We start from the raw sequence: 43,867 nt of genomic DNA, 5'->3' as shown, positions 1-43,867 counted from the left end.
GGCGAACTCCTTATTGTGCAGAGCAATGGCGGCGTGATGTCACGCCAGACCGCCTGCGACGTGCCGGTGCGCACCGCGCTGTCAGGCCCGGCAGCGGGCGTGATTGCCTGCGCAGCCATAGCGCGCGCGGCCGGTTTTCCGAACGCCATCACCGGCGACATGGGCGGCACCTCGTTTGACGTGTCGCTGGTGGCCAATGGCGAGGCCGCGCTGGCGGCGCAAACATCGATCGAGTTTGGCATGGTGGTGCGCTCGCCCATGATCCAGATCGAGACGATTGGCGCGGGTGGCGGCTCCATTGCCTCTGTGGATGCCAGCGGCATGCTGCAGGTCGGCCCCGAGTCGGCGGGCAGCATCCCCGGCCCGGCATGCTACGGACGCGGCAATACTCGCCCTACAGTGACCGATGCCAATGTGCTGCTGGGCCGCATTGCGGCCGACCGTCCGCTGGGCGGTGGCCTGCTGGCCGCCATGGACACCCAAAAGGCACAAGACGCCATTGCCACCCATGTGGCCGAGCCGCTGGGGCTCGAAGTGATGGCCGCCGCCGAAGCGATTCTGACGGTGGCCAATGCCAAGATGGCGGGTGCTGTGCGCGTGGTGTCGATCGAGCGCGGGCACGACCCGCGTCAGTTTGCCTACATGCCGTTTGGCGGCGGCGGCGGGCTGCATGTGTGCGCCATGATGCGTGAAGTGGGCGTGGGCACTGGCATCGTGCCACGCTATCCCGGTGTCACGTCGGCCTTGGGCTGTGTGATGGCCGACATGCGCCACGACGCGGTACAAACACTGAACAAGACCCTGGCTGAACTGGACGTGACCGATCTGCGCGAACGTGTCGCCACGCTGGCCGCCAATTGCCAGGAGCGTCTGGATTCCGCCGGTGTGAAGTTTGTCAGCGTGCAGGAAATCATCGCGCTTGACATGCTGTATGCCGGCCAGACCCACACCGTGCAGGTGCCGGTGCCCCCCGATGCGCTGAACCATGAAGGCATTCGCGCCGCGTTCGAGACCGCCTACCGCGCCGCTTTTGGCCGGGTGCTAGACGGCATTGCCGTGCGGGTGATGAACCTGCGCTATGCCCGTGTCGGGGTGCGCCCCAAGTTTGACCTCACGGTGCTGGCCCCGCAGACCACCGAGCAAAAACCGTCGCTCGGTGTGCAGCGCGTGTTCCATGCCGGCCAGTGGTGGGACGCGGCCCGCCATGCGCGCCTGGACCTGCCTGTCGGCGCCTGCATCGAAGGCCCGGCGATTCTGGAGCAGCCCGACACCACCGTGTGGCTGGAGCCGGGCTTCAGCGCCACGGTCGATACGCTGGGCAACCTGCTGGTGCGTGCGCTGTGAGCGCGGTCGCCGCCTTCGATCCGCGTCACACGGCGCTGGTCATCATCGACCTGCAAAACGACTTTCTGGCAGCTGACGGCGCCTATGCGCGTGGCGGTGCGGTGAGCGCTGCCGCCCAGGCCCTGCCGCCGCGCGTGGCAGCGGTGGCCCAAGCCCTCAAGGCCGCCGGCGGCATGGTGGTGGGCAGCCAGTTCACCCTGTGGCCCGATGCGCAGGGCGAACCCATGGTGTCGCCCCACCTCAAAAGCCTGCGCCCGTTTTTGCAGCGCGGTGACTTTGCCCCTGGCAGCGTCGGCCAGTGCCATGTGCCCGAGATTGCGCCATGGGTGGACGTGTCGGTTTGCAAGGTGGCGTATTCGGCATTCTTCAACACCCAGCTCGACTGGGTGCTGCGCCGCGCAGGCATCACTACCGTGGCGGTGTGCGGCATCGTGACCAATGGCGGCGTGGCCAGCACGGTGCGTGATGCCCACATGCGCGACTACCGCACGCTGGTGCTGGCCGACGGCTGCGCGGCCTTTCGTACGCAAGTGCATGACACCTCGCTGGCCGACATGGCCACGGTGGCGCAAGTGCTCAGTTGCGCCGACTTTTCCGCCGAGCTGGCGGCCGCTGGCGCATGACCGCGCCGCGCATTTGCCGGGCCGGGCAGATGCCCGGCACCACAGCCCAGAATGCGCATGTGCCGGTCGTGGTGGTTGGCGGCGGCGCCTGCGGCCTGACTGCTGCACTGATGCTGCACGACGCCGGCGTGGATTGCGCCGTGCTGGAGCGTGATGCCACGCCCACGGGCTCTACCGCACTGTCTTCTGGCTTTATCCCTGCGCCCGGCACGCAGGCGCAGCGCGCGGCAGGCATCGAAGACAGCCCGGCCCGCTTTGCCGCTGACATCACCGCCAAGGCAAAGGGCAGGGCGGCGCCGCAGCTGGTGGCGGCGTATGCGCAGGCCATCGGCCCGGCACTCGATGCACTGCAAGTGCGCCACGGCCTGCAATGGCAGGTGCTCGACGGCTTTTTGTACCCCGGCCACAGCGCGCTGCGCATGCACGCCACGCTAGATAAAACCGGCGCGGGCCTGATGGGCCGCCTGGCCAACGCCTTGGCGGCCGCCGAGGTGCCGCTGGTGCTGAACGCTACCGTGCGCGAACTGTGGGTGAATGCCCAGCAGCGCGTGATTGGCGTGGGCTACGAACAACCGGGTGGCGCGATGCAATACCTCTCGTGCGACGCCGTCATCCTCGCCTGCAATGGCTTTGGCGGCAACGCGGCCATGGTGCAGGCGCTGCTGCCCGAGATGCGCGATGCGCTGTTTGCCGGTCACGCCGGCAACGACGGCAGCGCCATTGCCTGGGGCAAGGCACTGGGCGCCCGCTTGGCGGATCTGGGCGGCTACCAGGGCCATGGCTCTTGGGCCATCCCGCAAGGAGCCCTGATCTCCTGGGCGCTGATGATGGAAGGCGGTATTCAGCTGAACGGGCTGGGCGAGCGCTTTCACGACGAAACACAGGGCTATTCGGAAGCCTCGGTGCATGTGCTGGCCCAACCCGGCGGCGTGGCCTGGAACGTGTTTGACGAGCCGCTCCTCGCGCTGGCGCGCAGTTTCCCCGACTTTGTGGCCGCTGAAGCCGCGGGCGCGCTCAAGCGCTGCGACAGCCTGCAGGCACTGGCAGCGGTCATCGGGTGCGAAGAATCAAAATTGATAGCTATCTTTCTATACACGGCGGGCGGAGAGGGCCAAATAGATGCTGTAAAACGTACATTCAGCCGTCCCTTGCAGGCGCCTTTTTACGCGGTGAAGGTCACCGGTGCACTGTTCCACACCCAGGGCGGGCTCGACATTGACGCCCGGTGCCGCGTGCTGGACACGCAGGGCCAGCCGTTTCCCAACCTGCTGGCTGCGGGCGGCGCGGCGCGCGGTGTATCGGGCGACGCCGTCTGGGGCTATCTCTCGGGCAACGGTCTGCTCAGCGCCATCGCGGGCGGTTACATTGCCGCGCACACGGCGGCCCAACGCATCGCGCATGGGGGCGATTTTTCTTCATCTGCATCTTTGCCCTGAGGCTGTTTCCAAAGCACAGGACAGGGCATTCCTATTTCATGGCCATGAACACCACCTCCGAATTTGCCCAACGCCTGACTACCCCGCAAATTATTCTGGCTCCCGGCGTATACGACGCCCTGAGCGCCCTCGTGGCCGAGCAGGCCGGGTTTGAGGCGCTGTACCTGTCCGGCGCCTCCATTGCCTACACACGCCTGGGCCGCTCCGATGTGGGCCTGACCACTTACAGCGAGGTAGAAGACACCCTGGCGCGCATCACCGAGCGCGTGCGCACCCCCGTCATCGTCGATGCCGACACCGGCTTTGGCAACGCGCTCAACACCCAGCGAACGGTGCGCGGCTTCGAGCGCGCGGGCGCGGCCATGGTGCAGATCGAGGACCAGGGCTTTCCCAAGCGCTGCGGTCACCTCGACGGAAAAACCGTAGTGCCCGTGGCCGAGATGTGCGGCAAGCTCAGGGCTGCCGTGGATGCACGCCACAGCGCCAACACCCTGATCCTGGCCCGCACCGACGCGCTGGCTGTCGAGGGGATCGATGCCGCGTTTGACCGCGCCGAGGCCTACCTGGCCTGCGGGGTCGACGCGCTGTTCATCGAAGCCCTGCGCACCCCCGAGCAGATGGATGCTGCATGCCAGCGCTTTGCCCACCGCATCCCGCTGCTGGCCAACATGGTCGAGGGTGGTAAAACCCCGGTGCAAAGCGCGCAAGAACTGCACCAGCGAGGTTTTCGCATTGCCATTTTTCCGGGCGGCACGGCCCGCGCAGTGGCGCACACCTTGCAGGCCTACTACGCCAGCCTGCACACCCACCAGACCACCTCGCCGTTCAAGGAGAAGATGTTGGACTTTGATGGCCTGAACGCCCTGATCGGCACACCTGAATTGATGAAGCAGGGCAGGCGCTACGAGTCGGCCTGAAAACGGCAGTTGCGTACGCCCTTCCTTTGCATTGATTGCAACGCAGGCACGGCATGACGCAGGAAATGGGTTGGACGTTCCTGCCTGGATTCACATTGACCACTCAAAGCCAGCAGGAACGCCCCGTATGAAGGTTGGGGTATTAAGGGTTGACTTGGCCAAACAGGGTCTTCAACTCAAGGGCAGTGCGCGCCATGCCGAGTCGACCCTCAGCATGAGCGGCATCGCGACAGGCAAACTCAGACGTTCATCACCGCCACCGAGCGCACGTTGAGGTAGGCCTCCAGCGCTTCGGGTCCGCCTTCGGAGCCGTAGCCGGAGTCCTTGATGCCGCCGAAGGGCATTTCGGCCGACGGCATGGCGGGCATGTTGATCCACAGCATGCCGACTTCGACGTGGCGCGCCAGCAGATCAGCGTTCTTTAGCGAGCGCGTGAACGCATAGCCGGCCAGGCCGAAGGGCAGGCGGTTCGCCTCTGCAATCGCTTCATCGAGCGTATTGAAACGCTGGATGGCGGCCACCGGGCCGAAAGGTTCATCGTTGAGTATCCTGGCACCCTGCGGCACGTCGGCCAGCACGGTGGGCTGCCAGAAATTACCCGACTCGCCAATGCGCATGCCACCGGCCAGCAGCGTGGCGCCACGCTCGACTGCATCCTGGGTGAACTCGGCCATCGCGGTGATTCGGCGTGCGTTGGCCAGCGGCCCCATCTGGGTGCCTTCGCTCAAGCCGTCGCCGACGCTCAATCCCTTGGCGTGCGCAACCATGGCGTCAGCGAACGCCTTGGCAATGCTTTCGTGCACCAGAAAACGCGTGGGTGAAATGCACACCTGACCAGCATTGCGGAACTTGGCGCCGCCGGCGGTCTTGACCGCCAGCGCCACGTCCGCGTCCTCGGCCACGATCACGGGCGCATGGCCACCGAGCTCCATGGTGCAGCGCTTCATGTGCTGCCCGGCCATGGCGGCCAGTTGCTTGCCCACCGGCGTGGAGCCGGTGAACGTGATCTTGCGTATCACCGGGTGCGCAATCAGATAGCTTGAAATCTCGGCTGGATTGCCGTAAACCAGGCCCAGCACGCCGGGTGGAAGGCCGGCGTCGGCAAACGCACGGATCAGCGCTGCCGGCGCGGCCGGGGTTTCCTCGGCCGCCTTGACCAGAACAGAGCAGCCGGCCGCCAATGCCGGGCCAATCTTGCGCACCACCTGGTTGATCGGAAAATTCCACGGCGTGAAAGCAGCAACCGGTCCGACCGGGTCTTTCAGCACCATCTGGCGCATGGCAAGGCTGGTGCGCGAGGGCACGATGCGTCCGTAGACGCGAAAGCCTTCTTCGGCAAACCACTCGATCAAATCAGCCGCCGCCATGGCCTCGCCTTTTGCCTCGATCAGCGGCTTGCCCTGCTCCAGGGTCAGCACCTGCGCGATCTCGCCCGCGCGCTCGCGCATCAGGCCTGCAGCCTTGCGCATGATCTTGCTGCGCTCGGCAGGCATCATGTCGCGCCAGGTCTCGAAGCCTTTTTGCGCCGCTTGCAGCGCCTGGTCCAGCTCGGCCTTGCCAGCATGCGCCACGCAGCCTATCTCTTGGCCCGTGGCCGGGTTGAGAACGGCCAGCGTGCGGCCGTCGCTCGCGTCCAGCCAGGCGCCGTTGATAAAAAGCTGGGTATCGGGATAGGTCATGGGATGTCTCTTTTGCCAGGTGTTGTTGTCAATGTCAGCTATTGTCGCGTCCATAAGCATGGGCGAGCCAGGCAACGCCAGAGAAATAGACTTTGGCCGTTAATTCCCGGAACGTTTCAATTTGCCATGTAACTGGAGTCATTTCCAGGTTTTAAATTGAAAAAAATTGTAGCTTTTTACAGCCGTTTATTTATAGCGGCAACTTCAAGGCTGTTAAATCAGTCGTGTCGGCACTTATAAAAAGACAGTGATTTTTTGCCGCCACCTATCGGCGATAGTAATTAACCCATACAAGAAATAAAAGTGTAATTATGGAAGCCTTTTACACTTTATTTCACAAACTGCTTGTCCAGCTTGCGGGCTAAAGTCCGCCGGTGCATACCTAGGCGGCGGGCAGTTTCCGAGATGTTGAAGCCGGTTTCAGCCAACGTTTCATGGATGCGCTCCCACTCCAGCGTTTTAATCGACGTAGGGCGGTTGGTTAGCTCGACCTCGACATTGCCTGAAGCGCGGGTGAAGGCTGCTTCGATGTCATCCGTGTTCGATGGCTTGGCCAAATAGTGACAGGCACCGAGCTTGATGGCTTCGACCGCCGTGGCAATACTGGCAAAGCCTGTCAGCACAACTATGAGCATTTCCGCATCATGGGCATGCAGAGTTTGCACACAGGCTAACCCTGATGCTTCGCCATTAAGTTTGAGATCCACCACCGCAAACTCGGGGCTGTTGGTGACAAGTAGTGTTTTGACTTCGTCGTGGCTGCTAGCGTGTTGCACGGCGTATCCCCTGCGTTCAAACGAGCGGCTCAAGGTACGTGCGAAGGCAGCATCGTCTTCGACAATCAGCAGTGATGGGTTGTCCTCTGCCAACGGAAGCTGTGCCAGTATTTGTACCGGTAAAGTGGCAGGAACAGCGTCAGGAATTTTATCTGTCATCACGATCTTCATTGGTGGTGCTGTTCAACACCATGGCGGTCAACGGCAGTCTGATGGTGACACAGGCACCGCCTTCCCGGGAATTGGTCGCAGTGACCACACCACCCAAAGTGCGCGCCACATTGACCACCAAAAATAAACCCAGCCCACCACCGGGCCGACCTTTACTGGAGTTGTAGGGTTTGCCAAAATGCGCCAGCGTTGCGGGCGCAAAGCCTGGGCCCCGGTCAGTGCAACGCAGTACCAAGTCGCCGGCTTCATTGGAAACCATCAAGTGAAGCCACTGGCTGGAGGATTCCAGAGCGTTATCAAGCACATTGAAAATCATCTGCTTGACAGCCGAGTCAGACACAACGGGCATGTCGTGTCCAAACTGGTTGTCGTAATGCAGCGCCGCGCGCACGCGGGTGTGTCGCCACTCTTCGACCAAACCGTCCATGAAGGTGGTGATGGTCGTAGCCGCCGAGGACTCACCACGTGTCTCGCCCGCCGACAGCAAAATGCCGCTAACAATGGCTTTGCAACGCTTGAGTTGGGTTTCCATCTCGATGACCTCTTGCAACAGTTCGGCGTTCGTTGTGAAAGCGGGCATACGGCGCCAGTCACCCAGGATGACGGCCAGCGTAGCCAGCGGCGTGCCCAGCTCATGCGCTGCGCCGCTGGCGAGCAGTCCCATGCGCACGATGTGCTCTTCTTCCGCCGCGCGTTGGCGCAAGCCAGCCAGACGAGCGTCCTGCTCGCGAAGGTTTTTACCGATGCGTGTGATGAAGATCACCAGTAGCACGGCGTTCAACACAAAACAAATCAACGTACCCTGAATGTACAAACCTGGCAAGCCGTACGCATGGTCCGGAGGCAGGGCCAGCGGTTGGGCAAATCCGGCGAGCGCCACAAAGCAAGTGGCGGTAATGACAAACAGGCTCCAGACAAACGAAGGTTTTAGAAGCACAGCGCCTAGCGTGACCTGCAGCAGATACAAAAACACAAAGGGATTGCTGGCCCCGCCGCTTAAATAAAGCTGAGCGGTGAGAACCGCTACGTCTACCAGCAGCGACACAAACAGTTCGCGGTCACTGATTTCGCGGCGCGTGCGCCAGCGCAGCAGGCTGACGATGTTGAACGCCAGCAAGATGGCCAGCGCAGCCAGCATCATCCGTGTTGGCAGTGGAATTCCAAGCCCGTAAAACGCGAACTCGATGGTGACGACCTGTCCAATGACAGCGATCCAGCGCAACTGGATCAGCAGCAGCATGTTCTTGCGGCCAGTGACGTCGCTCAGGTTATCTGACAACCGCCCTTCGGTACCCGTGTTGGCGATGCTGCGAGCATCAGGGCGCTTGGTCTGCCGCGTTGGCGTTGCGAGGGTGGTCATGATGCCTTGCATTTTGCAGCGCCAAGCCAATGGCTGCACCCGCGACCATCAATGCCAGTGCATACCAGGTCAGTGCGTAGACCAGATGGCTGTTGTGAAAGGCAATCACGGTCAGCCCGCCGACAGGAAAAGCTGGTTCAGAAGGGGTAACTGCAGAGGCTGCATCGGCATCCACAAAATACGGTGCCACCCGGCGCAGGCCACGCGACTGGGCAATGGCCGCAACATCGCGCGAAAACCAGCGCTCGGCGACAGGGTCGTTTGAGCGCAAGAATCCGCCCCCCGGCTCTGTCAGCCGGAGCAGGCCCGTCACCGTGACATTGTTGGCGTCGGCGCCAGGGGCCGCAATGTCAGGCAGCGCGGGAGTCCACTGCGGCGGCACAAAGCCGCGATTGACCAGCACCACGCTGCCGTCTGCCAACTGCAATGGCGAAAGAAGCCAGAAACCGCTGCCGATATTTGTGACGGCTTGAACGCGAACGTCGCGGCCCACAATAAAGCGACCCGTGAGCTGCACATGGCGATATTCGTCGTTGGCTGCGTTCACCCGAGGCCAATCTGGCGAGGCGGGCGCGTTGGCTGCAGTGGCCGACACCCGCTGGTTCACGCGCTCAATCAGATCAAGCTTCCATGCGCGGCGCTGGACCTGCCAGGTGCCCAACGAAACGAACCCGATGAAGAGCACCAGCGCAATCAGCGCCCAGCTCAATTGCAGCATCCGTCGCTTGACGCCTGGCTGCCGGGTCGTCGTCATGGCATGTTTTTCATCTCTTGCATGGTGTGCGGCATCATGTTGGTGTTCAGGTGGTACATCACCCAGATTGACCCGCTGAGCATGATGACCAGAAGCACTACGGTGAATGCCAGAGCCAGCAACGACCAGCCGCCTTCTGAGCTTGTGTTCATGTGCAGGAAATAAACCATGTGCACCACAATTTGTACCGCTGCAATGGCCAGAATGACCAGCCCGGTGATGTTCGAGTTGGGCAGTACTTTGCCCATCACGAGCCAGAACGGGATGGCCGTCAGTATGACTGCCAGCACAAAGCCGGTCATATAGCCCTTAAAGGTGCTGTGACTGGCCCCGCCGTGGTCGTCATCGTGATCTTGATCTTGATCGTGACCATGGTCCGTGTGGCCGGTGGGGTTCAAGTCCAGCGTGTTGGTGTGTTGCGCAGAGGTCATGGCAGTGATCCCATCAGATAAACAAAAGTGAAGACAGCAATCCAGACCACGTCCAGAAAGTGCCAGAACATCGACAGACACATCAGGCGACGGCGGTTATCCGCGACTAAGCCGCCCCGGTGCACCTGCACCATGAGGACGACCAGCCACACGAGACCGAAGGCGACGTGCAAACCGTGCGTGCCCACCAGCGTGAAAAAGGCAGACAAAAACGCGCTGCGTTGCGGTACCGCGCCCTCTTGAATCAAATGCGCAAACTCGTACATTTCCAGCCCGATGAAGGCGCAACCCAGCAGGCCCGTCACCGCCAGCCAAGCCAGCACGGGTTTGACGCGGCGCCGCTGCATCTCCAGCATGGCAAAGCCGAAGGTGATGGACGACAGCAGCAGCATGGAAGTGTTGAGCGCAACCAGCGACAAATCGAACAGCTCGACACCTGACGGCCCCGCCGCGTAGCTGCGGCCGACCACGGCATAAACCGCAAAAAGCACTGCAAAAATCAGGCAGTCGCTCATCAGGTACAGCCAAAAGCCCAACAGCGTGCCGTTTTGGGGGTGATGTTCCTTTGGCAGATAGAACTGCATGCTGTCGGACGTTTTGGCGCTGGCGTCATTGCCGCCAAGGGCGGCATGGGTCACAGGAAGAGTTGTTGCTGTCATATCAATTGGCCACTAAACGGTTGAGTTCCTGGGTGCGAAGCCCCTCGATGTGGACGACCTCGTCCACAGCGATGTGGTAATCGCGTTTGTAGTTAAAGGTATGCGCGATGGAGACCGCAATCACTGCCGCAAACAACAGTGCTGCCAGCGCCCACATATGCCAGATCAGCGCAAACCCCATGGCAGTGGCAAGGCCTGCAATCACGATGCCGGCTGCGGTATTTTTGGGCATGTGAATCGGAATGAAACCGCTCACGGGCCGCTGGTAGCCGCGCTTTTTCATGTCAGACCATGCGTCGTTGTCATGCACCACGGGGGTGAACGCAAAGTTGTAGGCGGGTGGGGGCGACGAAGTGGACCACTCCAGCGTCCGACCATCCCAGGGGTCACCGGTGTGGTCGCGCAAGGATTCACGCTTGCGAAAGCTGACAAAGAACTGCACAAAGGTTGACATGATGCCAATGGCAATCAGCGCCGCGCCAAAACCGGCAATGATGAACCAGATTTGCAGCGAAGGGTCGTCAAAGCGGCTCATGCGGCGGGTCACCCCCATCAGCCCCAGCACGTATAACGGCATGAAGGCGAAGTAAAAACCGGTGAACCAGAACCAGAACGACATCTTGCCCCAGAAGGCATCGAGCTTGTAGCCAAAAGCCTTCGGAAACCAGTAGTTGATGCCCGCCATGGCACCAAACACCACCGCGCCAATGATCACGTTGTGAAAGTGAGCGACCAGAAACAGGCTGTTGTGCAGCACGAAGTCGGCGGGTGGCACGGCCAGCAGCACACCCGTCATGCCGCCGATGGTGAAGGTGACCATGAAGCCGATCGACCACAGCATGGGCACGTCAAAGCGGATGCGACCCCGGTACATGGTGAACAGCCAGTTGAAGATTTTCGCCCCGGTGGGAATCGAGATGATCATGGTGGTGATGCCAAAGAAGGCGTTCACACTGGCCCCCGAGCCCATCGTGAAGAAGTGATGCAACCACACCACGTACGACAGAATCGTGATCACCAAGGTAGCGTAAACCATGGAGGTGTAGCCAAAAATACGCTTGCCGCTGAAGGTGGCCACGACTTCCGAGAACACGCCGAACACGGGCAGCACCAGGATGTAAACCTCGGGGTGGCCCCAGATCCAGATCAGGTTCACGTACATCATGGCATTGCCGCCGAGGTCGTTGGTGAAGAAAGCAGTGCCAATGTAGCGGTCCATTGACAACAGGCCCAACACGGCTGTCAACACGGGGAACGACGCGACAATCAAAATGTTTGTGCACAGCGCTGTCCATGTGAAGATAGGCATCTTCATCATGCCCATGCCAGGCGCGCGCATCTTGACGATGGTGACCAATAAATTAATGCCTGACAAAAGCGTGCCCACGCCTGCCAACTGCAGCGCCCAAATGTAATAGTCAACACCCACGCCGGGGCTGAACTGAATGCCTGACAAGGGCGGGTAAGCGAGCCAACCGGTTTGACCAAACTCACCGATGAACAATGACATCATGACCAAAATAGCACCGCTGGCGGTCATCCAGAAACTGAAATTGTTCAGGAACGGAAAGGCCACGTCGCGAGCGCCAATTTGCAGCGGCACGACAAAGTTCATCAGTCCAGTGATCAGCGGCATGGCCACGAAAAAGATCATGATCACGCCGTGTACGGTGAACAACTGGTCGTAATGGTGAGGCGGCAAAAAGCCTTCAGAGCCATTGAAGGCCATGGCCTGCTGCGCCCGCATCATCAGTGCATCAGTGAATCCGCGCAGCAGCATGATCAGACCCAGCACGCAGTACATGATGCCGATTTTCTTGTGGTCAATGCTGGTGAGCCAGTCATGCCACAGTGTTCCCCACACTTTGAAATGCGTCAGTGCCGCCACAAGCCCGAGACCACCCAGTGCCACCCCGATAAAGGTCGCCAGGATGATGGGGTCATGGTAGGGCAGGGACTCCCAGGTAAGGCGTCCGAAAATGAACTTCGTAAGGTCGAATGTTTCAGTCATGAGATAGATGCTGCAGTTAATTCACAACGGGATAGTCGGTGCTGAGGTCGCGTACGCTGCACATGGCGGCAACGTACTTTTTGCCTGGGTCGCTGATTAATGCGGTAGCTGAGGTGCTGGAGGCCAGGTTGAACGTGCCGGGCTTGCCCATGCCGCCGCTTGCGTCAATGGCCATCATGTCTTCCATGCACATTTTGTTGGCTTCCACGCAGCGGTTGACGATGGCCTTGTACAGGCCAGGATCAATCGAGGCGTAGCGCTGTACAGGGTCGCGCTCGCTGGGTTTTTCCAGCACAAGGTATTCGGCACGGGTCAACTGTTTGCCGCTGGCCTTGTTGGTGGCCACCCATTTATCAAAATCAGCAGTGGTCAAGCCATGGAATTTAAAGCGCATGCCATTGAATCCATGGCCACTGTAGTTGGCCGAGAAACCATCGAACTCTCCCGGCTTGTTGATAACGGCACTGAGCTTGGTTTGCATGCCGGGCATGGCGTAGATTTGCCCCGCCAATGCAGGAATGAAAAATGAATTCATGATGGACGACGCAGTAATCTTGAACTGGATCGGACGGTCAATTGGCGCCGCCATTTCGTTAACCAACGCGATGCCCTGCTCGGGGTAGATGAACAGCCACTTCCAATCCAGCGCAACCACCTCAACCACCAGCGGTTTAACGTTCTCAGGCACGGGCCGGTTGGCGTCAATGCGGCCCAGCGGACGGTAAGGGTCCAGGGTGTGGGTGCTGATCCAAGTGATGGCACCCAACGCAATGATGATCAGTAGCGGTGCTGCCCAGATCACCAATTCAAGTTGGGTAGAGTGGTCCCAGTCAGGCCGATAGTCAGCCTGGGTGTTTGCCTTGCGATAACGCCAGGCGAATAGCAAAGTGAGCACAATCACCGGCACGATGATGAGCAGCATTAACCCCGTAGAAACGAGGATCAGGTTACGCTGCTGAATGGCAATATCCCCGGAGGGATTCATGACCACCCAGTTGCAGCCTGATAGCAAGGCTACAGCTGTGATCGGCAGCAGCCGAAGCCACTTTAGGGAATTCTTAATGGTTAACATGCCACACTTAATGAAGATTTTGTTAGGGTGAGAGGAGAATTTACGCCTGAATACTCGTCTTCACCATTGGACGTTTTGTCCTATGTCAATATTTACGCTTTTATGAGAACCTCTTCACTGTTGAACAATACAGATTCCGACTGAAACACGAGCCCGCATGACGCCCAACATCAACACCCAAGACATCGCTGCACCGGGCACTGCCCATGACCCAAGGGAGGCCGTTGCCAACGAACACACGATTGCGCCCAGTGAAATAGCGGTCGGCGTCATTTTGGGTCGCGCCTCCGAATACTTCGATTTTTTTGTCTACGGCATCGCGTCCGTACTGGTGTTCCCTGCCGTGTTTTTTCCGTTTACTGATGGACTACAGGGCACTTTATGGGCGTTCGTGATTTTTTCGTTCGCCTTTTTCGGTCGCCCTATCGGCACTCTGGTATTCATGGCCATCGAAAAGCGGTATGGACGCGGCGTCAAACTCACCGCAGCTTTGTTTTTGCTTGGCGTTTCCACCGCCGGCATTGCCTTTTTGCCCAGTTACGCCTCAATTGGTTTCACGGCTATCGTGCTGCTGTCGGTCCTGCGCTTTGCACAGGGTATTGCCTTGGGCGGTTCGTGGGACGGCCTGTCTTCATTGCTGGCAATGAGCGCCCCCAAGGAACGCCGGGGTTGGTGGGCCATGATTCCGCAATTGGGCGCGCCCTTGGGATTCATGATCGCTGCGGCACTGTTCTGGTACTTGAGTTCCCAGTTGTCGGCGGCTGACTTCCTCGATTGGGGCTGGCGTTATCCTTTTTATGTGGCGTTTGCCATCAACGTGGTGGCTTTGTTTGCGCGTCTGCGTCTGGTGGTCACGCACGAATACGAAAAGTTGCTCAAAGACAATTCATTGGCGCCCAGCAATGTCGGCGAATTGATCAAGGCCAGAGGCAGCAACCTGTTTATCGGCGCGTTTGCTTCACTGGCAACTTACGCTTTGTTCCACTTGGTGACCGTTTTCCCTTTGTCTTGGATAAAGCTTTATTCCAACCAGTCGGTCAATGATGTGTTGCTGGTACAAATTGTTGGCGGCGCTATTGCCTTGGTCGGCGTGGTGGCGTCGGGGCTTATTGCCGACCGCTTTGGTCGCCGGAACACCTTGGGTTCACTGGCCATCATGATCGGCTTGTTCAGTTTTGCAGCACCTATGCTGTTGGGCAGCGACGTGTTCGGCGAAGACCTGTTCATTCTGGTCGGATTTGCGCTGCTGGGCTTGTCTTATGGACAAGCGGCCGGGGCAGTAACTTCCAACTTTGAACCCAAATTTCGGTATACCGGTGCGGCATTGACATCTGATTTGGCTTGGTTGATTGGAGCAGCCTTTGCACCCCTTGTGGCTTTGGGCTTGTCAGCGCAATTCGGTCTTGGCTTCATGGGCGTGTATTTATTCTCGGGCGCTGCCTGTACGCTGGCGGCTTTGCGGATCAACAGCGCGCGTGAGTTGCGCGGTTGATCACAACGTCAAAGGCTGCAAATTGTTCAAGCACAGGCGCGGCGCGGCGCCTAATACGAGCAGATCTGCTTCAGGCCTATGGCAGCATCGCAGTGGCCCGTTCCGACCTTGCACAATTACTTTCTTGGTACAGCACTTATAGGCCGCACTCAAGCCTGGATTGCATTACCCACAAGCAAGCCAACCTATGTGTCTATGGTGTAAATCCTCATCGAGTAACCCGGCTCGGATAAACCACGACAGATTCTGTCTTTGGGCGCTCGATTTCATCGAATGAATCTTCTGGTGGCTGGCGAAGTATTGGGGCTCGAAGCTGCTGCGAGTTTTTAATTTCTTCCTCAATTCTGGCAATTCTTTCCGAATACATTTTTGCCAGTGCCGCATGGTGTTCTGCTGCTGCCTGATGTTCCACCCAGGCCAGATTCGCTTCTTCAAGGTACTCGAGTGACCTGCGAATATGCGTTTTAGTGCGTGGTCCGAAAAAACGGAATCTCATGACATCCTCCTGTCGAGGTGCGACGAAGCGGTTTTAAAACACAATTCCAGTCTGGAAATTATTTGTCCAGACTGTCGAACCATGAATAACTGCCTGTTCAGGATTTGTCAATCAGACGGGTCTGATTTGCATGGTTATCTGCCAAGGGTATTACGCCCCAAGTGCTTGCCGCAATTTGTCGGTAGTGGTCTCAGGCAAGCAGTGCTTTTTGGATGTCAGCATCACAAAGTAATCAAGCAAATATGGGTCGAAAACCATAACGCACAGGCTTGAACAATCACAGGGTTGCCTTGGGTCGGTCAAGCCGTTTTGATGAAATCTATGCCGCTGTGAGCAGGGTTTTGGGTGTTTTTGCTGCGGGTGGTGCCTCTCCATCCATGGACAACTCGCCGCCCAGTGCTTCAAGCAGGTCAGGAATCAGGGCCGACAACTCGCCTGTAACGATCGCGGCGTCGGTGTCAAAGCCATCATCGTCCTTGCCGTTTTCCTGCACTCCGTCAAGCACCACGTCGAGCAGCTTGACTTTCTTGACTTGGGCCATGTCGGTCAGCACGAACGACACCCGCTCGTTCCAAGTCATGGCCAGCTGCGTGGGCACTTTGCCCGACGCAATGTGCTCGGCCACTTCGTCGATTTCCAGCGTGTGGCGTGAATAGCGGACTGTTGACTTCTGGTCGTCAGGCATTTTGAGTTCGCAGTCGCGGTCGACGGTGAAACCGACGGGCGCTTCGCGGCTTGCCAGCCAATGCGCCATGGCTGCACCCGCCGCCATCGCGGTCTGCACCGGCTTGGCCATCAGGCCGGGGCGTGACCCGGGAATTTCGCTCAACGCTTCGATCAGCTGGCTGACCACCTTGTCGGCACCGGCCAGGCTGGCAGAATCAACGACGAGGAACTTGTTGTCCGGGTCGATCCATAACGTCGTCGATGACCGCTTGGTGAAGGCGCGCGGCAACAGGGCCTGCATGGCTTCTTCCTTGAACTCTTTCTTGATCTTGGCGCTGGCGCGCTCGCGGCCGGTTTCCTGCTTGTATTTTTCAACGCGTTCCTCCACCTCGGCTTTGACGGCAGAGGCGGGTACCGGGCGGCGCTCAATGCTCAGCCGCAAAATGACCTGCGTGCCCACGGTTTCGACCATTACGGCGCTTTTGTTGCCACGCGGCGGCACCCAGCCGACCGATTCGGGCTGCGTTGCGCCACAGGGCATGAATTGGGCGGTCTGAAGCACCTCTTCCAGCGCTTCAAGCGGTGGCAGGACAAAATCGGTGGCAATGCGAAAAAAGGAAGCGGATTTGAACATGGGATTTCAGTATCGGAAGATTCTGGTGAAAAGGGGGCCAAAAGGCATTGCCAACGGCGAGAGCCGAAGCTAAAAAGCGGTCATCAGTGAGTGCGAAAGCAAAGCCTGAAATTTTAAGCCCGGGCTGCTTGGCTGAATGTGAACAGTTTGGGATAAAACCCCGCCTGGAAGGTCAGGAAACATCCCGCACATGAATGCCGAAACTGCCCTTGCGCCGGTCGTTAAAGTAGCATTCCAGCGTCTCTTTGACGGTTCTAAATGCAATCTCGTCCCACGGGATTTCAGACTCGGTGAACAACCTGGCTTCAATGGTTTCGTGGCCGGGATTGAAGTCGGTGCTCAAGAGCCGGGCTCGGTAATAAAAATGGACCTGGCCCACGCGGGCCACATTCATGACGCTGAAGAGGTCCTGCATCTCATACTGCGCGCCCGCTTCTTCGTCGGTCTCGCGGGCGGCACCTTCTGCCGTGGTCTCGTCCATTTCCATGAAGCCGGCCGGCAGGGTCCATTTGCCCCAGCGTGGCTCGATATTGCGTTTGCACAGCAGCACCTGCCCGCCGTCCTCGCCCCACACCGGCACCGTGCCGACGACGTTCAGGGGATTTTCATAGTGAACGGTGTTGCAGGCCGGGCAGACGCCTCGCTGCTTGGTGTCGCCGTCATCAGGCAAGCGATAAACCACGGCGGTGCCACAGACGCGGCAGTGTTTCAGAGGGGGGCGGTGCATCAAATGAGTGTAGCGGCTTTGGCGTTTGTTTTGGATTTACGGCAGCCTTCAGGGCTTTGACCTGCTTCAAAAAACATAGCTGAGAACGCAAGCTGATAAAGCGCAAGCAGCATGAATAGTCTTGAGAATTCAGTCTTGTCGCACGGGTTTGAAGAGTTTGCCTGACACCTGAGGGTTGCCATTGCAGCCGCATCCGGCAACAGGCTTTGTCGCTCAGGAAAGCTTGATGCTCAACGGCTCCAGGCCTGCGACGCCGCCCGTCAGGGTGTCGCCTTTCACCACAGCCGCCACGCCTTCGGGGGTGCCGGTATAGATCAGGTCGCCGGGCTGCAGTTCCCAGGCGGCTGAAAGGTGCTCGATCGATTCGGCAATCGACCAGATGAGCTTGGACACATGGCTTCGCTGCCGGTCCTGGCCGTTCACCTGAAGATGGATTTCAGCATGCTCCACATCGCCGGCCTGGGCTGCAGGCGTGATCGGGCCGATGGGCGCGGAATGCTCGAACGCCTTGCCGATGCACCAGGGACGCCCCTGTTTCTTCATCTCGTTTTGCAGGTCGCGGCGCGTCATGTCCAGGCCCACCGCATAGCCAAAAATGTGATCCTGCGCATCGGCTGCCAGGATGTTCTTGCCGCCTTTTCCAATGGCCACCACCAGTTCGATTTCATGGTGCAGGTTGTGCGTCAGGCTGGGGTAGGGGACGCTGGCCTGGGTGCCGGCGTCCACCGCAACGATGGCATCTGCGGGCTTCAGAAAAAAGAACGGAGGCTCGCGTCCGGTAAACCCCATTTCCTTGGCATGTTCTTCATAGTTGCGGCCGACGCAATAAATACGGTGGACTGGAAAGCGATCTTCCGTGCCCACGACAGGCACTGAAACGATGGCGGGTGGAGTGACGACAAAACCCATGGCGAAAATTCCTTGACAAATCTGCGCCCGGACCTACGGCCGGGCGTTTGGGAAAATGAGAAACAAACAGGCGGTGCTGGCAACAGGCCCGCTGCGCAGTGTGACACGGTGGGCGCAATCAAAAAAGTTCCACTGCTAACCCTCCGTCGATGGCCTGGCGCTATTCAAGCCTGATACCGCGCGTCTGGATGATATTGCCCAGAATGGCAGTTTCGTCCTTGAGCCGGCTGCGCAGACCGTCAGGCGACGTTCCGACGGCTTGCCAGCCTTGCGCAAAGAGCTTTTGCCGCGTGTCGGCATCGCGCATGATGCGCGGCACCTCTTGGGCCAGCCTTGCCTGCGCGGCGCTGGACAGGCGGGCCGGCCCGATCAGTGCGGTCCAGACTTCCAGGTTGACATTTTTCAAGCCAGCCTCGGTCAGTGGCGGCACGTCAGGTGCGAGCAGGCTGCGACCGCCTGTCAGGCCAATCGCCCGGAGCTTGCCTGAGCGGATGTGCGGCAGGGCGATGCCGGGCGGTATCAGCGCCATCTGGATCTGACCGCCCAGCATCGCCGTGACCACCTGCGGATTGCCCGAATATGGAATATGCACCGGCATCAAGCCGCTCGAGCGCTGCTTGACCAGTTCCATGCCCAAATGGCCGACCGATCCGTTGCCGACAGACCCGTAGTTCCACTGATTGCCCGCTTGGTGCGCCGCCGTGAAGAATTCGGCTCCGCCCGGAAGGCTGGCTGGCGCGACCAGCATCAGCGGCGCGGTGGTGAGCAGCGAGATGGGCGCAAAGTCTTTGGCCGGGTCGTAGGGCAGCATGGCATAAAGCTGCTTGGCGGAGGTCAGGTTGCCGTTGATGACGACGCCCAGCGTGTGGTCGTCAGTGGCCTTGGCGACCAGGTCTGCGGCAATATTGCCCGACGCACCTACCCGGTTTTCGATAATGACCGGCTGGCCCAAGGCCCGAGACAAAGGCTCGGCCAGCGTTCGGGCCGACATGTCGGGGGTTGATCCTCCGGGAAAGCCCACCAGAATGCGGACCGGCCGGGTTGGCCAAGCTGATGCGGTCCCCGCTTTTTTATCGGTGTTTTGCGCTGTTGCGCTCATGGATGCGGCGCATGCAACTATTAAAAAAGTAGTACGCACGGCATGCGTCGAACAAACGCGGCCAAGCCGTTTGAACCGGCTGGGTATCAGGTCAGGAAGCTTCATTATTTTTTAACGCAGTCATTCATCAGACGGATTCCATTGCCAGATTGAAGTGTTCCACCGTGGGGGGGCTGGCAAAGAAAGGTCCGACAATCGCCCGCCAGTCGGCAAACGCAGCCGACTCGCGAAAATCGACGGTGTGGTTTTCCAGAGTTGCCCAGCGGATTTGCAGCAGGTAGCGCTCGGGGCTTTCAATGCCCTTGAATACCTGGTAGCCCTGAAATCCCTTGGCATGGGCAATCACGGTATGAACGCCACGCGCGATGGCCTCGTCAAAGGCGGTCTGCTGGCCGGGGTGGATACGGATATCGGCAAGTTCAAGAATCATCAAAGCTCCAGTGAATGTTGTGATCGCAAAGGTCTAACTCTAGCGGCAAATTTCATCCAACAGGGCCCTGCGTGTCTTTATTCAGCGCGCTTACGTTGAAGCCAATTGAAAAATCGGTTGTGAGCGATGCCATTTTTTGAAAGGGGGATGATTTGTGTCGGCTTTGGTGGTTTCTGCAAACCCGGCCTGACTGAATTCATATTCACGTGATTTATCGAGTCGCCTCCCGCACGGTCCAAAAAGCAACAAGCACTGTCCCGGTTTATGCTTTCATCCATGAAGCTGCACAACTATTTCCGTTCTTCTGCGTCGTTCCGGGTCCGTATCGCGCTGGAACTCAAGGGTCTAGCGTACGACTATGTGGCGGTCCAGCTGACCAAAGACGAGCACCTCAAAGCGCCGTACGCGTCGCTTTCTGCCGACCGCCTGGTGCCGCTGCTGGAAGTGGAGGGTGAAAAGCTGTCGCAGTCGATGGCCATCATCGAATACCTCGATGAAATGCATCCAAAGCCTGCACTTCTGCCGGCCGACGCTCGGGGCCGCGCCAGGGTGCGGGCGCTGGCGCAGACAATTGCCTGCGAGATTCATCCGCTCAATAACCTGCGTGTGCTCAGGTATTTGGCGCGCGAGCTGCGTGTCAAGGACGAAGAAAAATCCCAGTGGTATCGCCATTGGTGCCGCGAAGGGCTGGACGCCTTCGAGCGGCAACTGGCCGGCTTGCCCGCCTCGGTCTATTGCCATGGCGAAACTCCCACACTGGCCGACTGCTGCCTGGTGCCGCAAATTTACAATGCCTTGCGTTTTGAGGTGAGCATAGAGGGCTTGCCGCGCACCATGGCCGCCTACCATGCGTGCATGGCGCTACCCGCTTTCCAGAAGGCCCAACCGTCATCCTGTCCTGACAGTCAGGCCTAGATGTCTGGCCGTTTTCACCCTGACTGGCTGGTCCCCGACTGGCCCGCACCGGCTGGCATCAAGGCGGTGTTCACCAGCCGCGCCGGTGGCGTTTCAACCGTGCCGTTCGACACCATGAACCTGGGCAGCCATGTGGGTGACCTGCCTGTATCGGTGGACGCCAACCGCCAGCTGCTGAAGCGTGCCACAGGCGTTGAGCATGCTGTCTTGCTTGATCAGGTGCATGGCAACCGGGTGGAACTGCTGGACCCGACCACGCCGAACGGCCAGCTTGCCGATGCCTGCATGACGCTGCATCGCCAGCTGGCCTGCACCGTCATGGTGGCCGATTGTCTGCCGGTGCTGCTGGCATCACTGGACGGCACCCGGGTTGCTGCCGCCCATGCCGGCTGGCGGGGGTTGGCCGGCAGCGGTGATGCCGCAGGGCAGGGCGTCATCGAGTCGGTTTATGCGTCTTTTAGTGCTCCTGCGCAATACCAGACTGCACAAGATGCTACAAAAATAATAGCTTGGCTGGGGCCGTGCATAGGGCCTGCGGCGTTTGAGGTGGGCGAAGAGGTGCGGGCCGCCTTTACCGCGCGGCAGCCGCAAGCCGCGCATTGCTTTACCGCCATCGCGTCCGGTAAATACCTGGCCGATCTGCCAGCCCTGGCCCGCCTTCGGCTGCAGGCACTGGGTGTCACGCAGGTATATGGAAACGACGGCAGTGCGCCTTGGTGCACCGTTGGCAATCCCTCAAGGTTCTTTTCCCACAGGCGCGATGCCGGCATCCCGGGGAACGGCTTCGGTACCACCGGGCGCATGGCTGCCTGCATCTGGCTCGACGGCTGAAGCACTTGTTTGATCGACTCCCTGGCGGGTAGACGCCAGATGATGTGCCCGTGCCTCGGCCTCGCGTTTTTTAATGGCCTTGTTGCGCTTGGGCGCGCCCATCAGGTAAACCACCAATAGCACAGGTCCTATGCCATAGAGTAAAAGGGTGACCAATGCGCCCAGGACGGTGCCATTGCTGCTGGCGGCTTCGGCTGCGCTCATCATCAACACGACATACATCCACGCGATTACAACCAAATACATAGTGAATTCATTCTTTCGTGTCAGGATCTAAAAAGTAATTGATAGGATACTGGCTGCAACTAATTGGCGTTTGCCAGCACACTGCATCACCGAGGAGACATTGATGAATTCTGAACTCAACTGGACAATGACGACCCAACAAATGCAGGAGACCCTTGGAGAAGGTATCAAGCAGGCGATGTCGTCCTTCGGAACCGGGACTGCCCCCGGCTTTCCAGCCATGGACTTGTCGGTGTTTAAGTCGCTCGCACCGTCCCAGCCCTCCATCACGTTCGAGCCCTCCAAGCTGCTTGAGCTTCAGCAGCAGTACATCGCCGGCGCATCGGCTCTCTGGAACATGGGCCTGAGTGCAGGGGACGAAACAGCCAAACCAGCCGACCGGCGTTTCTCGGATCCCGCCTGGCAGGCCAGTCCGGTGTCAAAATTCCTTGCCTCTGCTTATCAGCTCAATGCCACGACCCTCATGGGTCTGGCCGAAGCCGCCGAAAGCGATGCCAAGACCAAGTCGCGACTGCGTTTTGCGGTCGAGCAGTGGATGGCGGCTTCAGCTCCCAGCAACTTTCTGGCGCTGAATGCCGAAGCGCAGAAAAAAGCCATTGACACCAAGGGCGAAAGCATCGCAAAGGGAATAGCGAACATGCTTCACGACCTGAAGCAGGGCCATGTGTCGATGACCGATGAAAGCATCTTCGAAGTCGGGAAAAACGTCGCCACCACTGAGGGTGCCGTTGTATTCGAAAACGAGTATTTCCAATTGCTCGAATACAAGCCGCTGACAGACAAGGTCTATGAAAAACCCTTCCTGATGGTTCCGCCTTGCATCAACAAGTTCTATATCCTGGACCTGCAGCCTGAAAACTCCCTGATCCGCTATGCCACGGCGCAAGGTCACCGGACCTTCGTGATGAGCTGGCGCAACCCGGACCAGTCCATGGCGGGCAAAACCTGGGATGACTACATCGAGAACGCACCCATCAAGGCTATTGAAGTGGTGAAGGAAATCACCGGTGCCGACACCATCAATGCCCTGGGTTTCTGTGTTGGCGGCACCATTTTGAGCACGGCGCTGGCGGTGTTGGCAGCCCGTGGCGACAAACCGGTGGAAAGCGTCACGCTGCTGACGTCGTTGCTGGACTTCAGCGACACCGGTATCCTGGATATCTTCATTGACGAAACGTCGGTCAAGTACCGTGAAGCCGAAATGGGCAAGGGCGGCCTGCTCAAGGGCAAAGACCTCGCTTCCACTTTCAGCTTCCTGCGCCCGAATGACCTGGTCTGGAATTATGTGGTCGGCAACTACCTCAAGGGCGAAACTCCGCCGCCGTTTGACCTGCTCTACTGGAACAGCGATTCCACCAACCTGCCAGGACCGTTCTATGCCTGGTATTTGCGCAATACGTATTTTGAAAACAACCTGATCAAGCCCGGGAAAATGGTGGTTTGCGGCGAAAAGGTCGATCTCGGCAAGCTAGACATGCCGTTTTATCTTTATGGCTCGCGTGAAGACCATATCGTGCCGATTGGCGGCGCCTATGCGTCAACCCAGGTTTTGCCAGGCAAAAAGCGCTTTGTCATGGGCGCATCCGGCCACATTGCGGGCGTGATCAATCCGCCCGCCAAAAAGAAGCGCAGTTACTGGACCAACGACCAATTGACGTCCAGCCGCACGGCGGGCGACAAATACCCGGCTTCGCAGGTTGACTGGCAAAAAAATGCCACCGAGCATGCTGGCAGCTGGTGGACGGACTGGTCCGACTGGCTGCAGAGCCACGCCGGCAAGCAGATTGCGGCGCCGAAGACTTATGGCAGCCGCAAATTCAAAGCCATTGAACCTGCGCCCGGCCGCTACGTCAAGGTCAAGGCCTGATTCAGCCAAAAACCGTATTTCAGGCTTTCCAAGCCTGGCAGGTTTTATCTATTTCAAATGGTTTAGTTCAACAGCACCCAGGTGCATCCCTGGTTTTATAAAGGAGACAACATGGAAGATATCGTTATCGTGTCAGCAGGCCGGACCGCCGTCGGAAAATTCGGCGGCTCGCTGGCGAAAATACCGGCCACCCAACTGGGCGCTGCCGTGATCAAGGCCGTACTGGAGCGCTCGGGCTTGAATGCTGAACAGATTGGCGAAGTCATCATGGGCCAAGTGCTTGCTGCAGGCGCAGGCCAGAACCCGGCACGCCAGTCCGTGCTCAAGGCCGGATTTCCCCAGGGCATTCCAGGCCTGACCATCAACGCCGTCTGTGGTTCCGGCCTGAAATCGGTCATGCTGGCGGCCCAGGCCGTGGCAACCGGCGACAGCGAAATCGTGATTGCCGGCGGCCAGGAAAACATGAGCGCCTCGCCGCATGTCCTGAACGGTTCACGCGACGGTCAGCGCATGGGCGACTGGAAACTGGTCGATACGATGATCGTCGACGGCTTGTGGGACGTGTACAACCAGTACCACATGGGTATCACCGCAGAAAACGTTGCCAAGAAGTACAACATCAGCCGGGAAGCCCAGGACGCGCTGGCGCTGGCCAGCCAGACCAAGGCGGCTGCAGCCCAGGATGCGGGAAAGTTCAAGGACGAAATCATCCCCGTTTCGATTCCCCAGAAAAAGGGTGATCCGGTGGTTTTTTCGTCCGACGAGTTTCTCAACCGCAAGACCAGCGCCGAAGGGTTGGCAGGCTTGCGCCCGGCCTTTGACAAGGCGGGCGGCGTGACTGCGGGCAATGCCTCGGGTCTGAACGACGGCGCTGCGGCGGTCATGGTCATGACGGCGAAAAAGGCTGCAGCCCTGGGCCTGACGCCATTGGCCCGCATTGCCAGCTATGCCACGGCCGGCCTGGACCCTGCCTACATGGGCATGGGGCCCGTGCCTGCCTCAACCAAGGCCCTGCAGCGCGCAGGCTGGAACGTGCAGGATCTGGACCTGCTGGAAATCAACGAGGCGTTTGCCGCCCAGGCTTGTGCTGTGAACCAGGAAATGGGCTGGGACACCAGCAAGGTGAATGTCAATGGTGGCGCGATCGCCATTGGTCACCCGATTGGCGCGTCCGGCTGCCGCATTCTGGTCACGTTGCTGCACGAGATGGTGCGGCGCGATGCCAAAAAAGGCATTGCCAGCCTGTGTATCGGCGGAGGCATGGGGGTTGCCCTCACACTGGAACGCTGAAAATCAGGTAAAACAGTGCTTCGCGCTTACCAGCAGGGCGTAAGCAGCTATTAGAGTAATAGCAAGAGTTTTTAACAAATCCAACGATCCCAGGAGAAGACAATGAGCAACAAAGTAGCGTATGTAACCGGTGGCATGGGTGGTATCGGAACCGCCATTTGCCAGCGACTCGCCAAGGATGGGTATACCGTGATTGCCGGTTGCGGCCCCACGCGAGACTTCACCAAATGGATCGACGAACAAAAAGCATTGGGTTATTCATTCCACGCTTCAGTCGGTAACGTGGGGGATTGGGATTCCACAGTGGCCGCGTTCGACAAGGTCAAGGCAGAGCATGGTCCGGTCAGCGTGCTTGTGAACAATGCAGGCATCACCCGCGATGGGCAGTTCCGCAAGATGAGCAAGGCCGACTGGGATGCCGTGATCTCGACAAACCTTGACAGCATGTTCAACGTGACCAAGCAAGTCATCGAAGGGATGGTTGAGGCCGGGTTTGGCCGTGTCATCAACATTTCGTCGGTCAATGGCCAGAAGGGCCAGTTTGGCCAGGTGAACTATTCCACCGCCAAAGCCGGCTTGCATGGCTTCACCATGGCACTGGCCCAGGAAGTAGCGTCCAAAGGCGTCACCGTCAACACGGTTAGCCCGGGCTATATCGGCACCGACATGGTCAAGGCGATCCGCCCTGAAGTGCTTGAGAAAATCGTGGCCGGCGTGCCTGCCAAGCGGCTCGGACAACCGGAAGAAATCGCATCCATCATTGCCTGGATTGCATCAGACGAAGGTGGTTACGCCACGGGCGCTGATTTCTCGTTGAATGGTGGCTTGCACATGGGTTGATGGCTTGAAGGCCCTGGCTTTCAAATGAAAAAACCCGCTTTCGAGCGGGTTTTTTCATGGGGGACCGAACTTGGTTTTTGATGGAACTCATGTGTTCTAAATCCATTTCAAGTGGAAACAAGGAACTATTTTTTGACAGTCTTTGCATCAGCCGTGTCGCCTTCGTAAGTTGCGCCTCCCACTGTCATGCCTTCGGCAGAAAACTTCGCTGCAGTTTTGCTGCCCACGCCCTTGATGCGCCCCCTGAAGTCTTCCCAGTTTTTAAACTGGGATTTGCTTCGCTCGGCAACAATCAACCGGCTGGTAGCCGGCCCAACACCCTTGATTCCGTCGAGTTCCGCTTCGCTGGCCTGGTTAACATCAACCGCGGCAAAAGCTGTTGCCAGGGGAAGCGCCATGAAGAAAATCAGGAATTGTTTCAGCATTGGAAACCCTCGAACTGAAAGCGCAGGCTTAGGCATTGAGGCATGAAAATCAAGCAATTTCAATGCAGTAAGGTCTGTGATGTGGACATGATTCGGAAAATTTCCTGACCGAATAATTCTGAGATTTAAAAAGCTGCTATTTTTTACCATTGCCTAGCCACTGCATATAAGCAGCAACCCCGGTTTGCACGTCAGCGAACACATGTTCGCACCCTGCCGCGCGCAATGCGCTCAAATCGGCCTGCGTATAACTCTGGTACTTGCCGACGAGTGCCTCGGGGAAACCAATGTAATCGATCATGCCCCCGCGCACGGCCTCTTCAAGACTCAATGGATCCGCATTCTGGGCTTGGCGCAAGGTGTTGACGACGGCAGTCGCGACATCATTGAAGGGTTGGGCGCGGCCTGTCCCGAGATTGAAAATGCCGGAATGTTGAGGATGATCGAAAAACCAGAGATTCACGTCCACGACATCGTCAATGAAGACAAAATCGCGCATTTGCCCACCCGGTCCGTAGCCGCCGTAGTCGCCAAACAGTTTGACTTTGCCCTCCGCCTGGAACTGGTTGTACTGGTGAAAAGCCACGCTGGCCATCCGGCCTTTGTGTTGCTCGCGTGGGCCATAGACATTGAAATAGCGAAAACCTGCAACCTGCGTTTGCGCATTTTCAAAAGTGTTGCCGAGCTCGCGTCGAAGATGCTGGTCAAACAGCAGCTTGGAGTAGCCGTAGACATTCAGCGGTTGCTCAAATTCCGGAGACTCGCTAAAGGTATCCGAGCCGCCATACGTGGCAGCTGACGAGGCATACAGCAAACGGGTGTTCTGGCTCTGGCAGGCGCGAAACAGCTCGCACGACAGCGTGTAGTTGTTGGCCATCATGTATTTGCCGTCGAGTTCCATGGTGTCGCTGCAAGCGCCCTCATGAAACACTGCCTCGATGTGTCCGAAGGCACCTTCAGCAAACTGGCTGTAAAAATCGTCAGAATCAATATAGTCAGCAATTTTCAGGTCGGCAAGGTTGCGGAATTTGTCACCCTGCGTCAGGTCATCCACTGCAATGATGTCATCAATACCGCGGGTATTCAGTCCCTTGACCAGATTGCTGCCTATGAAACCGGCAGCGCCGGTGACTACGATTTTCATGAAATTTCCTAGGATGTTCAGGGAGCCGCAGCGCTCAGCTAACGGCAAAAAGCTCGCTGTGATTAACAGTCGCCGTGCCGAATTTCCCCACCACGATGCCTGCAGCACGGTTGGCAATGGGTACGGCGTCACGCAGGCTCAGGCCAGCCGCTGTCATGGTGGCCAGCGTGGCAATCACGGTATCCCCGGCACCGGTGACGTCAAACACTTCTCGGGCCACCGTGGGGACATGCAGTTCGCCCTGCGCATCAAACAGGGTCATGCCTTCCTCACTGCGGGTGACTAGCAAGGCCTGAAGGTTTAGCGCCGAACGCAAATTCTGGGTCTTGGTACGCAATTCGGTTTCACTGCTCCAAGGACCAATGACCTGTTCCAGTTCCGCGCGGTTGGGCGTGATGATGCTGGCATTTCTGTAACGTTCGAAATCCGAACCTTTGGGGTCTACCAACACCACCTTGCCGGCAGCCCGCGCCTGGGAAATCATGGACACGATATGTGCGAGTCCGCCTTTGCCGTAATCAGAAAATAAAACTGCTTGATGCTCAGGGAAAATGGTTTTAAAGGTGGTTGACTGGGATGCCAGCACTTCATGTTCAGGTGTGTTTTCAAAGTCGAGCCGCAGCAATTGCTGCTGACGCCCGATCACGCGTAATTTAACGGTGGTTTTAAGATTTGCATCACGTCCGAAGTAGGGCGTGATGCCGGTTTTCGCCACCAGGTCTTCCAAGGTATGACTTGCTTCGTCTTCGCCCACTACCGTTAACAGGGAAGCCTGCGCCCCCAATGTCACGATGTTGTAGGCTACGTTAGCGGCTGCGCCAATCCGTTCTTCAGTTCGAGTCACGCGCACGACAGGCACGGGCGCTTCGGGCGATATGCGGTCTACAGCACCGTACCAGTAGCGATCCAGCATGGCATCACCCACCACCAGGACACGAGCCGATGCAATTTTTTCAGGGGTAATGGTCGGGTTCATTTTTATGAGATCAACAGCTTTATAACTCTTCAATGCGGCGCACAGGGTAGCTGTCCCAAGCCTGACAGCCGGGGCAATGCCAGAAATGCTGGGTGGCTTCAAAGCCGCAGGCGGCGCAACGGTAGCGCATCAAGGGTTTGGTAGCCTGGTCCATCGCCCGCTGCACCAGCGTGTGGTGATGTTCGTCTTCAAGTTTTTCTCCTGCAATCCACTTGCTGGCCGCCACCAGGGAAATTTCACTCTCCATGTGAGCGACATACCATTTCCGGGCGGACAAGGAGTCTTTTTCAAGCTTGACAATAGCCTCGATCACGTCAATTGACGGAGCTTGGGCATAGCTGGATTCAAGCAGCGCCAGGGCGGTTTGATGCTGACTGATGCTTTGCGCCACGTTGGCCAGCAGGTTCGCAGCCAGTGGCAAGACCTGCGGGGCGACTATGGTGAGCGAGCGCAGTGTCTGAAACGCCTCATGTCCCTGGCCTAGCTGACTCTGGAGCTTGGCCAGGTCAATCAATGGCCTGGCAGCAGCAGGCGCCATGGCAACAGCCTGCAAGAGCAGACCAAGCGCCACGCCGGTATCGCCCGTGGCGATGGACGCATTCGCCTGCTCGCACAAATAATGCGATTGACGCGTACTGAAACTGCCTTGGGTGGAATTTCCAAGCCGGGCAGCAATTTCAGTGGCGTTGGCCCAGTCACGCGAACGCTCGTAGATCGACAGCAGCGCAAGCCGGGCTTCCTCTTCAAACGGTGTGCCTTCCAGCTTGCGAAGTGCCGCCTCGGCACGGTCAAGCAGGCCGGCTTTCAGGAAATCCAGCGCCAGTGCATGCTGGGCGCGCTCGCGTTCGGGCTGGGTCAAGTCGCCACGCGACATCAGATGCTCATGAACCCGAACGGCGCGCTCATATTCGCCGCGGCGTCGAAACAGGTTGCCCAAGGCGAAATGCAATTCGGACGTGTCGGGGTCGTTCTGAACGGCTTCAATGAATGCGTCTATGGCCTGGTCCTGCTGCTCGTTGAGCAGAAAGTTCAGTCCCTTGAAATAGGCCTTGGGTGCCTGACGGTTCTCGATGCGCAGTTGCCTCAGGTCTAACCGGGATGCGAGCCAGCCCAGCGTGAAGGCAATCGGAAATCCGAGCAAAACCCAGGTAAAGTCAAATTCCATGTTGAATCGGGACGGGGTTGTTGTGAGTTTCAGTAGGCAACGCAACCGACGCAGGAGGCAAACCAGCTTTGCCTTTTTTCCACCAGCGCGGCATCATTACAAGAATACCCATTGAAAGACCGCAGGCAAAGGTGGCCAGCACCACGAGCACCAAGGGCGCTTGCCACAAGGTGCCGAAAAAGAAATGCACTGCAACCGTTTGCTGGTTGTTCAGCGCAAAAGCAAAAAGCGTAAAAAAAATGGCTGCCTTGAGCAGCCACATCAGGTATTTCACTGGCAATCCCCGGAGTGGTCTGGCAATTGTAGCCAGCCGATCGAGCGAGAAAGCGCCAAGAATCAACTTGGCGGCGGAACCTTCAGCAATTCTTCCGTTCGGGCATCGACCGATTCACGCAAGGCCTTGCCAGGTTTGAAGTGCGTCACCCGTTTTTCGGGAATTGCCACACTTTCTCCGGATCGAGGATTGCGTCCCATGCGGGGAGGGCGCCGGTTGATGGAAAAACTGCCAAAACCCCTGATTTCAATCCGGTTGCCACGCACCAAGGTGTCAGCCATCGCATCAAGAAGTGTCTTGGTGGCCAGTTCGGCATCACGGTGCGTCAGCTGGCTGAATCGGGCTGCCAGTTCTTCGACTAAATCGCTTCGGGTCATCCGGAATTATCTGGTTGGGACAGAGCACATGGGCGGCAAGCCGCGTCATGTGGACTGTCCCGCAAGATTACTTGGACTCGCTGTTGTCCAGCTTGGCGCGCAGCAGGGCGCCCAGGCTGGTCAGGCCGGCGCTTTCGCGCGACGACTGCTGGCTCAGGGAAGCCATGGCTTCTTGCTGGTCGGCGTTGTCCTTGGCCTTGACCGACAGCTGGATGTTGCGGGTCTTGCGATCCACGTTCACCACAACTGCAGACACTTCGTCGCCTTCTTTCAGCACATTGCGCGCATCTTCAACGCGGTCACGGCTGATTTCGCTGGCGCGCAGGTAGCCAATGATGTCTTCGCCCAGATCGATTTCTGCGCCCTTGGCATCAACGGTCTTGACCTTGCCGGTCACGATCGCGCCCTTGTCGTTGATCGACACGAAGGTGGTGAACGGGTCGGAATCAAGTTGCTTGATGCCCAGGGAGATACGCTCGCGGTCCACATCGACAGCCAGCACGATGGCTTCGACTTCCTGGCCCTTTTTGTAGTTGCGAACAGCGGCTTCGCCGGGCTCGTTCCACGAGAGGTCAGACAGGTGCACCAAGCCGTCGATGCCGGCAGCAAGGCCCACGAATACACCGAAGTCGGTGATCGACTTGATCGGGCCCTTGACGCGGTCGCCGCGCTTGGTTTCCACGGCGAATTCTTGCCATGGGTTGGCCTTGCACTGCTTCATGCCCAAGCTGATACGGCGCTTGTCTTCGTCGATTTCCAGAACCATGACTTCGACTTCGTCGCCCAAGGCAACAAGCTTGCTTGGCGCGACGTTCTTGTTCGTCCAGTCCATCTCTGACACGTGGACCAAGCCTTCGATGCCTGGCTCGAGTTCGACAAATGCGCCGTAGTCGGCAATGTTGGTGATCTTGCCGAACAGGCGAGTGCTTTGCGGGTAGCGGCGGTTCACGCCCATCCATGGGTCGTCGCCCATTTGCTTCAGACCCAGGGACACGCGGTTTTTCTCGGTGTCAAACTTCAGGATCTTGGCAACGATTTCCTGTCCAGCTGTCACCACTTCGCTCGGGTGACGCACGCGGCGCCATGCCATGTCGGTGATGTGCAGCAAGCCGTCAATGCCGCCCAGGTCAACGAACGCACCGTATTCGGTGATGTTCTTAACGATGCCCTTGACAGCAGAACCTTCTTTCAGGGTTTCCATCAGCTTGGCGCGTTCTTCGCCCATGCTGGCTTCGACCACGGCTCGGCGTGACAGCACGACGTTGTTGCGTTTGCGGTCGAGCTTGATGACCTTGAATTCCATGGTCTTGTTCTCATACGGAGACAAGTCCTTGATAGGGCGGGTATCGATCAGCGAGCCAGGCAGGAAGGCGCGGATGCCGTTGACCAGAACAGTCAGGCCGCCCTTGACTTTGCCGCTGGTCTGGCCAGTGACGAATTCGCCGGATTCCAGAGCTTTTTCCAGGCTCATCCACGATGCCAGGCGTTTGGCCTTGTCGCGCGAGAGCAGGGTGTCGCCGTAGCCGTTTTCGACGGAGTCGATGGCAACTGACACAAAGTCGCCGACCTGGACTTCAACTTCGCCCTGGTCGTTCTTGAATTCTTCGAGAGGAATGTAAGCCTCTGACTTGAGGCCAGCGTTCACAACCACGTGGTTGTGATCGATGCGCACTACTTCAGCGGTGATGACTTCACCAGCACGCATTTCAGAGCGTTCGAGTGATTCGTTAAACAGGTCGGCAAAAGATTCAGACATGAATTTCCTAATCCACACAACAGGTTTCCAACAGCGAAATTGCTATTGTTTTTATGACTGCTTGCGGCGGTTTGGTGAGGTTTCGCGGTCAAACGACAGGTTGGACCGCAGGTTGCTTTAGATTTTCCTGCGAACCCTTGCTGCCCATGAAGGGTGTGCGTCGAGGGTTAGAAGGGCCGGGTGCCTTGCCACCAGTCCATGACCAAGTCCAGCGATTGTTCAATCGTCAGGTCGGAATTGTCCAGCAGCAGGGCATTATCAGCAGGTCTTAGCGGTGCGGCTTTGCGGGACATATCCCGTTGGTCGCGCGCTTCCAAATCCTGCTGAATGGCGGCGATTGTAATCGTGTTTCCTTTTGAAATCAATTGCTTGTACCGCCGTTCGGCGCGATGCAAGGCGCTGGCAGTCAGGTAAATCTTTAACGGTGCCTTGGGGAACACGACCGTGCCCATGTCTCTGCCGTCAGCCACCAGGCCGGGCAGTTGCCGGAAACTGCGCTGCAAGTCCAGCAGGGCATCTCGAACCTGCGGATAGGCAGAAACCCGGGAAGCGGCCATGCCGGCGACTTCGGTACGAATTTCTTCTGAAACGTCTTCCTCGGCATCACCGTTGGTCAGAAAAATGCGGTCGCCCTTGAACCGCACCGGCAAGGCGCGGGCGATTTGCGCAATTGCGTCGCCGTCATCGAGTGACAGGCCGGCACGCAATGCTGCGAAAGCGCTCAGGCGGTACAGCGCGCCAGAATCCAGGTAGTGATAGCCCAAGTGATGCGCTGTCAGCGCTGCCAGCGTTCCTTTTCCGGAGGCTGTGGGTCCGTCCAGGCAAATCACGGGAATCTGGTCGTCTTGCGCTTCAGTGACCGAGAACAGTGTTTCAAAGTAGTCTGGAAAAGTCTTGGCAACGCACTTGGGGTCCAGAATCCGGACCGGCAGTTTGGCTGGGTTGAAGGCCGCGAGTGAAAAACACATGGCGATTCGGTGATCGTCGTAGGTATGAATCACCGCAGGATTCCAGGCGCCGGCCTTCCCGGGCGGGGTGATTTTCAAATAATCTGCACCTTCTTCAATGGTGGCGCCAAGCTTTTGCAATTCGCAGGCCATGGCGGCGATGCGGTCGGTTTCTTTGACGCGCCAGCTGCCAATGTTGCGTAAAACCGTAGTTCCTTCAGCATACAGTGCCATCACTGCAAGCGTCATGGCGGCGTCCGGCATATGGTTGCAGTCCATATCCACTGACTTGAGCGGCCATGCACCACGCGACACGTGCAGCGAATTGGCTGTGCTGTCGATTCGGGCGCCCATCACACGCGCCGCCTCGATAAACCGTATATCGCCTTGAATGGAATCGGCGCCTACTCCCAAGATTTTTAAGCCATTTTGACCATTTTCGCTTGCTGCTATTGCACCAAGTGCTATGAAATAACTAGCGGATGAGGCGTCAGCTTCTACATGGATCTCACCGGGCGACTGGTAAACGCTACCGGCCGGAATCGTGAAACGCTGCCAGCCTTCGCGCTTGACCTGAATGCCGAAGCGTTTGAGCAGGTTGAGCGTGATCTCGATGTAAGGCCTCGAAATCAATTCCCCCGTAACTTCGATGCAGATGGCTTGCCTGGCCACCAGCGGCAAGGCCATCAAAAGCGCGGTGAGAAACTGGCTGGAAACGTCTCCCCGAACGCGAATCGTCTGGTCGAGCTTCAATACCCCTTGACTTAGCCTCAAAGGGGGAAAACCCTCGTTCCCCACGTACTCGATGACGCATCCCAGTTGCCTGAGGGCATCGACCAAATCGCCAATAGGCCGTTCGTGCATGCGCGGCACACCCGACAGCTCAAACTCGCCACCGAGCAGCGCCAGTGCGGCTGTCAGTGGACGCATGGCCGTGCCCGCATTGCCCATGAACAGCACGGCTTTGCGCTCGATAAGCTGGCCGCCAAGTCCGCCGATCACAGCGCTCTGGCCGTGTTGCACTACGGTGCAGCCCAGTTGCTTGAGCGCCGTGAGCATCACAGCGGTATCGTCAGAAGCGAGCAAATCATGAACTGTGGTCTGGCCGCGACTCAATGCGGCCAGCAGCAGGACGCGGTTGGAAATGCTTTTGGAGCCAGGCAGGTGAACTTCGCCAGCGGCACACGCCAGCGGCGGAAGATCGAGAAACTCGGTGTCGTACATGAAACAGTGCTTTACTTGGGAACGTTGTGCGAGGAAATACGCCAGTTGGCGCGCGTTTCACTGGCTTGGCCGATAAGCGATTCGAGTGCTTCTGCGTTGCCGCTTGAAATCAGCTGTTCAAGCGATTGCAGGGATTGCTGGAAAATTCTGGACTGTACGAGCAGCTCTTCACGGTTAGCCAGCAGGATGTCGCGCCACATTTCCGGGGCGCTGGCGGCGATGCGGGTGAAGTCACGAAAACCCGGTCCCGCAAGCGCCATGTAGTCTTGGCCATTTGGTTGAGAGGTGATGCCATTGATCATGGCAAAAGCGATCAGGTGCGGAAGGTGGCTGACCGCTGCATATGCTGCGTCGTGAGCTTCGGGTGACATGCGCAGCACCTGGCAACCCAAGGCGGTCCAGACTTCCGTTGCCTTTTGCACTTGTGCACTCGAGCTTTGTTCAATCGGCGTGAGGATGACCTGCTTGCCTGCATAGAGGGACACGTCCGCATGTTCGACTCCGGAGACTTCCTTGCCGGTGATTGGATGGCAGGGAACAAAGGAACCAATCTGCTCACCTAATGCGCGGCGCGCTGCATCCACCACGTCGCGCTTGGTTGAGCCGACATCCATCACCAGGGTAGTGGGTTCAATAAGATGGCGAATGTCCTTGAAAGTGGCTTCCGTGGCCGACACGGGGATGGCCAGCAAGACGATATCTGCACCTGCCACCGCCATAGGCGCTGACGGCGCTTGCACGTCGATCACGCCCATCTGGCGCGCCCGTTCGGTGGTTGTGGGGGATTTGCTATAGCCAACAATGCGCTTGACCAGACCGGCACGTTTGAGCGCCAGCGCGAAGGAACTGCCCATCAGGCCGCAGCCGATGAGGCCTAGTTGCTCGAACATGCCGGGACCCTGATAAGGGGGTGAAAGCATTGCGCGGATCGGCTTTTCTTTAAATTTCGCATCAGTCGGTGACGGGGTAAGTGCCCAGGATTTTGTAAAACGCGCAAAGCTGCTGTAAGTCAGCCAGCGCTGCTTTCACATGCGCCTGGGATCTATGCCCCTGCAGGTCAATATAAAAATAGTATTCCCACTGACCCGAGCGGGCGGGCCGAGATTCAAAGCGTGTCATGGAAACGCCATGGGTTTTCAAAGGCACCAGGATGTCATGCACAGCGCCCGGCTGGTTGGGCACTGAAACGACCAGACTGGTGCAGTCTTTGCCCGATGGGGGTGGGGTCGGAAGCGTCTGCGGCAAACAAACCACCGCAAAACGGGTGCGGTTGAAGGCGTCGTCCTGAATGGCATGTGCTGCCGTGTGCAGTGAAAACTGCGTGGCGGCGCGGGCGCTGGCAATGCCAGCCCAGGCAGGATGGGTGGTGGCCAGGCGCGCGCCTTCGGCATTGCTGGAAGCGGCACGGCGTTCTGCATGGGGCAAATGGGTGGTCAGCCATCCCTGGCATTGGGCCAGGGCCTGCGGGTGGGCAAAGACAACTTCAATACCTTCCAGGGAGTCTGAAAGGCGCAGCAGGTTGTGCCGCACCATCAGACTGATTTCTCCTACGATGTGCAGCGGCGAGTTCAGCAGCAGGTCAAGCGAGCGCGACACGACGCCCTCGGTAGAGTTTTCAACCGGAACCACACCATATTCAGCCGTGCCTGCCGTGGCAGCCCTAAACACCTCATCAAAACTGGTGCAGGGAACGTGTTCAATGCTGGAGCCGAAAAATTGCACGGCTGCTTCTTCACTGAAGGTTCCAACAGGCCCCAGGTAGGCCACCCGCACCGGTGACTCAAGCGCCAGGCAGGCCGACATGATTTCCCGCCAAACGGCGGCAACATGCTCATTTTTAAGCGGACCCTGGTTGGTCTGCTGGATCTTTTCGATGACCTGTGCAACCCGGTCAGGCCTGAAAAAAGGGGTCCCTTCGCGCTTTTTGACTTCTCCGACCTGTTCCGCAACCAGTGCGCGTTGGTTCAGAAGGGTCAGCAGTTGTTTGTCGAGTGCGTCGATCTGGACGCGCAAATCAGCAAGGTTTGCAGTCATGTCAGGCGTGTTTTTGTTCGAATTCTTGGAGATAATTCACCAGTGCCTGAACACCTGCCAATGGCATGGCGTTATAGATACTCGCGCGCATGCCGCCTACGGATTTATGGCCTTTCAGTTGCAGCAGGTCACGTGCTTTTGCACCCGCCAGAAAGGCATCATTGCGTGACTCGTCGCGCAAAAAGAACGGCACGTTCATCCTCGAGCGACAGTCCTTGCTGACCTTGTTGAAGTACAGCTGGGAACTGTCAATGGCGTCATACAGCAGTTGCGCCTTGGCCGCATTGTGCTTTTCAATGGCTTTGATGCCCGTTGCCTTGCCTTCCCTTTGCTGTTTCAGCCACTGAAAGGTCAATCCTGCAATATAGATCGCATAGGTTGGCGGGGTGTTGTACATCGACTCGTTGTCCGCCACAGTCTTGTAATTAAAGGCACTTGGACAAACAGAAAGGGCATGGCCCAACAAGTCTTCGCGCACCACCACCAAGGTCACGCCGGCAGGTCCCAGATTCTTTTGCGCGCCGCCAAAAGCGAGGCCAACCCTGGACCAGTCAACGGGCCGAGAGGCCACATGCGATGAAAAATCAATCACCAAAGGTGCGTCGCTTCCCAGTGCCCTCAGATCTGGCAACTCCTGAAACTCGACCCCATGGATGGTTTCGTTGGTGCAGATGTGCACATAACTGGCATCGCGGCGCAACTGCCAGGTATCCAGCGGCGGCAGGCTGGTAAAGGCGCTGCTTTCCGTTGTGGCAGAAACCTGGACATCGCAATATTTGCGCGCTTCCTTTTGTGACTTGTCGCTCCAGCTACCCGTAACAACAAAATCAGCTGAACCACCGCGCGACAGGTTCAACGGGACGATGGCGTTTTCTGCCAGTCCCCCGCCCTGCATGAAAAGTATTTTGAAATTTTTGGGAACAACCATCAGTTCGCGGAAATCTGCTTCAGCGTTTTCGTAAATCGAAATGAATTCCTTGCCTCGATGACTCATTTCCATCACGCTCATGCCGCTGCCATGCCAGTCGAGCATCTCGGCGGCTGCCTGCTTCAACACAGCTTCTGGCAAATTGGCAGGGCCCGCCGAGAAGTTGAAGGGCCGCGTCATTTCTTGGCAGGCGGGCTGGCCTTGGGTGCTGCGGCAGGTCCACCGACAATTTTCAGCGCTGCTGCATCAAATTGCTTGGCCCGAGCCAGCACATCTGACCGTGAGGCATCAACAAGTTTCTGAACGAACATATTCCCAAGCTCAGGTGAACTGGCCTGATATTTCCTGATGGCGGGTGATTCGAAGAAGGTGGCGATCTGCTGCAGTTCCTCTAGCGTAAAACGCTCGGCATAGGCAGGCACCAGAACATCGGTGCTGACTTTGCTGACCTGCTTGGAAATAAGCTGGTTGGCATCGTCAGAATACTTCTTGAGTTCGGCATTCAGTGCTTCCGACGCTTTTTGCTGGTTGGCCTTGGTCACATTCGTTTCCAGCCGGGGCCCCCAGCTGGCGATCAGTTCCTGCGTAGTACTGCCTGCCAGTTGGGCGATCAGACGGTCAAGTTCCGGCCCTTGCTGAAGCTTAACGACCTTGGCTGCCAATTCGGTCTTGGCATCAATGGTTTGAGCATGCAGGCCCGTGCCAAGGGCAAGGCTTGCAAACGCCAGCGTAGTGATAAGTTTTTTCATCAGTTTTGTTCCGGGTTGACGGCATCGCTGCCTGCGTCGTTTTCAGTATCGGTATCAAGGTTTTCGTCTGTCTCTTCCAGCGCCGCATCATTTTCGACAATGCGCTGGAGGCCGCTGAGTTGGGAGCCTTCATCCAAGCCTATCAGCGTAACACCCTGGGTTGCGCGTCCCATTTCACGAATCTCGCTGACGCGGGTGCGCACCAATACACCCCTGTCGGTGATCAGCATGATTTCATCGTCTGCGTGAACCAGTGTTGCAGCAACGACCCTGCCGTTGCGTTCGCTTTGCTGAATGGCAATCATGCCCTTGGTGCCGCGGCCATGACGGGTGTATTCGGTAATGGAGGTGCGCTTGCCAAAACCGTTTTGGGTGGCTGTCAGCACACTTTGTTCGCCATCCTCTGCAACCAGCATGGCAATGACCCGCTGACCCTCTTCCAGATTCATTCCCCGGACACCTCGTGCATTGCGGCCCATCGGGCGGACATCATTTTCATCAAATCGAACCGCTTTGCCGCCGTCGCTGAACAGCATCACGTCGTGCTTTCCATCTGTCAGGGCAGCGCCGATCAAATAGTCACCTTCGTCCAGCGCCACTGCAATGATGCCGCCCTTGCGCGGGTTGCTGAAGTCATCCAACGGCGTTTTTTTGACCGTTCCCATGGATGTGGACATAAAAACATACTGGTCAGCAGGAAAGCTGCGTTTTTCCCCTGTCAGTGCCAGCACGACGGTAATTTTTTCACCTTCCTGTAGCGGGAACATGTTGACAATCGGCCGGCCACGCGAGCCGCGCGATCCCGCTGGTACTTCCCATACCTTTAGCCAGTAAAGCCGGCCCCTGTCTGAAAAGCAAAGGATGTAATCATGGGTATTGGCAATGAACAACTGGTCAACCCAGTCGTCTTCCTTGGTTGCGGTGGCCAGTTTTCCACGACCGCCACGCTTTTGGGCCCGGTATTCCGAGAGGGGCTGACTCTTGATATAGCCCGTATGCGACAGTGTGACCACCATGTCTGTCGGGGTGATCAGGTCTTCTGTGCTCAGGTCAAACGAACTGTGCTCGATATGGCTGCGCCGCGCGCCTAGCTTGGTCTGACCAAATTCCAGCTTGATGGCGCCCAGTTCTTCGCCAATGATGGTGGAAACCCGCTCCGGCCTGGCCAGGATATCGAGCAGGTCGTCAATCTCGGCCATGACCTCCTTGTATTCAGCAACTATCTTGTCTTGCTCCAGACCCGTCAGTCGCTGAAGCCGCATCTGCAGAATTTCCTGCGTTTGGGTTTCTGACAGACGGTAGAGACCGTCACTCCCCATGCCAAATGACTCTTCAAGTCCGTCAGGACGGTAATCGTCTGCATTGACGATCCCGCCATCGATCCGCGCACGAGTCAGCATTTCACGTACCAAGCTGCTGTCCCAAGTCCGGGTCATCAGTTCTGCTTTCGCCACGGGCGGCGTCGGCGCATTGCGAATGATGGCAATGAACTCGTCGATATTGGCCAGTGCGATGGCCAAGCCTTCCAGTACGTGACCACGGTCGCGTGCCTTGCGCAGTGTGAACACGGTACGGCGTGTCACGACTTCGCGGCGGTGTGAGATGAAGACCTGAATCAGGTCTTTCAGGTTGCACAGTTTGGGTTGGCCATTTATCAATGCCACCATGTTGATGCCGAAAGTATCCTGCAACTGCGTTTGCTTGTACAAATTGTTCAGAACCACTTCAGGCACTTCGCCGCGCTTGAGATCAATGACCAGACGCATCCCAGACTTGTCGCTTTCGTCCTGGATGTGGCTGATTCCCTCAATTTTCTTCTCGTGAACCAATTCGGCCATGCGCTCCTGGAGCGTCTTTTTATTGACCTGATAAGGCAGTTCATCGACGATGATGGACTGACGCTGCCCTTTGTCAATGTCTTCGAAGTGGCATTTCGCACGCATCACAACTCTGCCACGCCCTGTGCGGTAGCCATCCTTGACGCCATTGATGCCATAAATGATTCCGCCGGTTGGGAAGTCCGGTGCAGGAATGATTTCCATCAGCTCATCAATGGACGCTTGCGGATGTTTTAGCAAATGAAGGCAAGCGTCCACCACTTCATTCAGGTTGTGCGGCGGAATATTGGTTGCCATGCCCACGGCAATGCCTCCGGAGCCATTGACCAACAGATTGGGCAGGCGTGTCGGCATGACCAGGGGTTCCTGCTCGCTGCCGTCATAGTTAGGGCCGAAATCAACCGTTTCCTTGTCCAGATCAGCCAGTAGTTCGTGTGCGATCTTGGACAGCCGGATTTCCGTGTAACGCATCGCGGCAGCGCTGTCGCCGTCGACCGAGCCGAAATTGCCTTGTCCATCCACCAACAAATGGCGCAGTGAAAAGTCCTGAGCCATGCGGACAATGGTGTCATAAACCGACTGATCACCGTGTGGGTGGTACTTGCCAATGACGTCGCCAACAATGCGAGCGGACTTCTTGTACGGCCGGTTCCAGTCATTGTTCAACTCATGCATGGCGAACAGCACGCGCCGGTGTACTGGTTTGAGTCCATCACGAGCGTCAGGCAGTGCCCGACCCACGATAACGCTCATCGCATAGTCGAGGTAGCTTCTTCGCATTTCCTCTTCTAGACTGATGGGCAGGGTTTCTTTTGCGAACTGTGTCATTAAAGGCCTGGTTTATGAAGTGTCGAGATTAGAAAGAAAAGTACTTTGATTTTAAGGCGCCAGTTTAAAACGGCTGGTTTGTGGCAGGTCTGCAACATATTTAGAAGAAACGCGGTTCTGTGTCAGACGAAGGCTACAGCGGGCTTGAAGGCCAGAATGTGTGTGGCACAATCAATCCAACTCCTCAGGTGATGGTCACTTGGGGCGTGTAATCTTAATAATCGCAGCAAGTCTGCGGCTTTTCTCTAGAGGAGAATCATGAACAAACTCAACAAAGTGGCAATGTTGTTTGCTTCCGCAGCGCTTGTTACCGCCGCTGGTGCGCAAACAATCGACAACTGGAAAAACGGCAACAACGAATTGGTCTGGAAAAACGGCACCAACGAACTGTGCTGGCGTGACAACTTCTGGACCCCAGCAACTGCTGCTCCAGGTTGCGATGGTGCTATTGTTCCTGTCGTAGCGCCTGCCCCTGTGGTTGTTGCTCCTCCTGTAGCTGCTCCTGCTGCTGTTGTTCCTGTCGCTCCGCCTGCTGCTACCAAGGTCACATACGCTGCCGATGCTTTCTTTGACTTTGACAAGTCGGTGATCAAGCCTGCAGGCAAGGAAAAGCTGGATGATCTGATCGGCAAGATCAAGGACATCAACCTTGAAGTCATCATTGCTGTCGGTCATACCGACTCTGTTGGCAGCGACTCATACAACCAGAAACTGTCGGTTCGCCGCTCAGAAGCTGTCAAAGCTTATCTGGTGTCCAAGGGAATTGAGAAGAACCGCGTTTACACCGAAGGTAAAGGCGAGAAGCAGCCCGTGGCTGACAACAAAACCGCTGAAGGCCGCGCAAAGAATCGTCGCGTAGAAATCGAAGTCGTTGGTACCCGCGCAAACAAATAATCCTTTTTGGATCACCCAAAAAACCGCGCGTCAGCGCGGTTTTTTTATGTCTCAACGATAATGGTTCAATGCCTATAACCAAAAATTTCGATCCAGCCGAATTGGCTAAATTTTCAGACCTTGCCCACCGCTGGTGGGACAAAGAAAGTGAGTTTCGTCCACTACACGAAATCAATCCTTTGAGGCTTGACTGGATTGCAAGTCTTGTTCCTTTGAATGGTCTGCGTGTATTAGATGTGGGTTGCGGTGGCGGGATTCTGGCAGATTCAATGGCACGCAAAGGCGCCAGTGTGCTTGGAATTGACTTGGCAAGCAAGGCATTGAAAGTAGCTCAACTTCACGCGCTTGAGGCTCAGACCCACGGCGTCGAGTACCGAGAAGTCAGTGCCGAAGCACTTGCGGCAGAGCAGCCAGGCACTTTCGATGTAGTCACCTGCATGGAAATGCTTGAGCATGTACCTGATCCAGCAGCAGTAGTAAAAGCCTGTGCAGCTTTGGTCAAACCGACTGGTTACGTGTTTTTTTCGACCATTAATCGAAATGCCAAAGCCTTTCTCTTTGCAATAGTCGGCGCAGAATACGTGCTTAATATGCTGCCTCGTGGCACGCATGAATATTCGAAGTTAATCAAGCCCAGCGATCTTGCCCGCTATTATCGTGCCGCTGATCTTGATTTCGTGCAGACTAAAGGCCTTGAATACAACCCATTGACGCGCCGTTATTGGTTGAGCGCCAATACCAGTGTTAATTATCTTGTGGCTACGCAAAAACCTCAGCATGAATTAAGTCATGCTGAAGGCAAGCGGACAGTGTCATGATAAACAACATAAATGCAATATTGTTTGATTTGGACGGTACGCTGATCGATAGCGCTCCGGACTTGGGTGCAGCAGCTGACAAAATGCGTACCGATAGATCCTTGGAGTCCCTTCCTCTATCGCTGTACCGCCCAATGGCAGGTGCTGGCGCTAGAGGAATGATCGCCATAGCTTTTGGATTGACTCCTCAAGATTCAGCATTCGAGGCTTTGAAAGAAGAGTTCTTGTCGAACTATGAAGTTCGACTGGTAAAAAATACTTATGCATTTGATGGAGTAGCCGAACTGATCGATCAGATTTGTAATTCTGGATTTAAATGGGGTGTAGTTACCAATAAGGCAGCCCGATTTACACTTCCATTGACTGGGGCAATGTCACTTTTCACGACAGCTCAGACAATCATCAGTGGTGATACAACTCCTCATTCAAAGCCGCATCCCGCCCCCTTGCTAGAAGCGGCACGCCAACTTTCCTTGCCCCCTAACCGTTGCGTTTACGTCGGTGATGATAAGCGCGACATCATCGCAGGGCGCGCGGCTGGCATGCCGACAGTAGCTGCTGCTTATGGTTATTTGGGAAACGTAAGCGATACGGAAAGCTGGAATGCTGATTACACGATCACCAAGCCTTTAGAACTTTTAAATTTATTAAAAATGATTTAAGATAGGAAACTTGGGGCTGCATTGGTTTCGACGTGGGTTCGGACGCGGCGTGGTGCATGTCGAGCTGAGTGTGCTCGTAAAACTGATTCAAAAAAACTAACTGCAAACGACGAACGTTTCGCACTCGCAGCTTAATTGCTTGTGAGCTTTACAACAGCAGGCCGATGGGCTGGGCAAGGGGCATTTAGCGCAAGTTAAAGATTCCAGGCTGTAAAGATAATTTTATCGGCTGGCTCTGGGTTGGGTACCTTAACTTGGAGCGAGAAAATAGGGTGCTGGCGTCTTGTATAGCATGCGACTGTGCGATACAGGTGGCAAGACTCAAATCAGACCGCTAAACATGTAGATCTGCCCGAACAAGGCTTGCGGACGGGGGTTCAAATCCCCCCAGCTCCACCATATATCAAATCCAATCGGTCTTCCGGTTGGATTTTTTTTTCGTGTGCCTGCGTGCCTACGGGGGTTCAAGAGGGTTCTTGCGGACTTTGATCTTGCCCCTGAAAAACCCATCCCTTGCCGAGTGGTTCAATCCAAGCAAGGAAAACGCAAATGACGAAAACCTCAAGGGCGCGCTACACGCTCGAATTCAAACAAGAAGCAGTCCGGGTGGTGGAGGTCGGCCAAAGAATCTCGGCGGTGGCGCGCACGCTGGGCATTGTCGATCAGACGCTGTTTAACTGGGTCAAGGCCCATCGGCATGGCAAACTCACGGGATCGGACAGCAAAGCGCCTGTAAGTGCTGAGAAAATGGAAATCAGCCGGCTCAGGGCCGAGCTGGCGCGCGTGAAGATGGAGCGCGATATCCTGGGAAAAGCGACGGCGTACTTCGTAAGAGGGTTGATTTGAAGTACGCCTTTATTCAGCAACGCCGGCATTCCTGGCCGGTTTCGGTGCAGTGCCGCGTATTGCAGGTCAGCGCGGCTGGCTACCACGCGCACCTGGTGCGCCGTGCCAGCGGTGCGCCGAGGCGCCACCTGAGCGACGAGGCGCTGCTGGTGCATATCAAGGCCCTGAACGCCGAGACACGTGCTGCTTACGGCGGGCCGCGCATCTGGCGTGAGTTGGTGGCACGCGGTGTGTCAATGGGCAAAGAGCGGGTGCAAAATCTCATGCAGTTGCACGGCATTCGCGCCAAAGGCAAACGGCGCTTCAA

The 43,867-nt window shown here is 57.3% G+C and carries 40 protein-coding genes, 1 other RNA gene and 1 pseudogene; 15 read left to right on the top strand and 27 right to left on the bottom strand.

Annotated elements, in window-relative coordinates:
- The 4 genes from IWX87_RS17965 to IWX87_RS17950 form a co-directional block, all read left to right on the top strand.
- Positions 1–1,344, top strand: a 1,344-nt coding sequence (locus tag IWX87_RS17965; protein WP_196864884.1) for a hydantoinase/oxoprolinase family protein, incomplete at its 5' end; no start/stop codon positions are given.
- A complete protein-coding gene (locus IWX87_RS17960) occupies positions 1,341–1,967 on the top strand; it encodes a cysteine hydrolase family protein (RefSeq protein ID WP_196864883.1) in 627 nt (208 codons plus the stop codon). The genes IWX87_RS17965 and IWX87_RS17960, both read left to right, overlap by 4 nt.
- Entirely contained in the window at positions 1,964–3,403 is a 1,440-nt protein-coding gene (locus tag IWX87_RS17955; RefSeq protein ID WP_196864882.1) for an FAD-dependent oxidoreductase, read from the top strand. Before IWX87_RS17960 ends, IWX87_RS17955 begins: the two co-directional genes overlap by 4 nt.
- 44 nt (positions 3,404–3,447) lie before the next feature.
- Positions 3,448–4,320, top strand: a complete 873-nt coding sequence (locus tag IWX87_RS17950; protein ID WP_196864881.1) for an oxaloacetate decarboxylase — start codon at positions 3,448–3,450, stop codon at positions 4,318–4,320.
- 239 nt (positions 4,321–4,559) lie between these two features.
- Here the strand turns inward: IWX87_RS17950 and IWX87_RS17945 are convergent, their stop codons facing one another.
- From IWX87_RS17945 to cyoA, 8 genes are all read right to left on the bottom strand, one after another.
- Complete coding sequence (locus tag IWX87_RS17945) at positions 4,560–5,999, bottom strand: NAD-dependent succinate-semialdehyde dehydrogenase (protein ID WP_196864880.1); 1,440 nt, start codon at positions 5,997–5,999, stop codon at positions 4,560–4,562.
- Between the two features lie 329 nt (positions 6,000–6,328).
- Positions 6,329–6,946, bottom strand: coding sequence for a response regulator transcription factor (locus IWX87_RS17940; RefSeq protein ID WP_231374877.1), 618 nt, complete (start codon positions 6,944–6,946; stop codon positions 6,329–6,331).
- Positions 6,924–8,306 carry an ATP-binding protein gene (locus IWX87_RS17935; RefSeq protein WP_196864879.1) on the bottom strand — a complete coding sequence of 461 codons (1,383 nt, stop codon included), beginning with the start codon at positions 8,304–8,306 and terminating at the stop codon, positions 6,924–6,926. Before IWX87_RS17935 ends, IWX87_RS17940 begins: the two co-directional genes overlap by 23 nt.
- Positions 8,263–9,060 carry an SURF1 family protein gene (locus IWX87_RS17930; protein WP_196864878.1) on the bottom strand — a complete coding sequence of 266 codons (798 nt, stop codon included), beginning with the start codon at positions 9,058–9,060 and terminating at the stop codon, positions 8,263–8,265. The genes IWX87_RS17935 and IWX87_RS17930 overlap by 44 nt, the downstream gene beginning before the upstream one ends.
- Positions 9,057–9,491, bottom strand: coding sequence for a cytochrome o ubiquinol oxidase subunit IV (gene cyoD, locus IWX87_RS17925; protein WP_196864877.1), 435 nt, complete (start codon positions 9,489–9,491; stop codon positions 9,057–9,059). The genes IWX87_RS17930 and cyoD overlap by 4 nt, the downstream gene beginning before the upstream one ends.
- Positions 9,488–10,150: a cytochrome o ubiquinol oxidase subunit III gene (gene cyoC / locus IWX87_RS17920; protein WP_196864876.1), complete on the bottom strand. Its 663-nt coding sequence runs from the start codon at positions 10,148–10,150 to the stop codon at positions 9,488–9,490. Before cyoC ends, cyoD begins: the two co-directional genes overlap by 4 nt.
- A gap of 1 nt (position 10,151) precedes the next feature.
- Positions 10,152–12,161 (bottom strand): cytochrome o ubiquinol oxidase subunit I, encoded by a 2,010-nt coding sequence (gene cyoB, locus IWX87_RS17915; RefSeq protein WP_196864875.1) that lies wholly within the window; start codon positions 12,159–12,161, stop codon positions 10,152–10,154.
- Positions 12,162–12,177: 16 nt separating this feature from the next.
- Positions 12,178–13,233 carry a ubiquinol oxidase subunit II gene (gene cyoA, locus IWX87_RS17910; protein ID WP_196864874.1) on the bottom strand — a complete coding sequence of 352 codons (1,056 nt, stop codon included), beginning with the start codon at positions 13,231–13,233 and terminating at the stop codon, positions 12,178–12,180.
- Positions 13,234–13,390: 157 nt separating this feature from the next.
- Here cyoA and IWX87_RS17905 point away from each other — a divergent pair, with 157 nt between their 5' ends.
- On the top strand, positions 13,391–14,725 hold the full coding sequence (locus IWX87_RS17905) for an MFS transporter (protein WP_196864873.1): 1,335 nt from the start codon (positions 13,391–13,393) through the stop codon (positions 14,723–14,725).
- A gap of 208 nt (positions 14,726–14,933) precedes the next feature.
- Here the strand turns inward: IWX87_RS17905 and IWX87_RS17900 are convergent, their stop codons facing one another.
- From IWX87_RS17900 to IWX87_RS17875, 6 genes are all read right to left on the bottom strand, one after another.
- Positions 14,934–15,221 (bottom strand): hypothetical protein, encoded by a 288-nt coding sequence (locus IWX87_RS17900; RefSeq protein WP_196864872.1) that lies wholly within the window; start codon positions 15,219–15,221, stop codon positions 14,934–14,936.
- Between the two features lie 319 nt (positions 15,222–15,540).
- The gene (locus tag IWX87_RS17895; protein WP_196864871.1) at positions 15,541–16,521 is read right to left on the bottom strand and encodes a recombination-associated protein RdgC; all 981 of its coding nucleotides are present in this window, start codon (positions 16,519–16,521) and stop codon (positions 15,541–15,543) included.
- 172 nt (positions 16,522–16,693) lie between these two features.
- Positions 16,694–17,248, bottom strand: coding sequence for an NUDIX hydrolase (locus IWX87_RS17890; protein ID WP_196864870.1), 555 nt, complete (start codon positions 17,246–17,248; stop codon positions 16,694–16,696).
- Between the two features lie 213 nt (positions 17,249–17,461).
- Complete coding sequence (locus IWX87_RS17885; RefSeq protein WP_196864869.1) at positions 17,462–18,157, bottom strand: fumarylacetoacetate hydrolase family protein; 696 nt, start codon at positions 18,155–18,157, stop codon at positions 17,462–17,464.
- A gap of 160 nt (positions 18,158–18,317) precedes the next feature.
- Complete coding sequence (locus tag IWX87_RS17880) at positions 18,318–19,256, bottom strand: tripartite tricarboxylate transporter substrate binding protein (RefSeq protein ID WP_196864868.1); 939 nt, start codon at positions 19,254–19,256, stop codon at positions 18,318–18,320.
- Between the two features lie 127 nt (positions 19,257–19,383).
- Entirely contained in the window at positions 19,384–19,686 is a 303-nt protein-coding gene (locus IWX87_RS17875) for an antibiotic biosynthesis monooxygenase (RefSeq protein WP_196864867.1), read from the bottom strand.
- A 276-nt stretch (positions 19,687–19,962) separates the two neighbouring features.
- Between IWX87_RS17875 and maiA the strand changes: the two genes are divergently transcribed.
- From maiA to phbB, 5 genes are all read left to right on the top strand, one after another.
- Positions 19,963–20,601: a maleylacetoacetate isomerase gene (gene maiA, locus IWX87_RS17870; RefSeq protein WP_196864866.1), complete on the top strand. Its 639-nt coding sequence runs from the start codon at positions 19,963–19,965 to the stop codon at positions 20,599–20,601.
- Positions 20,602–21,432 (top strand): peptidoglycan editing factor PgeF, encoded by an 831-nt coding sequence (gene pgeF, locus IWX87_RS17865; protein WP_196864865.1) that lies wholly within the window; start codon positions 20,602–20,604, stop codon positions 21,430–21,432.
- 349 nt (positions 21,433–21,781) lie between these two features.
- A complete protein-coding gene (locus IWX87_RS17860) occupies positions 21,782–23,545 on the top strand; it encodes an alpha/beta hydrolase (protein WP_196864864.1) in 1,764 nt (587 codons plus the stop codon).
- Positions 23,546–23,656: 111 nt separating this feature from the next.
- On the top strand, positions 23,657–24,835 hold the full coding sequence (locus tag IWX87_RS17855) for an acetyl-CoA C-acetyltransferase (protein WP_196864863.1): 1,179 nt from the start codon (positions 23,657–23,659) through the stop codon (positions 24,833–24,835).
- A 102-nt stretch (positions 24,836–24,937) separates the two neighbouring features.
- Positions 24,938–25,675: an acetoacetyl-CoA reductase gene (gene phbB / locus IWX87_RS17850; RefSeq protein ID WP_196864862.1), complete on the top strand. Its 738-nt coding sequence runs from the start codon at positions 24,938–24,940 to the stop codon at positions 25,673–25,675.
- Positions 25,676–25,800: 125 nt separating this feature from the next.
- Here phbB and IWX87_RS17845 read toward each other — a convergent pair whose 3' ends face one another.
- The 13 genes from IWX87_RS17845 to gyrA form a co-directional block, all read right to left on the bottom strand.
- Positions 25,801–26,100: a helix-hairpin-helix domain-containing protein gene (locus tag IWX87_RS17845; protein WP_196864861.1), complete on the bottom strand. Its 300-nt coding sequence runs from the start codon at positions 26,098–26,100 to the stop codon at positions 25,801–25,803.
- Between the two features lie 136 nt (positions 26,101–26,236).
- Positions 26,237–27,244 (bottom strand): ADP-glyceromanno-heptose 6-epimerase, encoded by a 1,008-nt coding sequence (gene rfaD, locus IWX87_RS17840; protein WP_196864860.1) that lies wholly within the window; start codon positions 27,242–27,244, stop codon positions 26,237–26,239.
- Positions 27,245–27,278: 34 nt separating this feature from the next.
- Positions 27,279–28,220 (bottom strand): D-glycero-beta-D-manno-heptose-7-phosphate kinase, encoded by a 942-nt coding sequence (rfaE1, locus tag IWX87_RS17835; RefSeq protein ID WP_196864859.1) that lies wholly within the window; start codon positions 28,218–28,220, stop codon positions 27,279–27,281.
- Between the two features lie 19 nt (positions 28,221–28,239).
- A complete protein-coding gene (gene lapB, locus IWX87_RS17830) occupies positions 28,240–29,385 on the bottom strand; it encodes a lipopolysaccharide assembly protein LapB (protein ID WP_196864858.1) in 1,146 nt (381 codons plus the stop codon).
- Positions 29,375–29,659 carry a lipopolysaccharide assembly LapA domain-containing protein gene (locus IWX87_RS17825; RefSeq protein ID WP_196864857.1) on the bottom strand — a complete coding sequence of 95 codons (285 nt, stop codon included), beginning with the start codon at positions 29,657–29,659 and terminating at the stop codon, positions 29,375–29,377. The genes lapB and IWX87_RS17825 overlap by 11 nt, the downstream gene beginning before the upstream one ends.
- 62 nt (positions 29,660–29,721) lie before the next feature.
- On the bottom strand, positions 29,722–30,036 hold the full coding sequence (locus IWX87_RS17820; RefSeq protein ID WP_196864856.1) for an integration host factor subunit beta: 315 nt from the start codon (positions 30,034–30,036) through the stop codon (positions 29,722–29,724).
- Between the two features lie 67 nt (positions 30,037–30,103).
- The gene (gene rpsA, locus IWX87_RS17815; protein ID WP_196864855.1) at positions 30,104–31,792 is read right to left on the bottom strand and encodes a 30S ribosomal protein S1; all 1,689 of its coding nucleotides are present in this window, start codon (positions 31,790–31,792) and stop codon (positions 30,104–30,106) included.
- A 167-nt stretch (positions 31,793–31,959) separates the two neighbouring features.
- Positions 31,960–33,963 carry a bifunctional 3-phosphoshikimate 1-carboxyvinyltransferase/cytidylate kinase gene (locus IWX87_RS17810; RefSeq protein WP_196864854.1) on the bottom strand — a complete coding sequence of 668 codons (2,004 nt, stop codon included), beginning with the start codon at positions 33,961–33,963 and terminating at the stop codon, positions 31,960–31,962.
- An 11-nt stretch (positions 33,964–33,974) separates the two neighbouring features.
- The gene (locus IWX87_RS17805; protein WP_196864885.1) at positions 33,975–34,853 is read right to left on the bottom strand and encodes a prephenate dehydrogenase/arogenate dehydrogenase family protein; all 879 of its coding nucleotides are present in this window, start codon (positions 34,851–34,853) and stop codon (positions 33,975–33,977) included.
- 61 nt (positions 34,854–34,914) lie between these two features.
- Positions 34,915–35,997 carry a prephenate dehydratase gene (gene pheA, locus IWX87_RS17800; protein WP_196864853.1) on the bottom strand — a complete coding sequence of 361 codons (1,083 nt, stop codon included), beginning with the start codon at positions 35,995–35,997 and terminating at the stop codon, positions 34,915–34,917.
- A gap of 1 nt (position 35,998) precedes the next feature.
- Positions 35,999–37,105 (bottom strand): 3-phosphoserine/phosphohydroxythreonine transaminase, encoded by a 1,107-nt coding sequence (gene serC, locus IWX87_RS17795; RefSeq protein WP_196864852.1) that lies wholly within the window; start codon positions 37,103–37,105, stop codon positions 35,999–36,001.
- A complete protein-coding gene (locus IWX87_RS17790) occupies positions 37,102–37,587 on the bottom strand; it encodes a DUF2059 domain-containing protein (protein ID WP_231374875.1) in 486 nt (161 codons plus the stop codon). The genes serC and IWX87_RS17790 overlap by 4 nt, the downstream gene beginning before the upstream one ends.
- Before the next feature lie 86 nt (positions 37,588–37,673).
- The gene (gene gyrA / locus IWX87_RS17785) at positions 37,674–40,340 is read right to left on the bottom strand and encodes a DNA gyrase subunit A (RefSeq protein WP_196864850.1); all 2,667 of its coding nucleotides are present in this window, start codon (positions 40,338–40,340) and stop codon (positions 37,674–37,676) included.
- 258 nt (positions 40,341–40,598) lie between these two features.
- Between gyrA and ompA the strand changes: the two genes are divergently transcribed.
- From ompA to IWX87_RS17760, 5 genes and pseudogenes are all read left to right on the top strand, one after another.
- Positions 40,599–41,234 carry an outer membrane protein OmpA gene (ompA, locus tag IWX87_RS17780; protein WP_196864849.1) on the top strand — a complete coding sequence of 212 codons (636 nt, stop codon included), beginning with the start codon at positions 40,599–40,601 and terminating at the stop codon, positions 41,232–41,234.
- Positions 41,235–41,302: 68 nt separating this feature from the next.
- Positions 41,303–42,052: a bifunctional 2-polyprenyl-6-hydroxyphenol methylase/3-demethylubiquinol 3-O-methyltransferase UbiG gene (gene ubiG / locus IWX87_RS17775; RefSeq protein WP_196864848.1), complete on the top strand. Its 750-nt coding sequence runs from the start codon at positions 41,303–41,305 to the stop codon at positions 42,050–42,052.
- Entirely contained in the window at positions 42,049–42,714 is a 666-nt protein-coding gene (locus tag IWX87_RS17770; RefSeq protein WP_196864847.1) for an HAD family hydrolase, read from the top strand. The genes ubiG and IWX87_RS17770 overlap by 4 nt, the downstream gene beginning before the upstream one ends.
- 12 nt (positions 42,715–42,726) lie before the next feature.
- Positions 42,727–43,113, top strand: a transfer-messenger RNA (tmRNA) gene (ssrA, locus tag IWX87_RS17765).
- Between the two features lie 150 nt (positions 43,114–43,263).
- Positions 43,264–43,867: pseudogene (locus IWX87_RS17760) on the top strand (transposase); the annotation flags it as partial.

The organism is Polaromonas sp. CG_9.7 (genome assembly GCF_015752205.1).
Classification (GTDB): Bacteria; Pseudomonadota; Gammaproteobacteria; order Burkholderiales; family Burkholderiaceae_C; genus Polaromonas.
Note: the sequence above shows the minus strand (reverse complement) of the source record. Positions and strands in the feature narration are given on the sequence as shown.

Coding starts and splice junctions, on each gene's coding strand:
- rfaD (WP_196864860.1), bottom strand. CDS start 27,244: ATGAAAATCGTAGTCACCGGCGCTGCCGGTTTCATAGGCAGCAATCTG.
- IWX87_RS17935 (WP_196864879.1), bottom strand. CDS start 8,306: ATGACCACCCTCGCAACGCCAACGCGGCAGACCAAGCGCCCTGATGCT.
- cyoD (WP_196864877.1), bottom strand. CDS start 9,491: ATGACCTCTGCGCAACACACCAACACGCTGGACTTGAACCCCACCGGC.
- IWX87_RS17770 (WP_196864847.1), top strand. CDS start 42,049: ATGATAAACAACATAAATGCAATATTGTTTGATTTGGACGGTACGCTG.
- IWX87_RS17955 (WP_196864882.1), top strand. CDS start 1,964: ATGACCGCGCCGCGCATTTGCCGGGCCGGGCAGATGCCCGGCACCACA.
- IWX87_RS17905 (WP_196864873.1), top strand. CDS start 13,391: ATGACGCCCAACATCAACACCCAAGACATCGCTGCACCGGGCACTGCC.
- cyoA (WP_196864874.1), bottom strand. CDS start 13,233: ATGTTAACCATTAAGAATTCCCTAAAGTGGCTTCGGCTGCTGCCGATC.
- serC (WP_196864852.1), bottom strand. CDS start 37,105: ATGACGCGGCCCTTCAACTTCTCGGCGGGCCCTGCCAATTTGCCAGAA.
- pgeF (WP_196864865.1), top strand. CDS start 20,602: ATGTCTGGCCGTTTTCACCCTGACTGGCTGGTCCCCGACTGGCCCGCA.
- IWX87_RS17930 (WP_196864878.1), bottom strand. CDS start 9,060: ATGACGACGACCCGGCAGCCAGGCGTCAAGCGACGGATGCTGCAATTG.
- IWX87_RS17805 (WP_196864885.1), bottom strand. CDS start 34,853: ATGTTCGAGCAACTAGGCCTCATCGGCTGCGGCCTGATGGGCAGTTCC.
- maiA (WP_196864866.1), top strand. CDS start 19,963: ATGAAGCTGCACAACTATTTCCGTTCTTCTGCGTCGTTCCGGGTCCGT.
- IWX87_RS17890 (WP_196864870.1), bottom strand. CDS start 17,248: ATGCACCGCCCCCCTCTGAAACACTGCCGCGTCTGTGGCACCGCCGTG.
- IWX87_RS17875 (WP_196864867.1), bottom strand. CDS start 19,686: ATGATTCTTGAACTTGCCGATATCCGTATCCACCCCGGCCAGCAGACC.
- pheA (WP_196864853.1), bottom strand. CDS start 35,997: ATGACTGCAAACCTTGCTGATTTGCGCGTCCAGATCGACGCACTCGAC.
- cyoB (WP_196864875.1), bottom strand. CDS start 12,161: ATGACTGAAACATTCGACCTTACGAAGTTCATTTTCGGACGCCTTACC.
- IWX87_RS17880 (WP_196864868.1), bottom strand. CDS start 19,256: ATGAGCGCAACAGCGCAAAACACCGATAAAAAAGCGGGGACCGCATCA.
- IWX87_RS17895 (WP_196864871.1), bottom strand. CDS start 16,521: ATGTTCAAATCCGCTTCCTTTTTTCGCATTGCCACCGATTTTGTCCTG.
- IWX87_RS17885 (WP_196864869.1), bottom strand. CDS start 18,157: ATGGGTTTTGTCGTCACTCCACCCGCCATCGTTTCAGTGCCTGTCGTG.
- IWX87_RS17860 (WP_196864864.1), top strand. CDS start 21,782: ATGAATTCTGAACTCAACTGGACAATGACGACCCAACAAATGCAGGAG.
- cyoC (WP_196864876.1), bottom strand. CDS start 10,150: ATGACAGCAACAACTCTTCCTGTGACCCATGCCGCCCTTGGCGGCAAT.
- rpsA (WP_196864855.1), bottom strand. CDS start 31,792: ATGTCTGAATCTTTTGCCGACCTGTTTAACGAATCACTCGAACGCTCT.
- ubiG (WP_196864848.1), top strand. CDS start 41,303: ATGCCTATAACCAAAAATTTCGATCCAGCCGAATTGGCTAAATTTTCA.
- IWX87_RS17810 (WP_196864854.1), bottom strand. CDS start 33,963: ATGTACGACACCGAGTTTCTCGATCTTCCGCCGCTGGCGTGTGCCGCT.
- gyrA (WP_196864850.1), bottom strand. CDS start 40,340: ATGACACAGTTCGCAAAAGAAACCCTGCCCATCAGTCTAGAAGAGGAA.
- rfaE1 (WP_196864859.1), bottom strand. CDS start 28,220: ATGAACCCGACCATTACCCCTGAAAAAATTGCATCGGCTCGTGTCCTG.
- IWX87_RS17950 (WP_196864881.1), top strand. CDS start 3,448: ATGAACACCACCTCCGAATTTGCCCAACGCCTGACTACCCCGCAAATT.
- IWX87_RS17820 (WP_196864856.1), bottom strand. CDS start 30,036: ATGACCCGAAGCGATTTAGTCGAAGAACTGGCAGCCCGATTCAGCCAG.
- ompA (WP_196864849.1), top strand. CDS start 40,599: ATGAACAAACTCAACAAAGTGGCAATGTTGTTTGCTTCCGCAGCGCTT.
- IWX87_RS17940 (WP_231374877.1), bottom strand. CDS start 6,946: ATGAAGATCGTGATGACAGATAAAATTCCTGACGCTGTTCCTGCCACT.
- phbB (WP_196864862.1), top strand. CDS start 24,938: ATGAGCAACAAAGTAGCGTATGTAACCGGTGGCATGGGTGGTATCGGA.
- IWX87_RS17845 (WP_196864861.1), bottom strand. CDS start 26,100: ATGCTGAAACAATTCCTGATTTTCTTCATGGCGCTTCCCCTGGCAACA.
- IWX87_RS17945 (WP_196864880.1), bottom strand. CDS start 5,999: ATGACCTATCCCGATACCCAGCTTTTTATCAACGGCGCCTGGCTGGAC.
- lapB (WP_196864858.1), bottom strand. CDS start 29,385: ATGGAATTTGACTTTACCTGGGTTTTGCTCGGATTTCCGATTGCCTTC.
- IWX87_RS17900 (WP_196864872.1), bottom strand. CDS start 15,221: ATGAGATTCCGTTTTTTCGGACCACGCACTAAAACGCATATTCGCAGG.
- IWX87_RS17855 (WP_196864863.1), top strand. CDS start 23,657: ATGGAAGATATCGTTATCGTGTCAGCAGGCCGGACCGCCGTCGGAAAA.